At 62.5% G+C, this 56,139-nt stretch carries 54 protein-coding genes and 1 pseudogene (1 of these 55 only partly in view); 31 read left to right on the forward strand and 24 right to left on the reverse strand.

Features of this window, described 5'->3' with window-relative positions:
* Positions 1–213 precede the first annotated feature (213 nt).
* A complete protein-coding gene (locus tag C4S71_RS17930; protein WP_086509375.1) occupies positions 214–447 on the reverse strand; it encodes a S1C family serine protease in 234 nt (77 codons plus the stop codon).
* Between the two features lie 224 nt (positions 448–671).
* Here C4S71_RS17930 and C4S71_RS17935 point away from each other — a divergent pair.
* The 4 genes and pseudogenes from C4S71_RS17935 (at position 672) to C4S71_RS17950 (ending at position 4,444) form a co-directional block, all read left to right on the forward strand.
* Positions 672–1,519, forward strand: a pseudogene (locus C4S71_RS17935) (cation diffusion facilitator family transporter).
* Positions 1,520–1,620: 101 nt separating this feature from the next.
* A complete protein-coding gene (locus C4S71_RS17940; RefSeq protein ID WP_086509374.1) occupies positions 1,621–2,298 on the forward strand; it encodes a DsbA family protein in 678 nt (225 codons plus the stop codon).
* Complete coding sequence (locus tag C4S71_RS22625; RefSeq protein WP_200825301.1) at positions 2,295–3,554, forward strand: M23 family metallopeptidase; 1,260 nt, start codon at positions 2,295–2,297, stop codon at positions 3,552–3,554. Before C4S71_RS17940 ends, C4S71_RS22625 begins: the two co-directional genes overlap by 4 nt.
* Positions 3,555–3,661: 107 nt before the next feature.
* On the forward strand, positions 3,662–4,444 hold the full coding sequence (locus C4S71_RS17950; protein WP_086509373.1) for a ZIP family metal transporter: 783 nt from the start codon (positions 3,662–3,664) through the stop codon (positions 4,442–4,444).
* 21 nt (positions 4,445–4,465) lie between these two features.
* Here the strand turns inward: C4S71_RS17950 and C4S71_RS17955 are convergent, their stop codons facing one another.
* Positions 4,466–4,924, reverse strand: a complete 459-nt coding sequence (locus tag C4S71_RS17955) for a MerR family transcriptional regulator (protein WP_086509372.1) — start codon at positions 4,922–4,924, stop codon at positions 4,466–4,468.
* A gap of 85 nt (positions 4,925–5,009) precedes the next feature.
* On the opposite strand from C4S71_RS17955, the gene C4S71_RS17960 reads away from it, so the two are divergent.
* The 8 genes from C4S71_RS17960 to C4S71_RS17995 all read left to right on the forward strand — a co-directional run bounded on the left by C4S71_RS17960 (position 5,010) and on the right by C4S71_RS17995 (position 12,943).
* On the forward strand, positions 5,010–7,205 hold the full coding sequence (locus C4S71_RS17960; RefSeq protein ID WP_086509371.1) for a heavy metal translocating P-type ATPase: 2,196 nt from the start codon (positions 5,010–5,012) through the stop codon (positions 7,203–7,205).
* A complete protein-coding gene (gene lspA, locus C4S71_RS17965; RefSeq protein ID WP_086509370.1) occupies positions 7,202–7,705 on the forward strand; it encodes a signal peptidase II in 504 nt (167 codons plus the stop codon). The genes C4S71_RS17960 and lspA overlap by 4 nt, the downstream gene beginning before the upstream one ends.
* Positions 7,706–7,709: 4 nt before the next feature.
* A complete protein-coding gene (gene lnt, locus C4S71_RS17970; RefSeq protein WP_086509369.1) occupies positions 7,710–9,212 on the forward strand; it encodes an apolipoprotein N-acyltransferase in 1,503 nt (500 codons plus the stop codon).
* A 74-nt stretch (positions 9,213–9,286) separates the two neighbouring features.
* Positions 9,287–10,303, forward strand: coding sequence for a L,D-transpeptidase family protein (locus C4S71_RS17975; RefSeq protein WP_235014438.1), 1,017 nt, complete (start codon positions 9,287–9,289; stop codon positions 10,301–10,303).
* A 235-nt stretch (positions 10,304–10,538) separates the two neighbouring features.
* Positions 10,539–10,832 (forward strand): hypothetical protein, encoded by a 294-nt coding sequence (locus C4S71_RS17980; protein ID WP_086509367.1) that lies wholly within the window; start codon positions 10,539–10,541, stop codon positions 10,830–10,832.
* A gap of 29 nt (positions 10,833–10,861) precedes the next feature.
* Entirely contained in the window at positions 10,862–11,605 is a 744-nt protein-coding gene (locus C4S71_RS17985) for a cytochrome c biogenesis CcdA family protein (protein ID WP_086509366.1), read from the forward strand.
* Between the two features lie 23 nt (positions 11,606–11,628).
* Entirely contained in the window at positions 11,629–12,492 is an 864-nt protein-coding gene (locus C4S71_RS17990) for a beta propeller repeat protein (RefSeq protein WP_086509365.1), read from the forward strand.
* Entirely contained in the window at positions 12,485–12,943 is a 459-nt protein-coding gene (locus C4S71_RS17995; protein ID WP_176342808.1) for a c-type cytochrome, read from the forward strand. Before C4S71_RS17990 ends, C4S71_RS17995 begins: the two co-directional genes overlap by 8 nt.
* Before the next feature lie 70 nt (positions 12,944–13,013).
* Here C4S71_RS17995 and C4S71_RS18000 read toward each other — a convergent pair whose 3' ends face one another.
* A complete protein-coding gene (locus C4S71_RS18000; RefSeq protein WP_033988338.1) occupies positions 13,014–14,315 on the reverse strand; it encodes an ISL3 family transposase in 1,302 nt (433 codons plus the stop codon).
* A 78-nt stretch (positions 14,316–14,393) separates the two neighbouring features.
* Complete coding sequence (gene merR / locus C4S71_RS18005) at positions 14,394–14,840, reverse strand: Hg(II)-responsive transcriptional regulator (protein WP_006911920.1); 447 nt, start codon at positions 14,838–14,840, stop codon at positions 14,394–14,396.
* Between the two features lie 73 nt (positions 14,841–14,913).
* Between merR and merT the strand changes: the two genes are divergently transcribed.
* The 6 genes from merT to C4S71_RS22920 all read left to right on the forward strand — a co-directional run bounded on the left by merT (position 14,914) and on the right by C4S71_RS22920 (position 18,005).
* Positions 14,914–15,264 carry a mercuric ion transporter MerT gene (gene merT, locus C4S71_RS18010; protein ID WP_027965778.1) on the forward strand — a complete coding sequence of 117 codons (351 nt, stop codon included), beginning with the start codon at positions 14,914–14,916 and terminating at the stop codon, positions 15,262–15,264.
* 13 nt (positions 15,265–15,277) lie between these two features.
* Positions 15,278–15,574, forward strand: coding sequence for a mercury resistance system periplasmic binding protein MerP (gene merP, locus C4S71_RS18015; RefSeq protein WP_022519794.1), 297 nt, complete (start codon positions 15,278–15,280; stop codon positions 15,572–15,574).
* Between the two features lie 2 nt (positions 15,575–15,576).
* Positions 15,577–15,834, forward strand: coding sequence for a mercury resistance system transport protein MerF (gene merF, locus C4S71_RS18020; RefSeq protein WP_033988342.1), 258 nt, complete (start codon positions 15,577–15,579; stop codon positions 15,832–15,834).
* A gap of 73 nt (positions 15,835–15,907) precedes the next feature.
* Complete coding sequence (merF, locus tag C4S71_RS18025) at positions 15,908–16,147, forward strand: mercury resistance system transport protein MerF (RefSeq protein ID WP_027965777.1); 240 nt, start codon at positions 15,908–15,910, stop codon at positions 16,145–16,147.
* Positions 16,140–17,789, forward strand: coding sequence for a mercury(II) reductase (gene merA, locus C4S71_RS18030; protein ID WP_082051506.1), 1,650 nt, complete (start codon positions 16,140–16,142; stop codon positions 17,787–17,789). Before merF (C4S71_RS18025) ends, merA begins: the two co-directional genes overlap by 8 nt.
* 81 nt (positions 17,790–17,870) lie before the next feature.
* On the forward strand, positions 17,871–18,005 hold the full coding sequence (locus tag C4S71_RS22920; protein WP_255408533.1) for a hypothetical protein: 135 nt from the start codon (positions 17,871–17,873) through the stop codon (positions 18,003–18,005).
* Between the two features lie 111 nt (positions 18,006–18,116).
* Here the strand turns inward: C4S71_RS22920 and C4S71_RS22370 are convergent, their stop codons facing one another.
* The 3 genes from C4S71_RS22370 to C4S71_RS18040 all read right to left on the reverse strand — a co-directional run bounded on the left by C4S71_RS22370 (position 18,117) and on the right by C4S71_RS18040 (position 22,941).
* A complete protein-coding gene (locus tag C4S71_RS22370) occupies positions 18,117–18,584 on the reverse strand; it encodes a hypothetical protein (protein WP_140162521.1) in 468 nt (155 codons plus the stop codon).
* Positions 18,581–21,490 carry a site-specific integrase gene (locus C4S71_RS18035; RefSeq protein ID WP_160113392.1) on the reverse strand — a complete coding sequence of 970 codons (2,910 nt, stop codon included), beginning with the start codon at positions 21,488–21,490 and terminating at the stop codon, positions 18,581–18,583. Before C4S71_RS18035 ends, C4S71_RS22370 begins: the two co-directional genes overlap by 4 nt.
* A gap of 95 nt (positions 21,491–21,585) precedes the next feature.
* Complete coding sequence (locus C4S71_RS18040) at positions 21,586–22,941, reverse strand: site-specific integrase (protein ID WP_086511096.1); 1,356 nt, start codon at positions 22,939–22,941, stop codon at positions 21,586–21,588.
* Between the two features lie 194 nt (positions 22,942–23,135).
* On the opposite strand from C4S71_RS18040, the gene C4S71_RS18045 reads away from it, so the two are divergent.
* On the forward strand, positions 23,136–23,894 hold the full coding sequence (locus C4S71_RS18045) for a DinB/UmuC family translesion DNA polymerase (protein WP_235014619.1): 759 nt from the start codon (positions 23,136–23,138) through the stop codon (positions 23,892–23,894).
* Between the two features lie 317 nt (positions 23,895–24,211).
* Positions 24,212–24,409, forward strand: coding sequence for a hypothetical protein (locus C4S71_RS18050; RefSeq protein WP_026038227.1), 198 nt, complete (start codon positions 24,212–24,214; stop codon positions 24,407–24,409).
* A 109-nt stretch (positions 24,410–24,518) separates the two neighbouring features.
* On the opposite strand, the gene C4S71_RS18055 is transcribed toward C4S71_RS18050, so the two are convergent.
* Complete coding sequence (locus C4S71_RS18055) at positions 24,519–24,890, reverse strand: helix-turn-helix domain-containing protein (protein WP_103970100.1); 372 nt, start codon at positions 24,888–24,890, stop codon at positions 24,519–24,521.
* Positions 24,891–25,039: 149 nt separating this feature from the next.
* Positions 25,040–25,426 carry a hypothetical protein gene (locus tag C4S71_RS18060; protein WP_103970101.1) on the reverse strand — a complete coding sequence of 129 codons (387 nt, stop codon included), beginning with the start codon at positions 25,424–25,426 and terminating at the stop codon, positions 25,040–25,042.
* Between the two features lie 196 nt (positions 25,427–25,622).
* On the opposite strand from C4S71_RS18060, the gene C4S71_RS22525 reads away from it, so the two are divergent.
* Together C4S71_RS22525 and C4S71_RS18065 are read left to right on the forward strand one after the other, a co-directional pair.
* Positions 25,623–25,799, forward strand: coding sequence for a hypothetical protein (locus tag C4S71_RS22525; protein WP_160113411.1), 177 nt, complete (start codon positions 25,623–25,625; stop codon positions 25,797–25,799).
* 263 nt (positions 25,800–26,062) lie between these two features.
* Entirely contained in the window at positions 26,063–26,365 is a 303-nt protein-coding gene (locus C4S71_RS18065; RefSeq protein WP_103970102.1) for a hypothetical protein, read from the forward strand.
* A 207-nt stretch (positions 26,366–26,572) separates the two neighbouring features.
* Here C4S71_RS18065 and C4S71_RS22375 read toward each other — a convergent pair whose 3' ends face one another.
* Both C4S71_RS22375 and C4S71_RS18075 read right to left on the reverse strand, forming a co-directional pair.
* The gene (locus C4S71_RS22375) at positions 26,573–28,033 is read right to left on the reverse strand and encodes a hypothetical protein (protein ID WP_146064626.1); all 1,461 of its coding nucleotides are present in this window, start codon (positions 28,031–28,033) and stop codon (positions 26,573–26,575) included.
* A gap of 5 nt (positions 28,034–28,038) precedes the next feature.
* Positions 28,039–29,109 carry a nucleoid-associated protein gene (locus tag C4S71_RS18075; RefSeq protein WP_103970104.1) on the reverse strand — a complete coding sequence of 357 codons (1,071 nt, stop codon included), beginning with the start codon at positions 29,107–29,109 and terminating at the stop codon, positions 28,039–28,041.
* Between the two features lie 423 nt (positions 29,110–29,532).
* On the opposite strand from C4S71_RS18075, the gene dusA reads away from it, so the two are divergent.
* Positions 29,533–30,552, forward strand: a complete 1,020-nt coding sequence (dusA, locus tag C4S71_RS18080) for a tRNA dihydrouridine(20/20a) synthase DusA (protein ID WP_103970105.1) — start codon at positions 29,533–29,535, stop codon at positions 30,550–30,552.
* A 6-nt stretch (positions 30,553–30,558) separates the two neighbouring features.
* On the opposite strand, the gene C4S71_RS18085 is transcribed toward dusA, so the two are convergent.
* Positions 30,559–31,590, reverse strand: coding sequence for a succinylglutamate desuccinylase/aspartoacylase family protein (locus C4S71_RS18085; protein ID WP_103970106.1), 1,032 nt, complete (start codon positions 31,588–31,590; stop codon positions 30,559–30,561).
* A gap of 157 nt (positions 31,591–31,747) precedes the next feature.
* On the opposite strand from C4S71_RS18085, the gene C4S71_RS18090 reads away from it, so the two are divergent.
* Positions 31,748–32,374 carry a TetR family transcriptional regulator gene (locus C4S71_RS18090; protein WP_103970107.1) on the forward strand — a complete coding sequence of 209 codons (627 nt, stop codon included), beginning with the start codon at positions 31,748–31,750 and terminating at the stop codon, positions 32,372–32,374.
* Positions 32,375–32,394: 20 nt separating this feature from the next.
* On the opposite strand, the gene C4S71_RS18095 is transcribed toward C4S71_RS18090, so the two are convergent.
* Together C4S71_RS18095 and C4S71_RS18100 are read right to left on the reverse strand one after the other, a co-directional pair.
* Positions 32,395–35,535: an efflux RND transporter permease subunit gene (locus C4S71_RS18095; RefSeq protein WP_086511110.1), complete on the reverse strand. Its 3,141-nt coding sequence runs from the start codon at positions 35,533–35,535 to the stop codon at positions 32,395–32,397.
* Entirely contained in the window at positions 35,535–36,731 is a 1,197-nt protein-coding gene (locus C4S71_RS18100) for an efflux RND transporter periplasmic adaptor subunit (RefSeq protein ID WP_234277644.1), read from the reverse strand. The genes C4S71_RS18095 and C4S71_RS18100 overlap by 1 nt, the downstream gene beginning before the upstream one ends.
* A 248-nt stretch (positions 36,732–36,979) precedes the next feature.
* Between C4S71_RS18100 and C4S71_RS18105 the strand changes: the two genes are divergently transcribed.
* On the forward strand, positions 36,980–37,915 hold the full coding sequence (locus C4S71_RS18105; RefSeq protein WP_103970108.1) for an alpha/beta fold hydrolase: 936 nt from the start codon (positions 36,980–36,982) through the stop codon (positions 37,913–37,915).
* A gap of 187 nt (positions 37,916–38,102) precedes the next feature.
* Here the strand turns inward: C4S71_RS18105 and C4S71_RS18110 are convergent, their stop codons facing one another.
* Together C4S71_RS18110 and C4S71_RS18115 are read right to left on the reverse strand one after the other, a co-directional pair.
* On the reverse strand, positions 38,103–38,504 hold the full coding sequence (locus C4S71_RS18110; protein ID WP_103970109.1) for a hypothetical protein: 402 nt from the start codon (positions 38,502–38,504) through the stop codon (positions 38,103–38,105).
* A gap of 62 nt (positions 38,505–38,566) precedes the next feature.
* The gene (locus C4S71_RS18115; RefSeq protein ID WP_103970110.1) at positions 38,567–40,516 is read right to left on the reverse strand and encodes a sigma 54-interacting transcriptional regulator; all 1,950 of its coding nucleotides are present in this window, start codon (positions 40,514–40,516) and stop codon (positions 38,567–38,569) included.
* Between the two features lie 288 nt (positions 40,517–40,804).
* On the opposite strand from C4S71_RS18115, the gene C4S71_RS18120 reads away from it, so the two are divergent.
* From C4S71_RS18120 to cynS, 4 genes are read left to right on the forward strand one after another with little or no spacing between them, the layout of a single operon-like run.
* The gene (locus C4S71_RS18120; protein ID WP_103970111.1) at positions 40,805–42,190 is read left to right on the forward strand and encodes a CmpA/NrtA family ABC transporter substrate-binding protein; all 1,386 of its coding nucleotides are present in this window, start codon (positions 40,805–40,807) and stop codon (positions 42,188–42,190) included.
* 1 nt (position 42,191) lies between these two features.
* Positions 42,192–43,049: a nitrate ABC transporter permease gene (ntrB, locus tag C4S71_RS18125; RefSeq protein ID WP_086511117.1), complete on the forward strand. Its 858-nt coding sequence runs from the start codon at positions 42,192–42,194 to the stop codon at positions 43,047–43,049.
* Positions 43,050–43,054: 5 nt separating this feature from the next.
* Positions 43,055–44,002: an ABC transporter ATP-binding protein gene (locus tag C4S71_RS18130; RefSeq protein ID WP_086511118.1), complete on the forward strand. Its 948-nt coding sequence runs from the start codon at positions 43,055–43,057 to the stop codon at positions 44,000–44,002.
* Positions 43,995–44,435, forward strand: coding sequence for a cyanase (gene cynS, locus C4S71_RS18135; RefSeq protein ID WP_086511119.1), 441 nt, complete (start codon positions 43,995–43,997; stop codon positions 44,433–44,435). The genes C4S71_RS18130 and cynS overlap by 8 nt, the downstream gene beginning before the upstream one ends.
* A gap of 39 nt (positions 44,436–44,474) precedes the next feature.
* Here the strand turns inward: cynS and C4S71_RS18140 are convergent, their stop codons facing one another.
* Positions 44,475–45,467, reverse strand: coding sequence for a lipid A deacylase LpxR family protein (locus C4S71_RS18140; protein WP_103970112.1), 993 nt, complete (start codon positions 45,465–45,467; stop codon positions 44,475–44,477).
* A 101-nt stretch (positions 45,468–45,568) separates the two neighbouring features.
* On the reverse strand, positions 45,569–46,408 hold the full coding sequence (locus C4S71_RS18145; protein WP_103970113.1) for a fructosamine kinase family protein: 840 nt from the start codon (positions 46,406–46,408) through the stop codon (positions 45,569–45,571).
* Between the two features lie 401 nt (positions 46,409–46,809).
* Here C4S71_RS18145 and C4S71_RS18150 point away from each other — a divergent pair, with 401 nt between their 5' ends.
* Positions 46,810–49,644: an AMP-binding protein gene (locus C4S71_RS18150; protein ID WP_103970114.1), complete on the forward strand. Its 2,835-nt coding sequence runs from the start codon at positions 46,810–46,812 to the stop codon at positions 49,642–49,644.
* Between the two features lie 68 nt (positions 49,645–49,712).
* Here C4S71_RS18150 and C4S71_RS18155 read toward each other — a convergent pair whose 3' ends face one another.
* Entirely contained in the window at positions 49,713–50,219 is a 507-nt protein-coding gene (locus C4S71_RS18155; protein WP_103970115.1) for a fasciclin domain-containing protein, read from the reverse strand.
* A 203-nt stretch (positions 50,220–50,422) separates the two neighbouring features.
* Here C4S71_RS18155 and C4S71_RS18160 point away from each other — a divergent pair, with 203 nt between their 5' ends.
* Positions 50,423–50,734 (forward strand): YqfO family protein, encoded by a 312-nt coding sequence (locus tag C4S71_RS18160; RefSeq protein ID WP_086511124.1) that lies wholly within the window; start codon positions 50,423–50,425, stop codon positions 50,732–50,734.
* 66 nt (positions 50,735–50,800) lie between these two features.
* On the opposite strand, the gene C4S71_RS18165 is transcribed toward C4S71_RS18160, so the two are convergent.
* The 5 genes from C4S71_RS18165 to C4S71_RS18185 form a co-directional block, all read right to left on the reverse strand.
* Positions 50,801–52,102 (reverse strand): TRAP transporter large permease, encoded by a 1,302-nt coding sequence (locus tag C4S71_RS18165; RefSeq protein WP_103970116.1) that lies wholly within the window; start codon positions 52,100–52,102, stop codon positions 50,801–50,803.
* Complete coding sequence (locus tag C4S71_RS18170) at positions 52,102–52,632, reverse strand: TRAP transporter small permease (protein ID WP_103970117.1); 531 nt, start codon at positions 52,630–52,632, stop codon at positions 52,102–52,104. Before C4S71_RS18170 ends, C4S71_RS18165 begins: the two co-directional genes overlap by 1 nt.
* A gap of 109 nt (positions 52,633–52,741) precedes the next feature.
* Complete coding sequence (dctP, locus tag C4S71_RS18175; RefSeq protein WP_103970118.1) at positions 52,742–53,746, reverse strand: TRAP transporter substrate-binding protein DctP; 1,005 nt, start codon at positions 53,744–53,746, stop codon at positions 52,742–52,744.
* 353 nt (positions 53,747–54,099) lie between these two features.
* Positions 54,100–55,584: a xylulokinase gene (gene xylB, locus C4S71_RS18180; protein WP_103970119.1), complete on the reverse strand. Its 1,485-nt coding sequence runs from the start codon at positions 55,582–55,584 to the stop codon at positions 54,100–54,102.
* An 11-nt stretch (positions 55,585–55,595) separates the two neighbouring features.
* Positions 55,596–56,139: the 3' end of a mannitol dehydrogenase family protein gene (locus C4S71_RS18185; RefSeq protein WP_103970120.1), read on the reverse strand. Its footprint extends 932 nt past the window's final position; the window shows 544 of its 1,476 coding nt (coding positions 933–1,476); its start codon lies beyond the right edge, outside the window — the gene reads right to left on this strand; it ends in the stop codon at positions 55,596–55,598.

The following is a 56,139-nucleotide window of genomic DNA, read 5'->3' on the forward strand; positions in this document are numbered from 1 at the left end:
GCCTTATCCGTAGAAAAGCAAACCTGGCTGGAAGCTCGATCAAGTCTGTTTCCTGACTTGTGCAAGTAGTGATATTCAATAGAGTATCCTGTCCTGGCCGTTCACCCGGCACAGCAGGACAACTGCGTCACGTCCTTGGGGAAAGTCTGAGCGCAGAGATTGAGCCACTCCACCATGGTCAGGTAGGGAAACAGTGATCTTGCTCAGTCGCGGTCAGTCACCATTGAACTCACGGAAGACCTCCGGTATCTCCTGCCCCCCAAACTGCCGAGAGGACGTCATGGACATCTCGACTTCCCGGGAGGTCGAGATGTTGACGACGGCCGGCGCGGCCTTGTCGACCAGCTCCGTGAAGTCTGGCAGTCGTGGCTCGGCGAGGGCTGGCGTCACCATCAATAGTAAAGCTAGGCTCATCAGCCAGGCGTGCGAGTGCGGCTTGGGTATCAAAATGGGCTCCTTCCGGGGCATGGAACATGGTAACCGTGTTTGGTACGGCGCCCACTACGCAAAGTTCCATACGCCTAGCCCCGGCTCGGTCTTCATTAGAATTCGGGCTTGAATCTTGAGTTGCTATAGGTTTTATACTGCTGGGTCATCAGGTGACACTAGGATGACGCATGGGACATCATCACGATCATCCCCATCTTGACCCCACCTCTGGTGACCGTCGGATGAGCATCGCCATCTGGGCCAACGGGATATTGACTGTTGCTCAGATCGTTGGGGGTATCCTGGCGGGAAGCCTCGCGCTGATCGCGGATGCGCTGCATAACTTTCCGACATGGCTGCCCTTATCATTGCATTTGCTGCCCGCAAGATCGCGAGACGGCCGCCAGACTCTCAGATGACGTTCGGCTATGGGCGAATCGAGATTGTCGCAGCGCTGATCAACTACACGACCCTCATTCTCGTTGGGTTTTATCTAATTTATGAAGGCGTGATGCGCATGATCGACCCGCCAGAGATTCAGGGCTGGATAGTCGTCATCATCGGCATTGTCGCTCTTCTTGTCGATGCGCTAACGGCCTTGCTCACCTGGTCGATGCAAAAACATAGCGTCAACATTCGGGCTCTCTTCCTGCACAACCTGTCTGATGCGTTTGCGTCCATCGCTGTGATCATTGGCGGCTCGCTGATTCTGCTATACGACATGCGCTGGGTAGACCCCGCGATTACGATCAGTATTGCACTCTATATTCTCTATCTTGCCTTTACGGAGATAGGTGGCCCCATCCGGACACTGATGCTGAGCTCGCCACCCGATGTCGATGGTCAATCAGTCATTGATGCCCTGCGTAGCGTCGAAGGGGTTGAGGATGTGCATCATGTTCACCTATGGCAAATGCAGGAGAATACCGCCGCACTTGACTGCCACGTGGTGACGACGGAAGAAGGCTGGCAGCAGCTCGAGGCGATCAAGGCGGATATCAAAGCACGCTTTGACATTGGCCACTCCAGCTTGGAATTCGAGCATATTGATCATGCGCATCAGGGAGCCAATCTTTATGGGCATGGATAACACGCCACTATTCGCCGACTTGGGCACCCATCAGCGGTTGAGATCCACTCAGCAGTCCTCTCGTCGTGCTTTTCGCTTAACCATTTGAATTGGAGAAGTAAATGTACAAAAAAGCGACTTTTATCCTGGCCGGTGCGTTGATGCTGATCGCCATCATCGTGATCGTATCGAGACCCTCGCTGTTGGGCATGGGCGCCGAGGCGGCCAACCAGGATGGAGCTCAGGTCGAAAACTCTCTGGTGCGCTCACACTCGCCTATTCTGGGGCCGGAAGAAGCACCGGTGACCATCGTGGAGTTCTTCGACCCGGCCTGTGAGGCCTGCCGTGCCTTCTACCCGCTGACCAAGCGCATCCTGGAAGAGTACCCCGACCAGGTGCGGCTGGTGGTGCGCTACACGCCCTTCCACGGAGAAGTGTCCGAAACCGCCATTCGCGTGCTGGAAGTCGCCAGGCACCAGGACGTCTTCCAGCCGGTGCTGGAGGCGTTGCTGGCCCGCCAGAGCCAGTGGGCGGCTCATGGCAGCTTCGATGAAGCTGCTATTCTGGATATCGCCAGCCAGGCCGGTCTAGATAGAGCTGCAGCAGAGGAACAACTTGATTCACCCGAGGTACAAGCGGTCTTCGACCAGGACAAGGCTGACGTCAAGGCCAATCAGATCCGCCAGACGCCGACCTTTTTCGTCAATGGCGAGCTGGTGGACCCCTTCGGCATGCAGGAGCTGGTCGACGCCGTCAATCGTGAGGTGACCGAGGCCTCTGGCGAGGACGATGCGTCATGACGCGACGCTGGATGCTGGTAGGGTTGATGGGGCTGGGCCCTCTGCTGGCCGAAGCCCATTGGCAAGACAATGCCTCGCTATCACCGAGCGAGCCGACATCGGCCAGGGCACAAGCTATCCCGCAGGAGGGATCATCACCCTCGGCTGTTCAGCCGCCCGAGCGCGTCGCCCAAGAGCTAACCGTGGCACCAGGGGATACCCTGAATGCATTGCTGCAGCAGCTTGGCGCGGATTCCGACACGCGCACCCAAGCGTCGAAATCGCTGGCGGAGAGGTTCGACCCGAGACGCTTGCGGCCTGGAGACCGTCTCACTTTCACCTCTCTGACGACCGGACAGCCGGTGTCGGTGACCATCGAGCGTGATTCGGGTATTCAATACGTCGTCACGCTTGGGGAGCGGCCGTCGACGCGGATTGTCCCGCCTCGTCTCGACACCCTGACTCTGGGCCGTGAAGTGGACGTCGAAACGTCACTCTATGCCGCCTTGGCGGCAGAGGGGATACCCACGCGTTTCGCCGTGGACCTCGAGGTGCTGTTAGGCGGACTCATGGACACAGCCCGAGATATTTCGGGCGCGGAGCGCCTGCAGTTACTGTGGGAAGAGGATCGCCGAGAGGATGGCACGCGAGTTGGGCCTCCCCGTCTGACCTATATGGGGTTGGCTGACCAGTCGGCACGACTGGAGATGGTATGGCCAGCGGACCAGAGAGCCACCGTGATGCTCTACAAGGACGGTAGCCTTGTGGAGACGAAGCGGTTCCCGGTGGTCGGCGCACGCCTGACGTCCGCCTTCGGCAATCGACGCCATCCCGTATACGGGGGGGTACGTCGTCATGACGGCGTCGACCTTGCCGCGCCTCGCGGCACCCCGGTCATGGCGACGGCGCCGGGGCGGGTCTCCTTCATCGGTCGCCGTGGAGGTTATGGTCGTGTCGTGGAGGTAGAGCACGAGATGGGCACCCTCAGCCGCTATACGCATCTCAGCCGCTTCGCCTCCGGTCTGTCGGTCGGGGACGTCATCAATGCCGGCGACACGCTGGGGGAAGTCGGGGCCTCCGGACTCACCACGGGTCCCAACCTGCACTACGAAGTGAGAGTGGGTGACCGACCTGTCGATCCTCTGGAGGAGGGGCAGCGCATCATTCTGGGGGAGTCACCGGCACCCCAGGATTATCGAAGCGTGCTCTTCGAGGCTCGTGGTCGTCTGCAAAAAGCCATCGGTACGTCCGGTCTGGTCGCCTTGGATAATCGATAGGCCGACAGGCAGGCTTGTTGTATGACACGCATCGGTGGCCATGTAATGGCTATTGTCGTGTGACACAACATTCCCTGCAGTACCAATCCTCCAGAAGGGAAGGGTCTATGGAAGGTGTCTCTCCGGTCACACTGGGGTTCCTGGGTAGTCTTGCCGCCGGTTCGATGACCGCCATCGGAGCGCTACCTGTCCTGATCAGCAAGGCGCCCGATCGTGCCGTTCGCGACCTGGCACTCGGATTCGCCGCCGGTGTCATGCTGGCGGCGTCCTTCTTTTCACTGATCATTCCCTCCCTGGAAGCCTCTGGACTGCGCTATGGCGGTAGCGTCTTGCCTGCCGCCATTGCCTGCGCGTCGATACTGATGGGGATCGGACTGGTCGCCCTGCTGAATGAGCGACTCCCCCACGAACATTTCGAACAGGGGCGTGAAGGGCCGGAGGCTGCATCGCTGCGCCGAATCTGGTTATTCATCTTCGCCATCACGATCCACAACCTGCCAGAGGGTCTGGCGGTGGGTGTGGCCTTCGGAGCAGGGGGAAGCGAAGGGGGACTTCCCCTTGCTATCGGTATCGGCCTGCAGAATGCGCCGGAAGGCCTGGCGGTGGCAGTGGCATTGCTGGGTGAGGGGTATTCACGCTGGCGATCCTGGACCATTGCCTCCCTCACCGGGCTGGTCGAGCCGTTGGGTGGCCTGCTGGGAGCGGGAGTCGTCAGCATGTCGCAAGTGCTGCTCCCCTGGGGGCTGGCCTTCGCCGCCGGCGCCATGCTCTATGTCATCAGCCATGAGATCATTCCCGAGACCCACCGAAGCGGCCACCAGAACAAGGCGACGCTGGGGCTCTCGGTGGGATTGGTACTCATGCTGTTCCTGGATGTCTCGCTGGGCTAGCATGCCGACCCGTCCAGGCGCCTACCCCAGATCGTGAGCGCCTCCGTGGGCCTGGTCGCTGATACAAAGCTGATGATCGCCCAACACTTCAATGATCCGGCAGCTTTCGACCTTCCCCCCGGCACACTGGCTCACCATCCGTCTGAGCTCGTCACGCAGAGCGGAGAGCCGCTGCAGCCGCGCCTCGATCTCCTCCAGGTGGTGCTTGGCAATGGCGTCGACCTCCTGACACGGCATGTCGGGTTGGTCTGACATGGCCAGCAGTTCACGCACCGCATCCACCGAGAAGCCGAAGTCCCGGGCATGGCGAATGAAGGTCAACCGCCTGACAGCCTCCTCGCCGTAGCGTCGCTGCCCACCCACGGTGCGCGACGCATCGCCCACCAACCCGATGCGCTCATAGTAGCGCACCGTTTCAGGCTTGCAGCCGGCGCGCCGTGCCAGCTCGCCGATGCCGATGGCAGGGCTAATCTCCGGCATCCTGATGTTCCTCCCGTATGGCTTGAATCTATAGTTGCTATAAGGTTTATACTGCAAAGGATAACGCATCGCCAGGAGTGTCACCATGAAGAATTCAGCACCCATAGCCACGGCCACAGCCTCGACGCTACGGGTGGAAGGCATGGACTGTGGTGGGTGCGAGCGCAAGGTCGAAGCTGCGCTGGGCCGCCTGGAGGGCATCGAGGAGGTGTCGGCCAGCTCGGTCACCGGATCGGTGACGATTCACCCTCAGCAGAGCACGAGGTCCTCTCATGAGGCGATCGAGCGGACCCTTAACGAGCTCGGTTACCGCCTTGCCGGCGAGGATGAGGGAGGTAAGTCGGATGCCTCCCCAGCCTCTTGGTGGCAGACCGCCAAGGGACGCCTGGTAATCGTCACCGGGGGCCTGCTGACTCTGGCCTTCGTTCTCCGCCTGACCTGGCCGGCCCTGGGCAACTGGCCCTTCGTCGCCGCCACCCTGGTGGGGCTGGTGCCCATCGCACAGAGTGCCTGGGGCGCGCTGAAGATGCGCAACCCCTTCACCATCGAGATGCTGATGAGCATCGCCGCCCTGGGCGCCCTGGCCATCGATGCCGCCGCCGAGGCGGCGGTGGTGGTCTTCCTGTTCGCCGTGGGCGAATTGCTGGAGGGGGTGGCCGCCTCAAGGGCGCGACGCAGCATTTCGGCCCTCGCGGACCTCACCCCGTCCACGGCGAGGCTGATGGAGGATGGGGAAATCCGGGAGGTCTCGGCCGCCACGCTTACGCCCGGGCAGCGAGTCCTGGTGCGACCGGGCGACCGCGTCCCCTGCGATGGGCGTATCCTGACCGGCGAGTCCGATGTGGATGAGTCACCGATCAATGGGGAGTCCGTGCCCCGCTCGCGTGCCCCGGGTGACGACATCTTCGCCGGCACGGTCAACCTCGATGCCGCCCTGGAAGTGGAGGTAACCCGCGGTGCCGAGGACAACACCATCGCCCGGGTCATCCGCCTGGTGGAGGAGGCCCAGGCCGCCAAGGCACCGGTGGCCCGCTTCATCGATCGCTTCGCTTTCTACTACATGCCGGCGGTGGTGGGGCTCGCCCTGCTGATGGCGGTGGTGCCGCCGCTGGTCTCGACCATGGCCTGGTCGGAATCGGTCTATCGCGCCCTGGCCCTGCTGTTGATCGCCTGTCCTTGTGCCCTGGTGATCTCGACCCCCGCGGCGATCGCTGCCGGCCTCTCGGCGGGCGCCCGCCGTGGGCTGCTGATCAAGGGCGGCGCGGTGCTCGAACAGCTGGGTAAGCTCCGAACGGTGGCGCTGGACAAGACCGGCACCCTCACCGCCGGTACCCCCAAGGTCACCGACGTGGAGGATTGGGCCACCGGCCAGGGCGCGCAGGAGATCCTGAGGCTGGCCGCCGCGCTGGAACGTGACTCCAGTCATCCCATCGCCACCGCCATCTTCTCGCATGCACAGCAGCTGGGCCTTTCCATCCCCCAGACGAACGGCAACCGAGCCCTTTCGGGACGTGGCGTCGCTGGTCAGGTCGAGGGGCGTGAGCTGAGCTTGGTCTCCCCCCGGCAACTGACAGAGCAGGCTGCACTCGATGACGATCTGAGCGCCCGGATCGCCGAGTTGGAACACGCCGGCAAGAGTCTCGCCCTGCTGGTCGAGAGCGAGCGTCCGCTGGGGCTGATCGCAGTACGCGATGAGCCGCGTGAGGACGCCCAGGAGGGGCTGACGGCGCTGTCACGCCTGGGCGTGCAGGCGGTGATGCTCAGCGGTGACAATGCACGTACCGCCGCTGCCATCGGTGGCTCTCTCGGCATCGAGGCGTATGGCGAGCTGATGCCCGAGGACAAGGCCCGGCGCGTGCAGGCGTGGCAGGCCGCCGGCCGGGGGCCTGTAGGGAAGGTGGGTGACGGGATCAACGATGCCCCGGCGCTGGCAGCAGCCGATGTCGGCATCGCCATGGGGGGCGGCACCGACGTGGCACTGGAAACGGCGGATGCGGCCCTGCTCAAGAACCGCGTCACCGGCATCGCCGAGCTGATTGACCTGTCTCGGGCCACGCTGCGCAACGTCAAGACCAACGTCGCCCTGGCGCTGGGTCTGAAGGCCATCTTCCTGGTGACCACGGCATTGGGCATTACCGGCATGTGGATCGCGGTGATGGCGGATACCGGCGCCACCGTGTTGGTGACCCTGAACGCCATGCGGCTGCTGGGCTATCGCTTCTCGCCCGTCACCGCCACGAGTGGCTCGGCAAGCCCGCGCTACCAGGAAGCCACGTCATGAGAACGAAACGGATAGCGATGGCGCGTCAGGGCCCGTACTGGTTGGCCCTGGCGGGCCTGGTCGGCCTGGCCGACCAAGTCATCAAGTGGCTGGTGCAGGCGCTGATGCCGTATGGCCAGACCGTCCCGCTGACCCCATTCTTCAACTGGGGTCACTGGTGGAACACGGGGGCAGCCTTCAGCTTCCTCGCCGATGCGGGTGGCTGGCAGCGCTATCTTTTCCTGGGCCTGACGGGGATGGTGGCTATCGTTCTGACCATCCTGTTGTGCCGGCCCAGGCCCCGTCTGGAGGCGCTGGGGTACAGCTTGATGCTGGGTGGCGCGTTGGGTAATGGCATCGACCGCCTGGCACGAGGGTATGTGGTGGACTACCTGGACGTTTACTGGCGTGAATGGCATTGGCCCGCCTTCAACCTGGCGGATATCGCTCTGTTCCTGGGCGTAGTGGCCTTCGCCATTACGACCTTGCGTGAGCGTCCCTCCTCCAGATTGTCTGAGTGACGGCATGGTTGCAGACAACCTGTCAGTCCCGCACAAGACGCTTGCCGGACGGGTCACGCCGGCTCTCGGCTGTTTGCTGGCCCTGGTCGCCGGAGGGCTGACCACCCTGAGCGCCGCGCCCTTCGCGCTGTGGTGGCTGGGCCCGATAGCGGTGGCCCTCGTCTATGTCGGCATCCATGCTCTGACACCCTCTCAGGCCGCCCTTCGCGGCTGGTGCTATGGGGTAGGCCTGTTCGGCTCGGGGACCTCCTGGGTCTTCGTCGCGATCCACGACTATGGCTATACCGGGGCGCCCCTAGCGCTCTTCCTCACCGGTCTGTTCGTGGCCGGCCTGGCGCTGTTCTTTGCCGTGCCCTTCTGGTTCTATCGTCGCATAACGGGCCGGCGGCTGGCCTTCCTCAGCTTCGCCGGCGTCTGGGTGCTGAGCGAATGGCTGCGCACCTGGCTGTTTACCGGGTTTCCCTGGCTGCTGCTGGGCACCTCCCAGGTAGACTCGCCATTGGCGGCCTGGGCTCCGGTCGGTGGGGTCTACCTGCTATCGCTGATCACTGCGCTGACCGGCACCCTGGGCGTGGAGTTTCTGCGCCGACGCTGGTGGGCCATAGTGCCCATCGCCGCTCTTTGGTTGACTCCCCTGGCCCTGCCGGCCCAGTGGACCTCCCCGGCCGGCGAGCCGCTGCGGGTCGCCTTGCTGCAGGGCAACCTGGATCAGGCGATCAAATGGACGCCCGAGGGCCAGCGCGAGGCGGCCAGTATCTACACGGTGTTGACCCTTGCCCAGTCCGGCGACCTCGACCTGGTTGTCTGGCCCGAGGCGGCCCTGCCGATGTTCGAGCAAGAGGCGCGACCGATCCTCGAGCGGGTGCAGTCCAATCTCGCGCCCGACACCGCCCTGCTCACCGGCATTCTGCAGCGCGACGGAGGCGACTACTACAACAGCGTGATCGGCCTGGGGAACGCCGAGGGCCAGTATCGTAAGGCGCGCCTGGTGCCCTTCGGCGAATACTTGCCGCTTGATCGTCTGCTCGCCGGTACCATTGCCTTCTTCGACCTGCCCATGCCAACCATGACGCCCGGGCCCGAGGCTCAGGGGCCGATCCACGCCGCCGGGACCACCATCGGCAACGCCATCTGCTACGAGATCATCTATGCCGACCGGGTCGCCGAGCAGGCGCGCGATGCTGAGCTACTGCTGACGGTCTCCAACGACACCTGGTTCGGCCGTTCCATCGGCCCCCTGCAGCATCTGCAGATGGCCCGCCTTCGCGCCCTGGAGAACGGCCGGTACCTGATCCGCGCCACCAGCAACGGCGTGACCGCCATCGTCGATCCTCAGGGCCGCGTCACGGCCCGCGCACCACAGTTCCAGGCGACGAGCCTTCGCGGCGAGGTGATGCCCATGGTGGGAAACACGCCGTTCACCCGAACCGGTAGCTGGCCGACCTGGCTGTTGGCCGCCTTACTGGTGCTGCTTGGATGGCGATTCAACACACATCGGTCTGGATGATAAGGGTCCAGCCGAAAAGGGAGAGGATGATGGCGTTGTCGAAACCTCACTCAGGTACGGCGGGGGAAGCTTCGTTGTGGCAACTCCGAACACGCACACTGGTGGGAGTGCTGGCAGGCTGGCTCGCGCTCATCGGCGTTGCTCAGGCCCAGGAGGAGAACGAGTGGCCCCGCGGCCACTATCCATTGCCTGAGGAAGGCAATGTGATCGGCGACACCTACCGCATAACGGTGGAGGATCGAGAAGATACCCTGCTCGATATCGCCAGGCGACACAACCTGGGGTACAGGGAGATCGTGCGCGCCAACCCGGACGTGAGCATCTGGATTCCCGGCGAGGGTACCGAGGTGACCATACCCGGGCGCTTCATCCTGCCCGCCGGAGAGCGCACTGGCATCGTCATCAACATCGCCGAGCTGCGCCTATATTACTATCCCGAGGTGGATGACGACGAGACACCACGTGTCGAGACCTATCCTATCGGCATCGGTCGCGAGGGCTTCGATACCCCCCTCGGGGTGACCAAGACCACCATGAATATCAAGAACCCCGCCTGGTATCCCCCCGAGTCGGTGCAGCGTGAAGCCAGGGCACGCGGTGAAGAGGCACCCAGTGTAGTGCCCCCAGGCCCGGACAATCCGCTGGGAGACCATGCCATTATCCTTGGATTCGATGGCTACTTGATCCATGGCACCAACCAGCCGGATGGTATCGGCATGCGTGCCAGCCGTGGCTGTATTCGCATGTTCCCTGGGGACATCGAGTCGATTTTCGACCGCGTGCCCGCCGGCACCCAGGTCCAAATCGTCAACCAGCCCATCAAGATCGGCTGGTATGAAGGGCAACCGCTGATTCAGGCATTCTCGCCTCTGGAGGGAGAGGGGCACAGCATGTCCACGTTGGTAGAGACCGTCACACGCCTCAACCAGCGCAAGGCCGAGGGCTGGAGCTTCGATTATGAACAGCTTCGCGGCCTGCTGAATGATCCCAGCGATCGAATAGTAGCCCTGAATCCCAGGCCGGAGCCGGATAAAACGCATGATACTGATTACAAGGGGATCTACGCAGAAATCGCGCTGCGCAGACTATGACAACGACAAGGCGAGTCTTGTCGGTCTCGTGACACTGGGTATTCGGTCGTGGCTGATCCAGGATCTATAGCGCTCTACATGACCATTGGCGTTGCGTTTATAGCCCCACCTTGCCGCATGGAACGGTAGGTTCCTAGGCTTGCTTTTGGCATACCGATTCTGGGGAGGGAAGGGCTATTGACCTCGACGTTGCTCTGGGCTACCTACTGCCTTGGGAGTTCTCGCTGGCCTGGCCATGGGCTGGGAGCAACTGGTCCTGTTGGGTATCGCCCCCCTGCTGGTGAGCCTACTGCCCTGCCTCATCATGTGTGGGCTGGGGCTGTGCATGATGAAATGCCAGGACAAGAAAGGGAAAGCGACCGACCAGGGCGAAGTCTCCAACGTACAGGCCAAGGCGGAATCCTCTGAAATACAAGCCGAGGTAGAAGCCTATCCGGCAGCGCCCAAGCAAGCGGAAGCCGCTATTCCCCACGAAGCTGACCAGCAGGTGTCATCATCAGAGCACCCCCTGTCCAAGCTTCAAGCCTAGCCGCGGGATAAGGAGGGGGATAAGGAGGGATGTGGGAAGTCGCCAACATCGGCCTGATCACGGCGTTTCTGGCAGGCCTGATCTCATTCGCGTCGCCCTGTGTCTTGCCGCTCGTACCCGGGTACCTCTCCTTCGTCGCCGGCCGCTCGCTGGGGCAGCTACAGGAAGCGGACCGGCGCGAACGGTTCCGGGTGTTGACCCAGTCGATATGGTTCGTGCTGGGGTTCTCTACGGTCTTCCTGATGCTGGGCGCCAGTGCCACGGCCATCGGTCGCTTGCTGCTGGCCTATCGCCAGGAAGCCAATCTGGTCGGCGGTATCATCGTCATCCTGTTTGGTGCCTTCATGACCGGCCTCATCCCGCTGCATGGGCTACAGCGAGAGTGGCGCTTTATCGGCCGGCTCAAGGCAGAGGGTGGCGGGCGTAGTGCGGCGTATCTGCTGGGCGTGGCGTTCGCCTTCGGCTGGACCCCCTGTATTGGCCCGATCCTGGGCGCCATCCTGACCGTCAGCGCCTCGACGGCCAATGCTTCGAGCGGCATGGCGTTACTCGGCATTTATTCGCTAGGCCTGGGGGTGCCCTTCCTGCTGAGCGCCGTTTCGCTCGATCGCTTCTTGCACCACCAGAAATTCTTGCGCCGCTGGGGCCGAGCCATGCACCTGGCGGCAGGACTGATCATGATCCTGATGGGCATCTTGATGATGACCGGAAAACTGACCGAGCTCTCGTATTGGCTATTGCGCACCTTTCCCGCCTTAGGTGCCATCGGCTAACCGTTATCCAGGGAAATAGTGATATGAAAAAAATGATGAGTCGCTTCTGGCATACCCTATCAATCACGAGCGGGGCCATCATCGGCCTTGGCATCGCCTCCGTGGCCGCAGCGGCCGAAGATGTCTTGCCGGCGCTGGAGTATGACCTGACCGGAGCTCGTCTGCTCAAGGTGAATTCCAGCCAGCTGTTTGAAAGCACGAACGGTGGCGACTCCTGGCAGGCCATCCCGTTGCCCGAGGCCGTAAGGACCGGGCAGTTGGTGGTGGCGCCGGCTGCCGCTGAGCAGACGCTTTATATCGCCGGCCCATCGATTGGAGTGCAGCGTAGCGACGACAATGGCGACAGCTGGTACCGGGTCGATGAGGGCCTGCCCAGCCGGAACGTCATCGCTTTCAGTGCCCACCGACATCAAGTCGAGACGCTCTACGCCAAGATCGCTGACGACGGCATCTACCAAAGTGACGATGCCGGCGAATCATGGCGGAAGAAGGATAGCGGCCCTGTCCAACCTGTTCGCCGGCTCGTCCACTCCGATATGGAGGGCAGCATGCAGACCGGTTGGCTCTATGCGGTGTCTGACGATGCGGTGCGCCTGTCGATGGATTGCTTTTGCGGCTGGCGACCGACCGGAGAGCTCGATGCCGATACCGTCTACGATGTGGCCTACGAGTTCGACGAGCCCGAACGTGTCTATGTGGCCACGGATCGAGGCCTGTGGGTCAGCGACAATGGTGGCAAGGCGTGGCTACGGATAGAAGGCGACGCTCCTGAACTCGTCGCGATCACTCTGGCGCCAGAAGGTACCCTCTATGGTTTGGATCGCGTGGGGGAACTCGTGCGCAGTAATGACCAAGGCCGGAACTGGAGGGCGATTCCCGATGCGTAACCGCGGGGTCCTCGTCACAACCTGGCTGCTGTTAAGTACTGCCGGGCAGGCCATGGCGGATGATGCCCCTCTTTCGCACGATGCCTCTCAGCCGATAGAGGGGGAGCAGATTTACCAGCAGCATTGTGCCAGCTGCCACGGCATCGATGGCGAGGGGATGCCGAACTGGCAGCGACCCAATGCGATGGGTGAGTTGCCGGCCCCACCACATGGGCCAGAAGGGCATACCTGGAAGCACTCCGATGCCATGCTGTATCGGATGGTCTCCGAAGGGTGGCGCGACCCCTGGAACGAGACCGAACGACTGACCATGCCGGCCTTCGAGGACGTGCTCACCCCTGCCGAGATCCGCTCCGTAATTAATTACCTCAAGACGCTATGGACGCCAGAGCAACAACGTCATCAGGCGGAAGAAAGCGAGGGAGCCTCATTTCCGATGCAAAGTGAGTAGCTGTGGGGTCTAAGTATTGAAGGGTATCCGGATTAAGTGGTAGATGGAGCCCCCTTGCTCCTTCGAACCCTTAACTCTCCCAGAAGGTTGATAGATCGACGCCGTAGTTTTTCTCAGGCTCGGGAAGACCCATGCTGTAGGTCATGGTGGCCTTGCCCAGGAAGGGGGATTCCTTGATCTGCGGCACCTTCTTCTTGTGCTTGGTGGTGTAGAGCATCCGGGCCCGCATCACCTCGAATGAGTAGCCCCGGCCATCGCGGTTCTTGTCCTTGGCCAGCCGATTGATCGACTCCGTGAAGGCGTTGGTGATTGGGGTGTCGGTTTCGAAGTAGGCCAGCACCTCCTCGCGCCATCCGCTGACGGCGCTGACGAGATCCTTCCACACCTCTTTCTGCCCCTGTGGAATGTCGTCAATCCAGCGGGCCAGCGCCTTTTCGGCATCACGCCGGGTGGTGCTGTCCCAGATGTGGTAGAACCGCTCCTTGTGCTCGTAGGCCGCCAGGAGCTGAGGGAAGGCCCCTGTCCATGTCTCCATGATAAGCCGCTCGCGATCTGAAACGTCGTGGGCACGCTTCAGCAGGATCTTCCTATCGCCCTTGAGGGTCCGCCGCTGGTTTGGCTTCAGATCCTTCCTGAGTCCCTTACGCACCTTCTCCAGGGCTTCGTTGGCCATCCGCACCACATGGAACTTATCGACCACAATGCGAGCCTGCGGCAGTACCGCCTGGACAGCACGGCGGTAGGGTTTCCACATATCCATGCTGACGATCTCGACCTGGTGGCGCTCGGTCATGCTCATGAGGCGCCTCGTCACCGCGTCCTGCTGGCGACCGGGCAGCAGGTCCAGTAGGGTACGCTCCTCCAGGTTGGTCAGGATGCAGCGGTAGCGGCGGTTCAGGTACAGCTCGTCGATCCCCAGGCAGCGGGGTGTCTCGAAACGATGCCAGGCTGCCAGGAACTCAGCCTTCTTCTTGAATATCTCGCGGACAGTCTTCTCGTCGAGGCCCGTGGTATCAGCCACGTAGGCGTAGGGGTGATTGAAGGCTTCCTTCTCGACGTGGTTGTAAAGCCTCCGCGTCATGCGGTGATCGTCTACCATTTCCGGAAGAGCTGGCCGGAACGTCCTTCCACACGCCCGGCAGGTGTAGCGGCGACGGACCACCCAGAGGGTGACCCGCTTTCCGTGGATGGGTAGGTCGCGATAGGCCACATCGCGCTTGCCGAACCTGACAAACTCACTCTCAACGCCGCATTCCTCGCAAGCTAGAGGCTCAGGAGCTTCGACCTGGTAGTGGAGATCATGCTCTTCCATCTTGGTGCCTAGGACGTGGTACTCGGGAAGGTGAAGGATGTTGTCAGGCAAGCTAGTCATGCAAACTTTCCTTGTCGACATGGTCCATAGATGATCGCGACTCTTTGACCGCGTTGTTTTCAACGAACTGAAGGTGAGTTACTCCCTTGGGTCTTCTGCTTCTCTGAGCCCTTCATGCAATGACGCAATTAGCGGGCAAGTGATATTGCCTTGTTGTGCATGGCATCTGTCGACCATTTCGCTCAGCACCTTCTCAATTCTTTCAAGCCTGTCGATCTTCTCGCGAACGTCCCCTAACTTGTGCTCTGCGAGAGCACTGGCTTCTTGACAGTGGGCGCCATCTTCCAGCCGAAGTAGGTCACTGATCTCATCCAGACTAAAGCCCAGCTGCTGCGCCGTTTTCACGAACGTCAACCTGTCGATATCGGCGGCACTATAGCGTCGAATACCTCCGGGAGGGCGTTCGGGCTCCGATAATAGCCCTCGTCGCTGGTAATAGCGGATTGTCTCGACATTGACGCCGGCCGCCTTGGCCAGGCCGCCAATGGTCATGGTGTCCGCCACTTTATCTGCATGTCTCTTCATGATGCTTGACTCCGTACCAAGCTACGGAAGTAACCTTATCGTAGCTCCCCCCATCCCGAAAGGAGAATCGTCAATGCGGACATCTAAAACGGGGCGAGGGCCCCTGGCCGCCGGAGGAGTCGCGGCCCTCCTGGCCTCGGCGTGTTGCCTCGGCCCGCTGGTGCTGATCACGCTGGGCGTTTCCGGCGCCTGGATCAGCAATCTGGCGGCGTTGGAGCCCTATCGCCCGCTCTTTATCGGCGTCGCGCTGGTGGCGATGTTCTTCGCCTGGCGTCGCGTCTTTCGGCCAGTGGAAAAGTGCCAGCCGGGAGAGGTGTGTGCCGTGCCACGGGTCAGGACGGGCTACAAGGCGATCTTCTGGCTCGTATCGCTGCTGGTGCTAATCGCCCTGGTATTCCCCTACATCTTGCCCCTGTTCTATTAAAAGGAGATCTACCATGAAAGCTCGTTTCGCCTTCATCGCGCTACTCGCCCTGCTCAGCACGCCCGCCTTAGCGGCCCTGCAGACCGTGACGCTGTCGGTGCCGGGCATGACCTGTGCCGCCTGCCCGATCACCGTCAAGGCCGCCCTCAACAAGGTGGACGGCGTCTCGCAAGTCGACGTGAGCTACGCGGATCTCGAGGCCGTGGTCACCTTTGACGACGCCCGAACGTCGGTGGAGGCATTGACCGAGGCCACCATCAACGCTGGGTATCCATCAACCCCGACATCCTCGCAAGCGGATCGAGAGTGATCATGAAGAATCCCAAGCCCCTGCTGCGCGTGAGCGTGATCGGCACCGTCCTGGTGGCATTGTGCTGCTTTACGCCGATCCTGGTGATCCTGCTTGGCACGGTGGGCCTGGCGGGGCTGACGGGCTATCTCGACGTTGTGTTATTGCCGGCCCTGGCCTTCTTCATCGGCCTGACCATTTATGCGATTTGGCGTAAGAAGCAGTTCGACGCCTGTTGTGACAACGGCTCTATCAAATCAAGGAATACGCCCCCTGAGTGACATCAAGCAGCTGCACATCGCGGTCATCGGGTGAGTTGTTTACGAGCTTGCCCGCCACGGTGAAGGAATAAGCGTGAAAGATTCGCAGAAATTTTTAAGCGTCGTGCTTGGCACCGGGTTGATGGTGCTGTGTTGCGCCGCGCCAATCGCCCTGGTGCTATTCGGTACGGCGGGCCTGGCCGCGTTGGCAGGCTATCTCGATTACCTGCTGTTTGCCGCCCTGGCCATCGGCTTACCTCTCTACGCGCGATACCACAAGCGGAAGCAGGATGCCGGCTTTACTAATGAAGACTCGGAGAAACGTGATGATTGAACTCAACGTGAGTGGCATGACCTGTGACCGCTGTGCGGATCATGTCAGGGAAGCCCTGGAGAAGCTGCCCGGCGTGCAGTCGGTGGAGGTATCCTATCCTCAGGGGACGGCATCGGTAGCCGTTGATCCGGAGACACCGGCCTCGGCGTTGACGTTTGCCGTGACCCGACTTGGCTACCAAGCTCGACTGGCCAACAGTGGGCCCACTTCCCCGGCAGGCGCATCGGTGTCCAAGGGCCGTGATGAAGACGCCCCGCACATCGCGGTGATCGGCAGCGGCGGCGCCGCCATGGCGGCGGCCCTGAAAGCCGCCGAGCGCGGCGCCCGGATCACCCTGATCGAACGCGGCACCGTCGGCGGTACCTGTGTCAATACAGGCTGTGTGCCTTCGAAGATCATGATTCGCGCGGCCCATATTGCCCACTTGCGTACGGAAAGTCCCTTCGATGCAGGCCTGAGCGCCCAGGCGCCGGTGGTGGATCGGGCCAAGCTGCTCGAGCAGCAGCAGCGACGTGTCGAGGAACTGCGTGACGCCAAGTACGAGGGGATTCTGCGCGACCACCCGGCCATCACGGTCCTGCACGGCGAGGCCCGGTTTATCGATGCCCATAGCCTGATGGTCAAGCTGAACGAGGGCGGCGAGCAGGTCGTCCACTTCGACCGCGCCTTAATCGGTACTGGCGCCCGACCGGCAGTACCGCCGATCCCGGGTCTTGCCGACACCCCCTACCTGACCTCTACCAGTGCGCTGGCCCTGGACACCCTTCCCGAGCGGCTGATTGTGATCGGCGCCTCGGTGGTGGCCCTGGAACTGGCCCAGGCCTTCGCCCGGCTGGGCAGCCGGGTCACGGTGCTGGCCCGCAGCCGCCTGCTCTCCCAGGAAGACCCGGCGGTAGGGGATGCGGTGGAGGCGGCGTTTCGCCGCGAGAGCATCGAGGTCCTCAAGCAGACCCAGGCGAGCCGCGTGGACTACACCGACAATGAATTCATTGTCGACACCAACGCCGGCACCTTGCGGGCGGATCAACTGCTGGTGGCCACCGGACGGACACCCAATACCGAGGCCCTGAACCTGGCGAGCCTCGGCGTGGAAACCGCACGTGGGGCGATTCTGGTCGATGAGCATCTGCACACCACGGTGCCGGGGCTCTATGCCGCCGGTGACTGCACCGATCAGCCGGAGTTCGTCTATGTCGCCGCCGCCGGGGGCAGCCGGGCTGCCGTCAACATGACCGGGGGCGAAGCCACCCTGGACCTGAGCGCCATGCCGGCGGTGATCTTCACCGACCCCCAGGTGGCCACCGTCGGCCTGACGGAAGCCGAGGCCATCGAGCAAGGCTTCAGCGTCGATACCCGCGAGCTGGACCTGGAAAACGTGCCGCGTGCGCTGGTGAATTTCGACACCGGTGGTTTCATCAAGCTGGTGGCCGAACGCGACTCGGGCCGGTTGCTGGGGGTGCAGGCGGTGGCGGGGGAAGCCGGTGAGCTGATCCAGACGGCGGTGATGGCGCTACGCGCACGCATGACCGTACACGACATCGCCAATGAGCTATTTCCCTACCTGACCATGGTGGAAGGGCTCAAGCTCTGTGCCCAGACTTTCACCAAGGATGTGACGCAGTTGTCCTGCTGTGCCGGGTGAACGATATGAGCGCGACCGTGGTGCCACTGGGCGGCGGCACCACGGGTTTTGGGCATGGACACCACAGGGAGCTCTGTCACGATGAACACGATACTACCCGATTGCGGGATGATGGGGGCGATGGGCTGGATAATGCCAGTGATCGGAATTGCCCTACTATTGCTGCTGGTCCTGGGCATCGCCTGTTTGGTGAAGTATCTGCTCTCTAGCAAGTGAGCGTACTGAGCGAGCCATCAACCAGCTAATCCGTTGTGGGTTGAGTTTGTCGGCCACCTTTCTCTCTCGCATACCAACCAGATAATCCGGATACCCGTATTGAAAAGGTGATTATAGACCCAAGTTTTCCCGAAGAATCTGATCGCGCAGGACGCCATTCGATTTTTCCGATAAAGCCAGCTTCCGCTCAACAGCGAGAATGCGAGCGGCCAGCTCAGCCTTTGTCAGGCGCATCAAATAATGCATACGTCGCCGCTCCGCATCGGTGGGTCTTTCCACATCGCTGTTCAGTAGGCGTCCAATGGTACGCCGCCTTCGAACGGGTTGAGCAGCTTCCTCGTATAATTGGCAGCATTCAGGATTTCGAAGAATGGTGGATTCGGAAATCCCCATTCCCGTATCGGAGAGTTCACGCGACATTCTCGCAATCCGTCCCAGCGTCACAGGACTGCCGGTCTCCTGTAGCCGGCTGATTGCTTGACGCACGATCGCCACGCTTCGATTGCGACGTTGCTGATGACTGCGTTTCAAACCGGCCATTGCAGCCTCGGAACGTGCCTTACTGGATTGTCGCGTCATCCCTCCTTCCTCCCGATGGTCAGTATGACGGGGTCTGCTGCCGCCTGATCAGCTCGCTCAAGAAGTTCCATCTCGGCCAGCACATCATTGCAGCTCGCCATGGCTTCCTTTGCCTTGCGCTCTTCAGCGGGCAGATTCTGTGCTTCCGCCATTTCCGCCATCTGCGCACAGGCCTGCCGGTAGATGATGACTTGGTCACGCTTGCGCCAGTCGGGCGCATTCCCGGCACAGCCGATGCAGGCGAACTTGATGGGACACTGACTGGCCACTGTGCAACGTCCACCGATAACCGGGATCAGTGCACCCACCTGCTCCTGCGCGGCTTCGACCTGCCGCCGGATTTGCGCTGGGGATCGTATGTGGGTACGGGACAGGTCCACACGGCTTTCAAAGATCTTCCGTTGCAGCTCCACCAGCCTGGCCGGCGTCGGCTGGGAATAGTATTCGGTCACTCGTATATCTCGCTGCTTCATGAGGAGTGCGATCACATCCACAGGCGTGTTCAACGCCCGCATCTCCGTGGCAAAGCCGTGACGCAGCAGGTGGGAAGTGACCCGCACGGCCTCACCGTCAGGCGTTTGCAGCGAGATACCGTGCAGCATGATGGACATCGTCGCATTGATGTCCTTATGGCTGAAATGTCTTCCGGCGTGCTGCCATAAGTAGGGCGCCGGTCGAAGTTTATGCCGCAAATTCCTAGTAGCAGGGATGGTCTCCAGGCTCTGCTCCCGCTCTCGCTGGAACTTCCACCAAGCGTGTAGCGCTCTCATGCAGCGCTCGTCAATATAGTAGGGCTCTTCTGCCCGGCGTCCCTTGGGAATTGCGCGAAAGGCGATCGCTTCACGGCCCTTGGCGAGCAGCACTCGTGATAGATGCTCCTGACTCAACCTGATTTGCAGGAACTCGTTCATGCGAGCCCCGGTCTTGGTCATGATCTGAATGGCCGCATGCCCGACGAGAGCGCCAAGCTTGAGCGCATCAAGTGGAATAAAGAGCATGCCAATATCTCGCGAGATACGTTCCAACCAGTTATTGGTTGATGCTCCCCAAGTCGATTGTGGAGGGAGCTGAAATGAGCTTCTCGAGTAGCCATTTCGCGTCAGAAAATCAGGATCGACAACCTGAGAGCGCAGCACATTCGCCTGCAGCAGTTCGATGAACCAATAGGGCTCTACAGCATCAGCGTCATCACGGGCATGGCCGCCCTCATAGCTCAGGAAGTAACCTGCCTGGTCGCATACCGCCGCACGCATGCGCTGACGCTGATCCTGATGATAGTAGAAGTCTTCTGCCACGGGCTCATGCACAGAACGCAATGTCGCTGCGTCCCAGAGCCTGAAATGCTGCTGTGTCGGTCGAGTGCGGCCTGAGGCCGATACCGTCTCATCGGTGATCGAGAATGATATCGGCAGGGCCTCTCCCTTCCGTTCATGATGGGCAATGGCATCTCGGAAGGCTGTGTACAGTCGCTCGACCTGAATGCATCGACGCTCGGCTATATCACGGAGCAGATAGAAGCGATCATGTACAACGGCGGTAGCGGCCTTACGGCGCATCCTCTGCTCGGCTCTTACTTCTCTATGAATAGTGGAGCGGTGCCAGAAGTGGTCATCCTTCAGAGCAATGAGTTTCCAAGGCGCTACGGCCCGGCGCTGCTCGGGTGTCAACTTGAGTAGGTAATCCTCTTGTTTGCGCAGCAAGCGGAAATAGGTCTGCAGAAATCGGCCGCGCTTGGGCGTACCCTCTTCCGGCAATACCTCACCATCATGGTATCTTTGATAGAACGCCTCGGGGTCCAGCTCATCGATATCTGCAAGTTCCAACCGTTTTAGATAGCGCGACATGCTGGCAAAGAAGGTGATGTCGTTACGTCGGTTGCCATCGGCGAAGGTCATGACGAAGAATGCCACATCCCGTAGTTTCGGTTGCGAAATGGAGTGGATCATTCGGCGCTGGGACTCATTGAAGGGCCGCCCCATGGTCGGTGATTCCAGAAAGGTCAGCGGCAGGTGGTGGAGTGCCGGTGTTACTCTGTCAAGCACCATCTCCAGAGTGATCTCCTTCCATACCCGCAATGGCCTGGCCTGATGCCCCGTCTCTTCTTCCCAACGCCGGATTTCTTGTTTAATGTGACGATCATTGTGCTCGGAAATCCGCAGTACCTCGCTGTAGGCTACCGTATGTCCCTCGCGGTGTAGGTGCTCAATGGTCAGACGTGTGAGCCGCGTGAGCACTTCACGTGAACGCCGCGTATTGGGAAGCGAATAGCGAAAGGTATTGAAGTCCCGACGCCAGCCCTCATAGGCCTCACGACTGTCGACCGGGGTGCTCAGGAGTTCATCGGCCAATGCTGCCACGTAATGGCGCGAATACCCCGACACGGTGGCTACGCTGTACCCGAGGCACCGGCTGATATCGGCCAGCTTGAAGGGAGTGCCGAGCCGGCGACGACGGTCCAGTTCCGCCGTGATCGATTCGTTTCGCTGGTTCAGCGCATGATTTTCGCCCACGAGGACGGTGGTACCGTAGGTGTCGAGAGATTTCCAGGCAACCGTGCGCGCTACCTGATGACCGGTCTCCTGCTCCCAGAGAACCAACTCCTCATTGAGGATCCGTCTTCGCCCTCCCGTAATGGCTTCAACTGCGTTCACCGTCATCAACGTGTTCTCGCGATGCAGTTGTTCGATGACCAGCCGCACAAAGCGTCGGAACAGCACCGGACCACTTGTTGTGCGCGTAATAAAGGGGCGAAAGGTGCGGTAGTCACGTACCCAGCGTTCATGAGCCTCTCGGTTCTCGACCACCGTCTGCAGCAACTCCGCTGCCAGGTCACGAACATAACGCTGGGTAACGCCACTGATCGTCTTGCGATCGTAGCCGGTAACCGCCATCACCTCCCGATTCACGAAGGCCTCACCCCGCTCGCGTCGACGATCAAGCTCGGCACGTATCGTAAGCCGCCGATGCTCCGGATTGGCGCGGTGTTGCCGGGCCGGCGGCGTCATGGTTTCAGCATCTCATCTAACATTCGCTGGCTCTCGGTAAGTGACTCGGGGGGAGAAGCCGGCTGGGAACGGCGAGCGCGATCATGCCGGTGCTCACGTTCGATGCGAGCATGAATGCGATGAGCCAGCTCCGGCAGATTATGTCGGCAGATAGCTTGGTCATAGATTGGCAGCATGTCGCTTTTCCAGGCCATGAGTTCACGTAGGGCACCACGCAGGCTCAGCAGTTCCTCAGCGGATCGGGCACGCTGGTGGATGTCGTTGAGCGCCTGTGTCACGAACCAGTGGCGGACCTGATGGCAACGCACTTGTAGGCCGGCGGCGTTGAGAGCCGGTGCCCAATAGTCGCGGCGGAAGTGGTCCGGGTTCATTGATGTGCCACGTCGAGTCAGGAACAGCGGAAGGTGATGAAGAGCTTCCACAGGCAGTGTAGTGAGTTCCGCCAGCCCATACCCTCGGGGATCTAGCCGAGCACGCTGCTCGTCCACATAGTGTCGCAGGACCTTGGCCGTGCGGTCGGTAATGAACAGCCTTTTCACTCGGCGTCCATGACTTCCCTTGCTGATCGACAACATCTCTCGCATAAAACCACTCTGCACCCAGTCCGCCACGCTGAGTTGACAAGCCTCGTGCACACGGCAGCCGGTATCAAAAAGGATACGTACCAGGCCGGTTTCGCGTAGTGTCCACCCCCACTGCTCACCAGCTGACATGACCCTGTTCATCAGGGCCGGTTCATCCAGGATCTCGGGTAACCATTGATTCCCCTTCAGCCGGAAGTAACTGGCGGAAAGGCGCATCTCTCGAACGCCGTCTACGCCACTGTCAGCCGGCATGGGCATTCGACCATGGGCATCGACAAACACCTGGAGTTGCCGGCGGCGCTCCTCCTCGATGTATCGGCGGGCACCGTCGGCATCCATCGGATTGCCATGGTGATAGCGACCGTGCTCATGCAGTACCGTGTAGAACGATCTCAGCGCCGCCAGGAGCCGTTCCAGGCGCCGGCCAGTCTGCCAAGTCGGTTCGATCCGACGGGTTTCGAATCCGCAGCGATCTCGACCCAACGCCACGATGCACTTCATTTCCGAAGCGAGGAAGAAAGCCAACAGTGCCCGCACCTGAGTAGGTGGACCAAGCAACTGCCAACCCTGTCGAAGCACGACGGGATGATCTGCCGCCCAGGAAGCAAAGGAGACCACTTCCCTCGTGTAGGCTCTTGCCGTCAGCGATGCATGATGACGCACGGACAGGCAGGCATAGAGGGTCAGCTCCGGGTGCGGTAACCCATCGCGATCCACCACATGAAAGGGATAGCAACCTTCGGCATGCAGGACTCGATAAACCGGCATAAACGGTTACCTCCCCAGAGCCAAGAATACTGTTGCTACCTGCACATGTCCGATGACTGTACTACAGTAGCTTTGATGAGAAAGAGTCCACTCTGGAGTATAGAGCCAAGCTGGCGAACCGTGCCGCCAAGAAGCTACCGGTCTACCAGGGCGTTTGCATACTTCACGCCGGCAGCGCGGAAACCCGCCATCTGTTGCAGAACACCGCGCTGGGCGATGTATGGGGGGTGGGCCGGCGGCTCGTGGAGCGCCTGGCCCTGATGGGCATCAAGAGCGCCTGGGAGCTCGCCCAGGCCAACCCGAAGGAGATCCGGCGCCACTTCTCGATCACTCTCGAGCGCACCGCCCAGGAGCTGCGCGGTGTGCCCTGTATCGAAATGAGCGACCTCGATGAAGCCCGCCAGCACATCATGACCAGCCGCAGCTTCGGCAAGCTCACCGGCAACCTGGACGAGATTCGCGAGGCGATCCGACAGTACGGCCAGCGTAGCGCCGAGAGGCTGCGCCGCCAGAACGGCCTCGCCAAGGCGGTGCTGGTCTTTCTCAAGACCAACCCACACCGGCAGGACCTGCTGCCACACTCACCGAGCCTGGTACTCGAACTGCCCCGCCCCACCGCCGACAGCCGCGAGATACTGCATGCCGCCGGTAACGCCCTGGAGCGGATCTATCGCAAGGGTCACCTGTACCAGAAAGGCGGCGTGATGCTGCTCGACCTGATCGATGCCGACCGGCAGCAGCTCTCCTTACTGGATACGCCCCAGAGCGACGCCGAGCGGCAGCGCAGCCAGAAGCTGATGGACGTGATGGATGACCTGAACCGCAAGATGGGGCGCGATACGGTGAAACTGGGCATGCCCACCCCCGGGGCGGCGTGGCATTTGCGCTGCGCCCATCGCTCGGACCGGAGCACGACACGCTGGGATGAACTGCCCAAGGCCAGGGCTCTATAACGCGAAAACCCGGCCGTGAGGCCGGGCTGAATCTTCGCTTCCTTTCCCACCTTCCCGAGCATAATGCTCGAGCATCCCTGGTCTGAGCAATCCCTGGCTCTGCCTTCCCTGTGGGGCTCTCCGTTGCCCCGATATCCATAAGGTAGCCGCTCCAAGCGGAACATGGTTTAACGCACGATATGAAACGGTGTAAGACATTGCCGCTTCGCTTTGTAGGAAATATCTTACAAAGCACTTTGGCAGGCGGCCCGCACCGCCCTCATCCCGATTCTGCACTACCCTCCACAGTGAATGGAGCGACATCTATGGAGGGCGACATGGACAAGGCCGTGATCGACGTGATCCGCGAGAAGGAGCAGCTACCCGACAGCATGAGCGACAGCGAAATCGCCCGGGAGTACAAAGGGACCTATACCGCCGCACGCGCCGCGGTGAGCCTGGAGCACAAACCGCTCGACCAGGTGCTGGCAGACGCCATGGCCAAGGTGCTCCCGTTCATGAGAAAGAAGAAGTAGCGCTGCTGGGTGGGTGACATCGCTTCGGCTGCGCGTTGTTGCAGGGCCTACCGTTGGCCCTGCTCGCCGGCCAGTGATCTATCAGCTCGGCATTCAGGTGAGGCAACCGTCACGTCAGGTCGTTCAGCTCCACGCCCAAGACCTCAGCGATCCGCTTCAGCACGCTCAGCGAGCCGGCTTTCTTGCCCGACTCGATCTCCGACAGATAGCCCTGACTGATACCTGCCTTATCGGCGAGTTCGCCTGCACGCATGCCGCGATGTTCGCGGAACACCCGCACCGGCGCCACGCCGTCGAGCAATGCCGCGACGACAGTGGACGGAAAGGTCTCTTCGCCCGCATCGATGCGGGCTCGGGCCTCGTTCGCCGCTTGAATGTCATGATAGTTTTCCGCCTGCTCAAGCAGCTTGGCGTAGTCCTGCTCGCTCAGCACCACCAGGCGCTCGCCAGTGGGTGTCAGGATGAACTGTGGTGTACCCATGCTTCTCTACCTCATACTCGTCAACGATAGACGTCTCCGTGGGCGCCGACTTTGAGCACCAACAGCACCGTGAACCACGTCACAGATGCTCGTGGCGCGAGCAGCGTAGGCGTGCCCGCCAGCGCTCAGCGCTCTACGACACCGACTGACTACTCATCAAGTGAATCTATCGTGGGCTCGTCATGTTTCATTCGCTTCTTTAAAGCGTTTAACAAGTAAACAACGGTTCCAAGCATGGCAGAGAAAAAAAAACAGGTCAGGATGAAGCCAATCACGGCAGAACCAGGGTTGTTGATATCTAGGCCACCGACCAGAAGACCTAGAACAGCCATGCCTATAGCACAGAGCAGAGCGCTGATGGAGTCTTCGTCGGTTCTCGCTCGCATGGTGAAGCCAAGCACTAGTCCCAAGAGGATGTACAAGGGTTCATGCCGCCCGCTTTGCACCATGCGAACAGCATATAACCAGTCGTTTAAAATCAAGCTGATGTAGGACACCACAATTACGAAACCCAGCACTAGCAGGTTGAACTTCATTTCATTACTCATAAGTGATTTCGCTCATGGTGATGGCTTACGGGTTCGTGTCTGCTTATCCACTACAGCCTACCAGGAGCTGCAGCGGCAGTCTTACTAGCGCCACAACGACCAAACCGAGAAATCAGATCTGTACCTCCTCACCCGCCGCGACGGCGACCAGCATCACACCACCAGCCACGACAGCGACAACTGTGTGATCGCCCAGTGGCACGACTCCAACGACGCCGCGATTCACGGTGTCATCGATACCGAGGAGAACCCAAAGCGCCTGCAATCCGTCTACGCCAGTCAGGCAGACGCCCTGGCCGCCGCCGCCAGCGCGGCCACGCCGAGTTCGCCCTGGTGCTGGCCAAAGGCGACCCGCTTCTGATGCTGAAAACTCCGGTGCGCCTGCGCGGCTGGAAAGGAGAGATCGACGCTACGCCCTGGATCCGTCACCCAAGTGACTCACTACCTGGGTTATGAGGGCCTTACCAGCAGCGTGCAGATGGTGATACGTTTTAAAGCCAACCTGGTTGCTCAGTACGGTTCATCCAACCACCTCTGGACGAAACAGAACGCTGTACTAATCTTTGCTTTGGGTACCCTTATACCAACGCGCTTGGCCAGCGCATTGACCAGGAGGGTTTAGTCATGCCCATGTATGAGCTGAACTGTGCCGATGGCACTGACTGCCACTGTACCAAGACTGTCAAGGTTGCTATCGACGTAGAGGGCCTGACTGAAGACCAGCTAGAAGAGATCGAAGATGAAGGAGGTACCGAACTCACCAAGGAACAAGTGGAAGCCAGCCAAATCATCTTGGATAAGGAGGCACTCGAGCATCTAGCGGAATACGACACGGTCTACATACGGATCGATGTAGATCATACCTGCAGCCCCTGCGGCTCCGATCAAACCTACGACGACGAAGGAAATAACATCTCAGCAGAGTAAGCGCTCATCCTCGTATCGGCACATTGAAAAGCCCCTGCTCATTCTGAGCAGGGGCTTTGGTATGGCACCTCTTTCATCCCTGGCGACCGCAACGAATCGGCCGCATGGCGAAGCGCCACAGCCAGACTGCCGACTCATCAGTACCGCGCCCATGTTCAATGTCTGACGAGCCTGTAAGAGATCGTTGGCATTTACCGGTTAAGCGTCTCACGGGGAACCGCCGGGTAGCAATGAACTGATAAGTTCAGGCAAATTCCAAGACGCCCAAGCAAGCAGTCCATAGGAAATACCTGCGATGAATAGCGCCACATAGAATGTCTGGCGACGCTTTCTGATGGGTTCAAGAAAGCGGCTCTGTTTATCGGCTTGCGAAGAGTAATGCTGTAGTACATCGAGCCATGTCTCACTCTCCCTGCTAGCAAGGGTAACATCGCGCAGGTGGGCAATCGCCTGAAAGATGAAAGACAAAACCAGGAAACCCGCTAGCAACTTGACCAGTAGGGCCAGCTCATTGCTTTCCAATAGCTCCTGGAAGTTCTGTCGATCGAACCTCGCAATGAATGAGAAGGCGATGAACACCAGCATACCGAGCGCATCACGGGTTAGTGTACTGACGAGATCCCGTACCTTTGCCGCGTATAGATCAGCTTGAGCCTTCATGTCCTTCATCAGCTCGCGGACTTCCTTGTGGTAGGCATCCTTGCGATCGAGAATAACGAAAGCGTAGCTGTCACGCGCTTGGTGTAACGCAGCTTCAATATGGTCTTCCATTCCAGATAAGAGCGACTGACCGCGTTCGATATCGATCGACAGCCGGTCCATCAATAACCCAAGCCGAGTCTCGGGTCGCTCTTGGTATACCCAGGAAACCGCTTCGATTAATCGCTGCAGCGTATCGGAGCATACTGACTGATTGGCGTCGCATATTGGCAAAGAAAGACGCTTGGTGCCCTGCAGTGTGGCTTCGTAGGAACCATCGACACACCGCAGCTCTTGGACGAGACAGGCCGACAATACACCTGCGCTCAATGTGACCAAGGGCGCCACCTCAGGACTATCGAATTTTCCCCAGGTCAGAGCATAAGCCTTGGGACAAACCCGCAGCGCCTTGGTGGCATTGATGTGTATTAAGCGATGTACATCCGCAGGTTCTGGCAAGGCTACTTCATCAATGCTTGGGGGCGATCCCTCGGGCGGCATTACCCAAAGCAACGGGCCACCAACACCATGTGAAAGCCCATGAACCCGTATCGTTGTCGGGCTGGAAAAATCAGGGACATTGCCAGCAGGCTGTAGAAGAGGGTCCCAATCTTTAAGCCACTGATGGAAACCATCCAAGCTAAAAAATATTAGCGTGGTCTCGTTCTCTCTCGCCTGCAAAAATTCAGCAATGGGTGTCTTTCCCAACACTAATCGCCATGGGCTATCATCGTAAAAATCACTCTTTAGATCATCTGGATCGATACTCTCATTGGTATCAGCCGCCCAAATCGTTGGCGGTGACACTTCCAGTTGTTCGACAACCGCTAAGGTATGAGAAAGCTTCGCTCGAACCGACTCATTCAGCGATTCCCCCTCAACAATCAAGCGAAAGCTCTCTTCAATCGCCTGCGAAGCATGCGAGCGTAGCTTCTCAATGGCCTGTAGCAGATCCACCACAGTGGTCATAGCAACTAGCCTTTCGGTATCAGCTGATGAGTTTCGATGGTAACGCGCGACCTCCCACTATCCAAATGCTCAATCAGCATACCTACTTGCTCTGGGGTCCCTTCATAGGTGATCGTGACGCCTTCGGATGTTTCGTAGACTTGCTTGCGCTGCGCCTTGGGAAGGGAATCGGGGCGCGGCCGGAAGATTTGTCCGGCTATTCCAGCCTCGGCCAGAGCATCCCGAAGAGACCGCACCTGTTCGGCCTTCCTTTCAGGGTTCGCATCCCGTACCACGGTGTCCAGGAACGCATCCGTATCGAAGGCATCATGGTCGTTGAGGTAGTTGAGGGCTCGCCCTCGATACGTGTTCACATCCTCACCAGGGGGTAGCTGATCTTGCGGTATATCCTTTGCCCACTTACGTACCGTCTGATATGCCGACCTTGTAAGCGCTGAGTCTTGTTGACGTTCGATTACCCCAAGAAAAGCTTGATAATAGTCACCCAGCACCGGCTTCTTTACTCGATCGAAAGCCAGCACATCCCATGCAAATCGATCAGTAGAATCTATCAAGGCACTCTTCTGGATTGCGCGTTTGTTTTCGTTAAGTGCATTTGGAACCTCGTCGACAATAGCGACTCGCCGCCCCTCTATATCTTCATATCTATAGGTGAAAGATTCCTGCTGATCCATCTTTACCAAAAACACCAGCTGCTGCCAGTCGTGCGCGTTGGCTAAATACTTCACCACCGAGACGATGAATACGCCTGCCGACATATTTCCACCGTGGAGGCGCGCAAACTCTTGGGTCATTTGGTAAGAAAGCTCTACGAAACCATCTCGATCATCAATCAGTCGCTGACTCTGCTCATGTAAATTAACGGCATTTGGGTCAAAAATGTATTGAGTCCCTTCGGCGATATCGCGCAGTCGGTCGAGGAAAAACGCTTTCTGTTTGTCCTGCAAATGTACTTCATCAAGCTTTACGACCTTTCCCGGGGCATCGGGATCGATAATATGAAAAATAAAGTCAACTATCTCCAGGGTATCACGCTGCCCCTGCGTAAGAACGCCTTCCAATGGTTGACCTGCCATGTGTACACTCCTTATTTTTTATTACCTGCGAACGCTTCAATCCAGCATCTCGCCACTTGCGAGATTTCACTAATATGCTCTGGCTACGGCGCTGCTGCGCCACTCACCGCCAGCAGAAAACCCCTTCCTGCCGAATGTCGCGGTTGGCCAGGCGCCCTCCAGCAACTGCCCACGCGCCCCGATACCACTCCCCAACCGCACGCCAACAACACCTCTGCTCTGGGCGCGCCGCTCCTTCTTGCGTACAATGGCCGGCCATCTCATTTGCTCCCTGCTTCTCGTCACGCTGCGCGCCATGCGGCGTCCGGCGAGCCGGTTACGTATCGATACCTTACCTCGTTGTCTCGATAGTACCGAACGCAGGCACGTGGCGAAATGAGCCGGATCAAACGGTAACGACGGCAGGACCTCTGGAGGCCATAGATGAGCAACACGACTGGAAACGACCCGCTGGCTCGGGCGCGCCGGTTTTCCGTGGCCCCCATGATGGACTGGACGACCCGTGATTACCGGGCCTTCGCCCGCACCCTGACCCGTCAGGCGCTGCTCTATACCGAGATGGTGACAACCGGTGCCATTCTGCACGGCAGCCCGCGGGAGCGCTTTCTCGGCTACGACGAGGTGGAGCATCCCATCGCGCTGCAGCTGGGCGGCAGCGACCCGGGCGAGCTGGCGGAGTGCGCGGTAATTGCCGAGGAATGGGGCTACGACGAGGTGAACCTCAACGTCGGCTGCCCCAGCGACCGGGTGCAGAACAACATGATCGGCGCCTGCCTGATGGGCCACCCGGAGAAGGTGGCGGCAGCGGTGCGCGCCATGCGCGAGGCGGTGAAGATCCCGGTCACGGTGAAGTGCCGCATCGGCATCGACGACCAGGACGAGGATGCCGATCTGGAGCGCTTCATCGCCCAGGTGGCGGACGCCGGCTGCGAGGTGTTCATCGTGCATGCGCGCAAGGCGTGGCTGCAGGGGCTCTCGCCCAAGGAGAACCGCGACATCCCGCCGCTCAACTACCCCCGTGTACACCGCCTGAAGGCCAGCCGGCCGGAGCTGCACATCGGCATCAATGGCGGCATCAAGACGCTGGACGAATGCCGTGAGCAGCTCGATTGCGTCGACAGCGTGATGGTGGGCCGCGAGGCCTATCAGAACCCCTGGCTGCTGGCCGGGGTGGACCGGGCCATCTACGGCGTCGAGGGGCCGGCCGAGAGCCGCCACGCCGCGGCCAGGGCGTTCCGCCCCTACATCGCCCGTCGGCTCGAGGAAGGCGCCAAGCTCAACCACGTGACCCGCCACCTGCTGGGCCTGTTCCAGGGCCAGCCGGGCGGGCGCCGCTTCCGTCGCCATCTCTCCGAGAACGGCCATCTGGACGGCGCCTGCCTGCGGGTGTACGACGATGCACTGAGCCTGGTGCCGGAGCGGGAGCCCGCCGAAACGGCCTGAGCGGGGTCAATAGAGCGGGTCGGGAGGCGGCTCGAGGCTGGAGTGAAAGGTCTCGATGGCGCTTTCGGCCTCTTCGATGGCGTCGAAGCGGGCGATGTGGAACAGCGCCTCGCCCTCGTTGGCCAGTGGCAGCCGACTCACGCCGATCACGATGCCGTCGGCCATGGCTTTCACACTGGCTTCGGCGTTGCCGAAGGGGTCCGCCACCTTACCCAGCACGTCGCCCTTGCTGACCCGCGCGCCGAGGCGCACCTTGGGCCGCAGGATCCCGTCGATGGGCGCCCGCGCCCAGCTCGAGCCGTTGGCCAGCTCGGCGGCCGGTGGCTGCCGACGGCGATGCTCGCCCGCCAGCATGCCCAGCCGCCGCATGACCCGCAGCACGCCCCGCACCCCCGGGGTAATCGCCCACTCGTCGAAACGCAGCGCCTCGCCGGCCTCGTAGGTAAGCACCGGGATGCCCCGTGTCTGGGCGTAGTGGCGCAGGCTGCCCTCGCGCAGTTCCGCATTGAGAATCACCGGCGCGCCGAAGGCGTTGGCCATGCGTTCGGTCTCGCTGCCCGGGCTCAGTTGGGCGCGGATCTGCGGCAGGTTGGTGCGGTGAATGGCGCCGGTGTGCAGGTCGATGATGTGGGTGGCGTGATCGACGATCTGCTCGCGAAAGAGAGCGGCCACCCGCGCCCCCAGCGAGCCCGTCTCGCTGCCGGGAAAGCAGCGGTTGAGGTCGCGCCGGTCGGGCAGGTAGCGGCTGTGCTGCATGAAGCCGAACACGTTGACGATGGGCACCGCGATGAGGGTGCCGTGCAGGCCCTGGATCTGCTTGGAGCGCATCAGCCGGCGTACGATCTCGACGCTGTTGATCTCGTCGCCATGAATGCCGCCGCACACCAGCATGACCGGCCCCTGACGACGCCCGTGCACCACTTCCACAGGGATGTGCAGCGGGGCGTGGGTATACAGCCGCGCCACCGGCACGTCGACTTGAAGGCGACTGCCGGGCTTGATGGTGGCACCGGCGAGTTCGAAGGGTGCGCGGGGCATGGCCTTGATTCCAATACGAACAGTGTTCGCTCTGTTATACCCTGCCCCACCGTGGAATACGAGCGTCACGGGACACGACCATACATGGATGAAGGTAAGACGTGCGGCGCTACGATAGAATGGCGCTAAAGCGAGGCCTGAGGAGACACCACACACCATGGCGCGACGTACCAAGGCGGAAGCCGCCGCCACCCGCGAAGCCCTGCTCGATGCCGCGGAAGAGGTGTTTCTCGAGCGCGGAGTGGCACGCACCTCGCTGGAGCAGATCGCCCGTGAGGCCGGCGTGACCCGTGGCGCCGTCTATTGGCACTTCAAGAACAAGGCCGACCTGTTCCGGGCCATGCTGTTGCGGGTACGCATGCCGTTCGAGGAACTGGTCGAGGAGATCGGCGATCCGGGGCTGGCCGAGCGGCCGCTGGAAGCCATTCGTCAGGCCTGCCACCGCGGTTTCGCCCGCCTCGAACAGCCGCGCTATCGGCGCGTACATGCCATCCTGATCCACCACTGCGAGACCTTCGGCGAGATCGATCCGCTGGCAATGCAGAACGAGATTGCCCAGGAGGCGTGCGGCGCTCTCATCGAGTACTTCACCGCCGCTGCCCGCATGGGCCATTTGCGTCACGACCTGTCGCCGGAAGTCGCCGCCCGGCTACTGCAGGCGACCCTCGGCGGGCTGTTCCACGACTGGCTGCGCAATCACGAGCACTTCTCGCTGGTCGAACGCGGCACGCAACTGGTCGATACGCAGCTCATGCTGCTGGCAAAGGCGCCGGAGTCGCCCTGACCCCGGCGCCAGGCCGAACATCATGCCCGGCTTGCCTTGCCCTCTGCGTTGCGCTGGCTGCGCTCACGCCGCCAGGTAGCCAGATCTTCCATCACCTTGTAGGCCAGCGGCACGAAGATCAGCGCCAGCGAACTGGCCATGATCATGCCGCCCACTACCACGGTACCGATCTCCTGACGGCTGTTGGCCCCCGCTCCGGTGGCGAATACCAGCGGCAAGGTGCCGATGATGAAGGTCAGTGCCGTCATCAGGATGGCGCGGAAACGCTGCTGGGCTGCGGCCAGTGCCGCATCGAAGGAGCTCATGCCGGTGCGTCGGTTCTGCGCTGCGAACTCAACGATCAGGATGGCGTTCTTCGCCGCCAGGCCTATCAGCACCAGCAGTCCCACCTGGAAGTAGATGTCGTTGGGAAAACCGCGCAGCATGGCTGCCAGCGCCGCTCCCAGCACGCCGAAGGGTACCGCCGTGGCCACCGCAATCGGCAGGGTCCAACGCTCATACTGGGCGGCCAGGATGAGGAACACCATCACCATAGCCAGGCCGAAGGCGAGCCCGCCCGCACCGGCGGCGGCATCGAGCTGGTAGGCCTCTCCGATCCAGCCCAGCGAACTGTTGGCATCGAGCACCTGGGCGGCGACCTCTTCCATCGCCTCCTTGGCCTGGCCGGTGGTGTAGCCTGGGGCCGCATCGGCAAGGAAGTTGACCGCACTGTTGACGTTGAAGCGGTTGATGATATCCGGCCCGCTGGTGCGCTCCAGGCTCACCAGACTCGAGAGCGGCAGCATCTCGCCGTACTCCGAACGCACGAAGACCTTGTTGAGATCCTCAGGCTGGCTGCGGAACTCGCCCTCGGACTGCAGGTTGACCTGCCAGTTGCGCCCCGCCAGGGTGAAATCGTTGACGTAGAGCGAACCGAAGGTGCTCTGCATCGCCTCGAACACCTGGTTGATCGGCACGCCCATGGCCCGCGCCTTCTCACGGTCTACCGCGGCACGATAGCGGGGAATGCCACTGTCCAGGGTGATGCGCGCGTTGGTCAGTTCCGGTCGCTCGTTTGCAGCGGCACTGAGCTGCTGACCGAGCGTTTCCAGCTCCTCGGTGGTCACATCGCCACTCACCTCGAGGTAGCCCTCCACCCCGCCGGTGAGAGAAAGTCCCATGATCGGCGGCGGGGTGAAGGCGATCACCATCGCCTCGGGAATACCAGCTCCCATACCGATGATGCGCCCGGCCACGGAAGCGGCGTCCTGCCCCGGCCCGGTGCGATCGCCCCAATCGGCGAGGTTGGCAAAACCGATACCCGCGTTGGTGCGCAGCGAACCCGCAATCATGTCGAAGCCCGCCACCGTGGTGAACTGATCCACCTCGTCCATGCCCAGCAGCATCTGCGTGATCTGGTCGCGCACCGCTTCGGTACGCGGCAGCGCCGAGGCCGGCGGCAGATTGTAGACCACCAGCGCCGTACCCTGGTCTTCCTGCGGCACCAGGCCGGAGGGTAGGCGAGTCAGCGAGAACAGCGTCAAGGCGATCACACCGATGAACAGCACCATGCCCAGCAGCGCATGGCGCAGCAGCTTGCTCACTAGCCAGGCGAAGCCGTTGGTGAGCTTGTCGAAGGCGGCGTTGAACCACTGGAAGGGCTTGGCCACCTCGTGCTTCTGCTTGTCGAGCATCAACGCGCACATGGCCGGCGTGAGCGTGAGCGCCACCACGCCGGACACCACTACCGAAATGGCGATGGTCACGGCGAACTGGCGATAGAGCTCACCGGTGAGTCCACCCAGGAAGGTGACCGGCGCGAATACCGCCACCAGTACCAGGGTCGACGACACCACCGCTCCGGCGACCTGCTTCATCGTCTCCACGGCAGCATCCCGCGCCTTGAGCCCCTGCTCCTTGATCAGTCGGTCGACGTTCTCCAGCACGATGATGGCGTTGTCCACCACGATACCGATGGCAAGTACCAGCCCGAACAGGGTGAGCATGTTGATGGAGAAGCCCAGCGCCAGCATGCCGGCGAAGGTGCCGATCAGCGACACCGGAATCGCCACCACCGGGATCAGGGTCGCACGCAGGTGCTGGAGGAAGACGAAGGTCACCACCACCACCAGCGCCACCGCGATCAGCAGCGTGATGAACACCTCACGAATGGAGATCTCGACGAACTCCGTGGTGTCGTAGGGCACGACGTACCCGACCCCCTCGGGGAAGCGCGAGGACATGTTCTCCAGTGCCTCGTGCACCGCCGTGGCGGTATCCAGCGCGTTGGCGCCAGGCTGAAGGTACACCCCCATGGGCACCGCGCCCTGGCCGTTGTAGGTGGCAGAGAAAGCGTAGCTCTGTGAGCCCAGCTCGACACGTGCCACATCGCCCAGACGCAGGGTGCCACCCTGCTCGTCGGCGCGCAGGATGATGCGTTCGAACTCCTCCGGCTCGGACAGCTGGCCCGGGGTGGAAACGGCGAAGGTGAAGGCCACTTCCTCCGGGGCCGGCTGCGCGCCGATGCTCCCGGCGGCGAACTGGGCGTTCTGCTCGCGAATGGAGGCGGCTACGTCGGAAGGCGTCAGGTCGTACTGCGCCAGCTTGTCCGGCGAGAGCCACACGCGCATGGAGTAGTCCTGGGCGCCAAACAGCGAGGCATCGCCCACCCCGGGCAGACGCACCAGCTCGTCGAGCACGTTGAGCAGAGCATAGTTGGAGAGGAATAGGGGGTCGCGGGAGCCATCCGGCGAATACAGTACCGGCACCATGAGCATGTTGGTGGAGCGCGCCTCGACGCGCACGCCTAGCGTCTGTACCTGCTGCGGCAGACGTGAGAGGGCGGCCTGCACCCGGTTGTTAACGTTGATCGCTGCCTGGTCCGGGTCGGTGCCCATCTCGAAGGAGACGGTGATCTGTAAACTGCCGGCATCGGTGGCCGTCGATTCCATGTAGAGCATGTCGTCGACGCCGTTGATCTCCTGTTCCAGCGGGGCGGCCACGGTCTCGGCGATCACCTGAGCGCTGGCACCGGGATACTGCGCCTGGACCACGACCTCGGGCGGCACCACGTTGGGGTATTGCTCCACCGGCAGCGCGCGCAGCGCTGCCGTACCCACCAGCACGATGATGATCGAGATGACCGAGGAGAAGATCGGCCGGTCGATGAAGAACCTGAGCATTACGCCTCCTCGTCGGTCTCGGCTTCGGCTTCCGCCGCTGAGGCCTCGGCCTCTTCGGCCGCCTGCTGAGCCTCTTCGGGGCTCAATTCATTGACCCGAACCGGCATGCCATCCTGCAAGCCCACCAGACCGTTGACCACGATGCGCTGATTGGCCTCGAGGCCGGTCAGCACCACCTGGCGTCCGTCGACGACGGGGCCGAGCTCCACGCTCCGCGCGTGAACGGTGTCGTCTTCGACGATGAAGACACGCGCTCCCTGGGGCCCCTGTCCCACCGCCTGCTGGGGAATCAGAAAGACGTCTTCGAGCTCCTGTACCAGCACGCGAACACGCACGAACTGCCCCGGTACCACTTCTCCCTGGGGGTTGGGGAACACGGCACGGGCCGACACGCTGCCGGTACGCGGATCGATGGTGCTGTCGGTGAAGTCCACCACTCCACTCTCTTCGTAGGCGTGGCCGTCGGGCAGGGTCAGCAGCGCCTCACGCTGCTCGGACTGGCCGTTGGCGGACAGGGCGCGCCGGGCCGCTCGCTGCAGAGCGGCATCGCCCTCGGGCAGCGAGAAACGCACGTGCACCGGGTCCTGCTGGGTCACTGTGGTCAGCAGTGTGCCCCGCTCGATCAGGCTGCCCTCGGGGAAACTCTCGAGCCCGGTCATGCCGGCCAGCGGCGCGCGTACCTCGGTGTAGTCGAGGTTGAGCTCGGCAGTGGCCACGCCGGACTCGGCCAGAGCGTAGCGCGCCTCGGCCAGCTCGCGAGCGGAGAGCGCCGAGTCGCGCTCGCGCTCGCTGACGGCGTTCTGCTGGAACAGCGTCGAGATACGCCGCCACTCGCGCTGAGCCTGGTTCAGCTCGGCCTGGGCATTGGCCAGCTCCGCCCGAGCCCGCTGCAGCTCGATCTGGTACGGCTCAGGGTCGATACGGAACAGCGGCTCGCCCGCTTCCACGACCTGGCCTTCGGTATAGAGTCGTTCTTCCAGGATGCCCTGCACACGAGCGCGCACTTCCACTTCACGCGAGCCGCGCACGCGGGCGGCGTACTCCTCCACCACGTCAACCGAACGCGGCTCCACGCGCTGTACGTAGACGTCGGGCGGTGGACGTCCGCCAGCGCCAGCGGGGGCACCGTCGTTTCCATTCTGCTCGCACCCTGTCAGCAGGGAGACCAAGAGGCCGACAGCCAGTATCCATTTCACGGGAAGGCGCGCTCCCGGAAGTGACAAATGCATATTGGATCTCCGCTGGATATCGTGGTTCGTCAGAGCAACACGCCTTGTAGCAGGGGTCGCATGGCAGGTGGTTAGCTGGCGCCGGATTATATCTACAACCTTGTATGTATACTAGCCTACCCCGTTTACATCGTTTCCCCTGGGCAAGGTGAGGGCCGAGAAAACAGGCTATGCTGCAAAGCAGCATAAGGTGGCGACGGAGGAGGCCGATACAGATGGATGCGATGGAACTGGTCACGCTGAAAGACTTGGAGATAGCGGTACGCATCTGGCACCCGGAGGCGCCGAAAACCGTTATCGCCTGGCATGGACTGGCACGCCACGGTGGCGATTTCGAAAATTTCGCCCGCATACTCGGTCCTGAGTGGCGTGTGCTGGCTCCAGACACCCCCGGCCGAGGGCTTTCGAGCTGGTCGCCCATTCCGTCGCGAGACTATCTCTATCGCAGTTACATGAGTGTGGCACTGGCCGTGCTGGATCACTTCGAACTGGAGCGAGCGCCCTGGGTCGGAACCTCGATGGGTGGGCTGTTGGGAATGCTCCTGGCTGCCGAAGCCGAAAGCTCGCATCGCATAGAACGTCTGGTGCTGAACGACGTCGGCCCCGAGTTGAATCCCCAAGGCTTGATGCAGTTGGCACTCTATTTCGGCAGGCCGCATCGTTTTACCACCTTCGCTCAGCTGCAAGCCGAGCTGACCGAGCATTATCACGGTTTCGGCATCGAGGGAGACGAAGCCTGGCGTCGACTGGCACTTGGCAGCGCAAGGCGTCTGCCTGACGGCAGCTGGACCTACCATTACGATCCCCGCATCGCCGAACAATTCATCAACGACACACCACGCGACACCTGGGCCGACTGGCGAGCGATCGACTGCCCGCTGATGGTAATACGCGGCGCCGAATCGCCGCTGCTGGATGCCGAGAGTGTCGTGAGCATGGCCAAGGCACAGCCCGATCTGGTTACTCTGGAAGTTCCCGGCTGCGGCCATGCGCCAATGCTCGACCGTAGCAGCCAGGTAGCCCCCATCGCTGAATTTCTCACCCGCCCCCCACAGAAATCAGCACGCCATGCGCAGCACGCCGAGCGAGGCTGGTGGCAACGCTTGATCGCCTGGGCCAGGCGGAGCACCGCTTTGAAGAGCGCCGACTAACCCTTTTTAGCAACCGTAAAGCGAGTTGGTTCCAAGCGGCGCTAAGGAAGCGCTGAACAAATAGACGAGCGAGATGAAGTGCAAGGCGCACGGAGCACAGGAACCGGAGCATATGGGGTATATGTGAGGATTCCGAGCACCGCGCAACGCAGCAATTCGCTCGCGCAGGCATTTGTGCAGTGTTTCCCTAACGTGGCCGGCTGCGCAGTATCCGCCCTTCGGGATGCACCTCCAGCCGCTCCCCGCTGCCCGTTCCTACCACGTCGTCGCGCCAGATGGTTCCGCGCTCGCGCGGGGTGATGGTAGCGGGTCGCTCCGGTTCGTCCGGCCGCGGAGCGTAGCCCCAACGCAGGTAGGGGTCGAAGAGGAACCAGGGAAGTTCGATGGTGAACGTAGGGTCGAACTGGCGGCGCTGACGCCAGTGCTCACGGTGCCAGGCCAGCGGGTGCTGCACGGGCAGGAAGAGTGCCCCGCGGGTGTCGGCCACGACCTCATCCGACGCGGCCCAGGCGCTAGAGCCGGCCGCGAAACAGCCCGCCAGCAGGAGCCCGCCGACACCACCCCACCAGCGCTTGATCGATGCCTGCATCGCTTTCTCCCCCGGCGTCGTCACCGCTCAGGCTTCCAGTATAGGCATAGAGGCGCTCCCGGCTAGATGCGATGGCCCCGCGGCGAGGTGCGATAGCCCGGCGGCTCGGCTTGATAATCCCGCGGTTCGATACGCCAGGCCTTGAGCCGCGAGCGCAGGGTGGTCGGCGGCAGGCCCAGCAGCTCTGCCGCACCGCCCGGCCCCGAGACCTTGCCGCCGCAGGCACGCAGAGCGGCTATCGCATTGGCGCGCAGGTGCCGTGCCATCTCCTGCTCGGTCTGCGGCTCGCGTACCTCCGCAGCCCCCACCCGCCCGAGCGGCGCCGTCGAACTCGGCAGTGCCAGGGCGTCGGCGCCCGCTGTCGACAGCAGCTCCTCGAAGGCGAGGTCGCGACGCTGGGCGACGATGACCTGACGCTCGATCACGTTCTCGAGTTCGCGGATGTTACCCGGCCAGGGGTAGCGTTTCAGCGCTTCCATCTGCGTCGGCGGGATGCGCATGCCGGGCTTGTTGAACTTCTGACAGGCGCGCCGCAGGAAGTGGTTGGCCAGCAGCGGCACGTCGCCGATTCGCTCGCGCAGGGGCACCGAGGTGATGGGAAAGACGTTGAGGCGGAAGTAGAGATCTTCACGGAACTGGCCGGCGGCGATCATCTCGCCCAGTTCACGGTTGGTCGCGGCGATCACACGCACGTTCACCTCCCGGGTGCGGTCGTCGCCGACGCGCTCGAACTGCTGATCCTGCAGCACCCGCAGCAGCTTGCTCTGCAGCTCCAGCGGTATCTCCCCCACTTCGTCGAGGAACAGGGTTCCGCCGTCGGCCAGCTCGAAGCGTCCCGGGCGATCGCTCACCGCACCGGTGAAAGCGCCCTTCACATGACCGAAGAACTCGCTTTCGAACAGGTCGCGGGGAATCGCCGCACAGTTGACGCGAATCAGCGGCCGGTCGCTGCGACCGCTGCCGGCGTGGATCGCCCGGGCGATCAGCTCCTTGCCGGTGCCCGACTCGCCGGTGATCAGCACGTTGGCGTCGGTGGGCGCCACCAGCGCGATCTGCCGCACCAGGTGGGCCACCGCCGGGCTCTCGCCGACGATCTCGCGATGGTTGATCTCGGCGGTGATCTCCTCCTGCAGATACTGGTTCTCCAGCTCCAGGCGCTGCCTGAGCGACTCCACCTCGGCCAGGGCATCGCGCAGCTGCTGCTCGGCCCGCTTGCGCTCGCGAATGTCGCGGAACAGCACCACGGCGCCCACCAGCCGCCCGGTCTCGAAGATCGGCGTGCTGGTGTACTCCACCGGGATCGCCTCGCCGTTCTTGTGCCAGAACACCTCGTTGTCGACCCGATGCACCTGACCGTCGCTGAAGGAGGCGTGGATCGGACACTGCTGTACCGGGAAGTGGCTGCCGTCGGCATGGGTGTGGTGGAACATCTGGTGGGCGTCATGGCCGACCATGTCTTCGCTGCTCCAGCCCAGGATGCGCTCGGCGGCCGGGTTGACGAAGGTGGTGCGGCCTTCGGCATCGAGCCCGTAGATGCCCTCCCCGGCGGCCCCCAGTATCAGCTGGTTCTGCCGCTCGATGCGCTCGAACACCTGCTCGACCCGCTCCCAGCCCACATGGCCACGGCGGTGGCGCCGCCAGAGCTCGGCCCGCGCCCGGCGCTGCTCGGCCTTGTCGAGTTCGATCACGCCGAACATCAGGCAATGCTCGTCCAGCGCCTGCCCGTACACCTCCACCCGCCGCGGGGCACGCTGTACGTCGAACAGCAGCAGGTCGTCGGACCAGGCCGGCGAGCGCTGCAGGGTCTCGTCGCTGAAGGCCACCCACATCGGCAGCGAGGGTCCCAGGCAGTGACTGAAGGGGCGTGAGGCGAGCCGCTCGAAGCCGGCACCCAGCAGGCGACACGCCTCGGCGTTGGCGGCCAGCAGCCGGTCGGCCCGGGGGTCGACCTGCAGCATGGCGATGGGCGCCTGTTCGAAGGCGAAACGGTCCGGCACCTGGGGCAGAGACATGGCACAACTCCTGGGAAAGCCTGCCCAGGTTCATACAAGCGGCGTACCAATGACGAGATTTCGTCGAGAAAGCAACGAGATATCGTCAATGACGAAAAATCGTCACGCCCGGCGCCCTCTTTCTCCTCGCCCCTGGATCCGCACAACACCTTGTTATTGAAAGGGTAAAGCCAGGGAGGCGGCAGGTGGCACAGCAATCGCTAGGTAACGGAGAGTGCCCGCACGCCTTGTCCCCATGCACCAGGCGAGTGCAGGCAATCGATCACCTGCGTTCTCGAGGGGAACCACATGAACAACGATCACAACAGTCTGGGAAACCCGTTCGATCATCGACAGTCGCTGGTCCATGGCCGCCACTGCGGCTGCGGCGAGTGCTCGACCTCCCGCGCCAAAGACCCTGACGATGCACCCCGCGACAGCGAGGCGATGATGGATCGCGTCGTGGAGAGCGCTCTGGTACGCGGCATCTTCGGCCACAGCGACATGCATCGCCGCCAGTTCATGAAGCTGGTCGGCGGCGGTACCGTGGCGGCAGCGCTGTCTACCATCCTGCCGCTGGGCGCGATCAAGGCCGCCGCTCAGGAGAGCCTGGGGCCGCTGGAGAAGAGCCAGCTAGACATCGGCTTCATCCCCATCACCTGCGCCACGCCGATCATCATGGCCCACCCCATGGGCTTCTACGAACGCTACGGTCTCGACGTGAACGTGATCAAGGCCGCGGGCTGGGCGCTGATCCGCGACAACTCGCTCAACGACCGCTTCGATGCCGCCCACATGCTCACGCCGATGCCGCTGGCCATGACCCTGGGCGCCGGCTCCAGTTCGCGGCACTTCATCGCCCCGGCCATCGAGAACGTCAACGGCCAGGCCATCGTGCTGCACAACGATCATCAGGACAAACGCGACCCCGAGCAGTGGCGCGGCTTCACCTTCGGCGTGCCCTTCGAGTACTCGATGCACAACTTTCTGCTGCGCTACTACGTGGCCGAGCACGGTCTCGATCCGGATCGGGACATCCAGATCCGCGTCATTCCGCCCCCCGAGATGGTCGCCAACCTACGCGCCGGCAACATCGACGGCTTCCTCTCCCCCGACCCGTTCAACCAGCGTGCGGTCTACGAGCGGATCGGCTTCATCCATCTGCTGACCAAGGAGATCTGGGACGGCCACCCGTGCTGCGCCTTCGCCACCAGCGCGCGCTTCGCTCGCGAGAACCCCAACACCTATGGCGCCCTGCTGCGCGCCATCGTCGATGCCACCCAGTACTCCTCCGACCCGGCCAACCGCGCCGAGATCGCCGAGGCCATCGCCCCCGCCGCCTATCTCAACCAGCCGGTGACGGTGATCGAACAGGTGCTGACCGGGCGCTTCGCCGACGGCCTGGGCAGCGTGCAGAACGTGCCCGATCGCATCGATTTCGACCCCTTCCCCTGGCACTCGATGGCGATATGGATCCTCACCCAGATGAAGCGCTGGGGCTACATCAACGGCGACATCGACTACCAGCAGATCGCCCGCGACGTCTATCTCGCCACCGATGCCCGCGAGGTGATGCGCGAACTGGGCTACGACGCCCCGGAAGAGAACGCCCGCCGGTTCGAGATCATGGGCAAGACCTTCGACTACACCGAGCCCGAGGCCTACGTCGAGAGCTTCGCGCTGAGGAGGAGCTGACATGGACCGCACCACCACCGAATGGAAACTGAGCCTGAACGCCCGCGCCACGCTGCTGGCCGTGCTGCTGCTGGTCGTGGGCCTGGGCCTGTGGGAAGGCCTCGAGCGTGCACCCGTGCTGGGCGGCGGCGAGGAGCTCAGCGAGTACGAGCTGCTGATGGGCGGGGCCGACGAGACGGCGCGGGTACCGCCGCCCTCGGCGATTCTCGAGCGCGCCTGGGTCGAACTCTCCAACCCCTTCTACGACGCCGGCCCCAACGACAAGGGCATCGGCATACAGCTCGGCTATTCGCTCTACCGGGTGCTCACCGGCTATCTGATGGCGGCGGTGATCGCCATTCCCGTGGGCTTCCTGATCGGCATGTCGCCGCTGATGTACCGTGCGCTCAACCCTTACATCCAGGTGCTGCGGCCGATCTCGCCGCTGGCCTGGATGCCGCTGGCCCTGTTCATCATTCGTGACGCCGAGGCCTCGGCCATCTTCGTCATCTTCATCTGCTCGATCTGGCCGATGCTGCTCAACACCGCCTTCGGCGTGGCGGGCGTGCGCCGCGACTGGGTCAACGTGGCCCGTACCCACGAGCTGTCGCCACTGAAGACGGCCTTCAAGGTCATCCTGCCGGCCGCGGCCCCCACCATCCTCACCGGCATGCGCATCTCCATCGGCATCGCCTGGCTGGTGATCGTGGCCGCCGAAATGCTCGTGGGCGGCACCGGTATCGGCTACTTCGTGTGGAACGAATGGAACAACCTCGACCTGACCAGCGTGATCTTCGCGATTCTAGTGATCGGCGTGGTGGGCATGCTGCTCGACCTCGCGCTCTCCTCCATCGCCCGGCTGGTCACCTATCAGGAGTAAGCGCCATGAGTCATGCCTTCGTGGAAGTCCAGCAGGCCGCCAAGCGCTTTCCCGGCGCCAAGGGCAGCGCGGATCTCACGGTCTTCGAGAACGTCAGCTTTCAGCTGCAGAAGGGCGAGTTCGTCTGCATCATCGGCCACTCCGGCTGCGGCAAGTCGACCATCATGAACGCCCTGGCCGGGCTCGACAGCCTGAGCGACGGCGCCATGATCATGGATGGCCGCGAGATCGACGGCCCCAGTCTCAAGCGCGGCGTGGTGTTCCAGAACTACAGCCTGCTGCCGTGGCTCACGGCGCTGGAGAACGTGCGCTTCGGCGTACGCGCCCGCTGGCCCGAGTGGAAGGAGCGCCAGGTCACCGAACACAGCCTGCACTACCTGGAGATGGTCGGGCTCAAGGAGGTGATCACGCGCAAGCCGGCCCAGCTCTCGGGCGGCATGCGCCAGCGGGTCAGCATCGCCCGGGCCTTCGCCACCAAACCGGAGCTGCTGCTGCTCGACGAGCCCTTCGGTGCGCTGGATGCCCTGACCCGGGGCGTGATCCAGGACGAGCTGCTCAAGATCTGGAGCCAGGACCGCCAGACCGTGTTCATGATCACGCATGACGTGGACGAGGCGATCCTGCTGGCCGACCGCATCTTCCTGATGACCAACGGCCCCGAGGCACGAATCGCCGAGGCGGTGGAGATCGACCTGCCGCGGCCGCGCTCCCGCGGCGAGATCGTCAAGCATCCGCACTTCTACACCCTGCGCAATTACCTGGTCGATTTCCTGGTCAATCGCGCCAGCGACCTGCGCACGCTCCCCCAGGATTCACGCGGCCTGCACTATCCACGGCCGGTAAACCCCGTCGCCGAGGCAAGCGCCCCGGCCACGTACCACAAGGCCGATGCGCCGGCATCCGCCTCACCCAAGCTGGTCAACCTCAGCGCCAAGGAGAAACATCATGGATAAGCTCGAAATGCGCCACACCCTGCTCGCCGCCAAGGCCCGCAAGAAGCTGAGCTGGGACGATATCGGCAGTGCCATCGGCATGTCGCCGGTGTGGACCGCCTCGGCCTGCTACGGCATGAACAGTGCCAGCCGAGCGGTGGCTCACAAGCTGTGCGACGTGCTGGAGGTGGACACGGAGGTGGCCGAGGCGCTGCAGGCCTTCCCCACCAAGGCCTGGGATGAAGCGATTCCGCAGGACCCCTTCATCTATCGCCTCTACGAGGTGGTGGGAGTCTACGGCGAGACCCTCAAGGACGTGGTCCAGGAGAAGTTCGGCGACGGCATCATGAGCGCCATCGACTTCACCATGGAAATGGACAAGATCGAGGACCCCAAGGGGGACCGCGTACTGCTTACCCTGAACGGCAAGTTCCTGCCCTACAAGGCCTGGTAAGCGGGATCACGCTGGCCGCCCAGGCGGCCAGCGTCCCCCTCACAGTCGATAGCTGAGCGACAGCGCGCCGTGCACGGTGCTGTTCTGCTGCTCCTCGAACTCCTTGCTGCGCCACACGTGGGCCAGACTCACCTCCCAGCGCTCCCAGGTCAGCGCCACGCCGACAACGGCGTCGCCGACCCACTCGCGACGGTCGACCGAGTGGCTGTCGCGCACGGTGTTGCCGTCCAGCAGCAGGTTGTGCGCCACGTAGCGCCCCTGCAGCGCGGCGAAGACATTCCAGCCGCTGCCCGGCGAGGTGGCAACCTGTCGATAGCCGCCGCGCTCTATGCTCAGGGAGGGCCAGCCCATGCTGGCATCCAGCCCGCGGCCGAACCGCAGGCCGTAGCCCCCGTCGGCCTGAACCAGCAGGTTGCCGAGAGAGGCCGACACGCCCGGGCCGTGCTGCATCTCCAGCCACCCCAGCGAATGGCTTTGCCACCAGTGGCGCCGATATCCCAGGTTGAGGATGGGCTCGTTGCCCAGCTGGTGAGACCAGCCGCGGGGACGCTGACTGTTGGTGAAGCGGTGTACCTCGCGTTGAACGCTGTCCGCTGCGGTGACGGGACCGACCGCGCCGAGGTCGAGCTGGAATGCCTCTTCTCGGTGCCAGGCACCGCTCAGCGGCTCGCGTCCGTACAGCGCCAGGCCGCCCAGGATCAAGCCGGCGTAGGGGCGGTCGTCCTCGATCAGGTCGCGGCGCTCCACCTCAACCGGCGTGTACATGCGATAGCTCAGGTGATAGCTGATGGCATCCACCGAGCCGCGCCATACGCCCGGCAGGCCGTCGGCGACGCGCTGGCTCCAGTGCTGCGCGGAAACCTCCCGGGTCCAGTGAAGCTCCACCCCGGAGGTGTAATGGTCGTCGTCGCTGCTGACCATGCCGTCGTTGTCCACCTGCAGCGTCACGACGCCCGAACCGGCAAATGCCGGCGTGGCTAGCAGGCAGCCTATGGCGACACCCCGAATGAAACCGCCGATGCCTCGATTCATAAGGTCTCTTCCTTGAGCGAGCCAAACATACACGAGTGTATGTAGTTTTCATCACTCTCGGCAAGGTGATTCAAACGTACCCTTGAATGAAACGCTCCTCGCTAGCCAGATTCGACGGCCTCCAGCGTGCGCTCCACGCCGCTGCGATAACCGCCGCCGAACAGCAGCAGGTGATTAAGCAGCGGATAGAGCTGAAACAGGGCCTCGCGGCGCGCCCAGTCGAACGGCTCGTTGCCGTCCCAGTAGGCTTCGAAGAAGGCCTCGCCGGGCGAGCCGAACAGGGTCAGCATGGCCAGGTCCACTTCGGGGAAATGGCGGTACACCGCGGGATCGATGATCGCCGGCCCCTGAGGCGTATGCAGCACGTTGCCGGACCAGAGATCGCCGTGCAGCAGGCTCGCCGGCGCATCGGGGAGCCAGCTCTCTAGCGCCTCTGCCACGACTTCGATACGCCGGCGCAAGGGGGCGTCGAGAAGCCCCCGCGCATGGCAGGCCCGGGCCAGCGGCAGCAGACGCCGCTCGCGCTGGAAGGCTCGCCCATCGGCCATGGGCGCATTGGGCTGAGGGGTACGGCCGCAGGCATTGTCGCGAGGCCAGCCGTGTTCGCTCGCGGTGTGCGAATGCAACTGGCGCAGCCCCTCGCCGAGCGCGGCGGAAGAACGTGGCGAACGCGACCCGGTGGGCAGCGCCTCCATCACCAGCCAGCCGTTACCCAGCGCCAGCACCTCGGGCACCCGCAGCGAAGTGCCCGCCTCGTGTAGCGCCCGCAGTCCATCGGCCTCGCCGGCCAGGCGCTGGGCATCGTCCTGCTTGACCACCACCGCCCCCTGATTTGTCTCCAGCCAGTAGACGGCCGCCATGTCGCCGCCGCCAAGCGGGCGTAGCGCCCCCCGGGGCGAGAGACCTCGTGCCTCCAGCAGCAGCGCAAGTTTTCGATCCATTGCCCCCTCTCCTTGACCGTCTGATCTGGGCATCCAGTCTGGTAACGTGAGTAGACGTCTACAGTAAGGAAATGCTGAACAAATAGGCGAGCGGAGTGAAGCGGCTAGGTTCGTTCCCGACGAACCAACGCACTTCCCACATCCCTGTGGGTCGCAAGGCGCACGGAGCACAGTACCGAGCGAAGCGACAAACAGCCGTAGGCTGGCCCCGAAGGGGCGAGAAGCCGAAGGCTGCGAGTCAACCGGAGCATATGGGGTATATGTGAGGATTCCGACGGTCCGACGCTTCGGCACCGCGCAACGCAGCGATTTGCCCGCGCAGACATTTGTGCAGCGTTTCCTATGGGAGAAACCATGCCATGTCGGAGTCCACTACCCAAGGGCACCTACAGAGGTGAAGTATGGTGAACCACGACAGCCATGACATGGCCGACAGGGAGGTCGAGCGGCGCTTACTGGCACTGCTCGAAGCGCTGGTGAAGGAGATTCGGCCCGACCGTGGCGACGACGTTCGCGTCTCGCTGGCGTCGCGCCTGGATCGTGACCTGGGGCTGGACAGCCTGGCCCGCTCCGAGCTGCTGCTGCGTATCGAGCAGGAGTTCGGCAGCCGCCTGCCCGAGTCGGCACTGCTGGCCGAGACCCCGGGCACCTTGTTGCAGCTGCTGCACTCTTCCGCGATGGATTCGTCACGCCGGGTCGCGGCGGAACCCGTGTCGCCGAGCCATGAAGCAGCCACTACCGATGAGATCGGGCCAGGCGGCGAACCGAGCGACGCCGATACCCTCAATGCCGCCATGGATTGGCATTTGCAGCGGCATCCGGACCGCACTCACCTCTATGTCTATGGCGACGAGGACACACCAAAGGTACTCAGCTACGGCGAGCTGAACCGGGAGGCGCAGGCCATTGCCGCAGCGCTGGCGGCACGCGGCATTCGTCACGGCGACCGCATAGCGCTGATGCTGCCGACCTCTTCCGACTACTTCGCCGCCTTTCTCGGCATACTGCGCGCAGGTGCCGTGCCGGTTCCCATCTACCCACCGGCCCGCCCTTCCCAGCTCGAGGAGCACCTTCGGCGCCACGGTCGCATCCTGAGCAATGCCGGCGCACAACTGTTGATCACCGTCGAAGAAGCGCGCAAGGTAGCGCATCTGCTGCATGCCGATGCGCCGCACCTGCGCCATGTCATGACCTTGGCAGAGCTCGACGCCGGCGCTGACGATGCAACCCTACCCAACCCTCCCGACGCCTCGAGCCTGGCCCTGCTGCAATACACCTCGGGCAGCACCGGCGACCCCAAGGGGGTGCAGCTCACCCACGCCCAGTTGCTGGCCAACATCCGCGCCATGGGCACGCGGCTGGAAGCCAAACCGGACGACGTCTTCGTCAGCTGGCTGCCGCTTTATCACGACATGGGGCTTATCGCAGCCTGGCTGGCCAGCCTCTACTACGGCATTCCGCTGGTGGTGATGTCGCCGCTGGCCTTTCTGTCGCACCCGCTGCGCTGGCTGGAGCTGATCGACCGCCATCGCGGCACCATCTCCGGCGCTCCCAACTTCGGCTACGAGCTGTGCCTGCGAGCCCTTACCCCGGAGCGGGTCCAGGCTCTCGACCTGAGCCGCTGGCGGGTCGCCTTCAACGGCGCCGAGCCGGTCAGTGCCACTACCATGGAGCAATTCGCCGAACGGCTGGCCCCCTGCGGCCTGAGACAGGAAGCGTTGATGCCGGTCTATGGCCTGGCCGAGGCGGCGGTTGGCCTCTGCGTGGCCCGGCCCGGCCGCGGCCTGGTGATCGACCGGATCAACCGTGAGCGCTTCGCGTCCAGCGGCGAGGCACGCCCCGAAAGCGACCCGGCGGCAGCACAGCCCTTCGTCAACTGCGGCCCGCCGCTGCCCGGCTATGCCCTGCGCATCATCGACGCCGAGGGACATGAGCTCACCGAGCGCCAGGAGGGCGATCTCGAGTTCCGCGGCCCCTCCGCCACCAGCGGCTACTTCGACAATCCCGAGGAGAGCGAGAAGCTGTACCACGACGGTTGGCTGCGCACCGGCGACCGCGGCTACCTGGCCGATGGCGATCTCCACATCAGCGGGCGACGCAAGGACATGCTGGTACGCGGCGGGCGCAACCTCTACCCCTACGATATCGAGACGGCGGTTGGTCGACTGGAAGGCGTGCGCCGAGGCTGCGTGGCGGTGTTCGGCGACCCCGACCCGACGACCGGCAGCGAGTCGCTGGTGGTGGTGGCGGAGACCCGAATCGACGATCCGGCCAAGCGCCAAGAGCTGTGCCGTGCCATCGCCGACACGGTGGTGGATGTGGTCAACGTACCGGCCGACGATATTCGCCTGGTGCCGCCCCACAGTGTGCTCAAGACCTCCAGCGGCAAGATCCGGCGCGCCGCGACCCGCGACTTCTATCGCCAGGGTCGCCTGGGCGAGAAGCCGCTTCCGGTCTGGCGTCAGGTGGTCAAGCTGACGCTGCGTGCGTGGGCCGGACGCGCACGCCAGGGGCTATCGGCGGCGGGCTATTGGGCTTACTACCTCTACGCCTGGTCGCTCTTCGGGGTCGGTTTCACGCTGTTCGCCCTGGCAGGCCTTCCACTGCCGCGGCTCGCCTGGCGCTGGCGCGTCGCTCATTACCTGTGCCGAGCCATGGCTCGGCTGGCCGGTATCCGTATTCAGGTGAGCGGTCTCGAGCACCTCCCGCGCGAGCGCCCCTGCGTGTTGGTCGCCAACCATGCCAGCTACCTGGATGTGTTGATACTCACCGCAGCCCTGCCCTGCAGCGTACGCTACCTGGCGAAGGAGGAACTGGAGAGCCGCACGGCAACCCGGCTGCCGCTGACTCGCATGGGAGCGCTGTTCGTCGAGCGCTTCGACCCGCGTCAGGCGGAACAGGACATGCAGCAGGCCGAACGGGCAGTGGCCAACGGCGACATTCTCGCCATCTTCCCGGAGGGCACCTTCACCGCCGAGCCCGGACTCGGCGACTTTCACATGGGCGCGTTCCTCACCGCAGCGCATGCGGACGTGCCAGTGGTCCCGGTCGCTATCGCCGGCTCGCGGCAGCTGCTGCGAGGCAAGGAGTGGCGGCCCCATCCGGGCAGGGTGACGGTGCAGATCAGCGCCGCCCTCGAGCCCCAGGGAAGCGACTGGGACGCGGCGCTGAAACTGAAACACACCGCCTACGAGGTCATACTGCGTCATGCTGGCGAAGGGCGCCGACGTTCGTGAACGCCTTCCTGATACAAAAAGGCCACCCCGCAGGGTGGCAAGCTGGACACAGCAAGGGCTGGCTGTGATCACTCGGGCAGGAGCACGCTGTCGATGACGTGAATGACACCGTTGCTTGCCTCGATATCGGCTTGAATCACGGTGGCGTCATTGATCATTACCGTGCCGTCGGCGGTGGTAATGGTGATGTCCTGGCCCTGAACGGTGGTTGCGCTGTCCAGACTCATGGCCTCTTCGGCCATGACTTTCCCCGCCACCACGTGGTAGGTCAGCACGGCTTGCAACTGCTCGATGTTCTCGGGCTCCAGCAGGCTCTCTACGGTGCCCTCGGGCAGCGCGGCAAAGGCCTCATCGGTGGGAGCAAACACGGTGAAGGGGCCCTCGCCCTTGAGGGTTTCCACCAGCCCGGCGGCCTCCAGCGCTGCCGCCAGGGTCTCGAACTGTCCAGCCGCGACGGCGGTGTCCACGATGTCCTGCTTGTCGCCGTGGCTGCCGGCCTGGACGGCGCCCGCCAGCATGAGGCCAACCAAACCTGCTCCCATCCACTTCGTGGCTACCACATGAATCAGTTTCATCGGGTCATTTCCTCAGTGTGTACGTGTAGGGCGGTGCGTCATGAACGAGCCCAACCCTATACAGACAATAGTTACTGTACAGCTATTGGACAAGTATTTTTTCACTGACTGCTGTGCGAATAGCCAAGGGGCTGACGCTGCCTGCCAGCTGTGGCAAAAAGGGGGGTGACGGAGCCACCCGAAATCGTGACAGGGAGACAATCATGTACAAGCTTGCCTTCTTCGTACCGCTGGAAGATGCCGAGGCCGTCAAGGAAGCCGTATTCGTCACCGGTGCCGGGCGCATCGGCGACTACGAAGCGTGCTGCTTCGAAACCCGCGGCACCGGTCAGTTTCGTCCGCTGGACGGCGCCAGCCCACACATCGGTCAGGTGGGTGACCTGGAGAAGGTCGAGGAAGTGAAAGTGGAGATGGTGTGCGAGGACGCGCTCATCCACGATGCCGTCGAGGCTCTGCGCGCCGCACACCCCTATGAGGAACCGGCCTTCGACGTGTGGAAGCTGGAGACCTTCTGAGGCAATAGTGCCTGCCCCGAACCTCTCTCGCGGCAGACACTTATCTTCGCTGTTAAATGGCCCCGCTCAGCGGATAAAGCCCAACTGACGCGGCAAGAAGAGAGAAAGCTCCGGCACAAACGTAGTGATCAGCATTACCGGGATGCCCACCAAGGCGATCAGCATCAGCGCGGGAGAGAAAGTCTTGTGGATGGAGACTTGACCGATGCGGCAGGCCATATAAAGGATCGGTGCCACCGGCGGGCTGTTGGCGCCTATCACCACCGAGCAGGCGACAATGGAAGCATAATGCACCGGGTGCACGCCGGTCTCCACCATCAGCGGCAGGAACAGTGGGGCAATCACCACGGTAACCGAGACGTCGTCAAGCATGGCCCCAGCCAGGATCAAGAAAGCGTTCACCGCGATGAGGATCAGCAAAGGATCGCTGATCAGTAGGGTGATCAGCTCGGTAAGCTCCTGAGGCACCCGCTCGGCGGCCAGGATCCGACCAATCATAAAGGAGAAGAGCAAGATCAAAATGATCGAGCCTGTGGTCTCCGAGGCGGCGATCACGCTGCGGTAGAAGCCCTTGAGGGTCTGGTCCCGGTAGACCAGAAAGCCGATGACGATGGCTGCAAAGGCCGCCACCGCTGCCGCTTCGGTGGGAGTGAAGACGCCGCCGTAGATGCCACCGAGGATAATCACTGGCAGGCATAGCGCTGGGAAAGCGTTGAGACTCGCCCGGGTGCGCGACATCGGTTTGGCCCCACTGAGCCCCCCCGGCCCCACTATTTCTTGGAAGAGCCGCCCACAGGCAAAGCGATTGACTAGAATCAGACCGAGGATTAGCAGCAGCGCCGGCCCCAGGGTGGCGGCAAAGAGCGCAGCCACCGACTGGCGGGTCACCACGGCGAACAGAATCATGGTGATCGAGGGCGGGATCAGTATGCCCAGCAGCGAGGAGATGCCCAGCAGCGCTGAGGAATAGCCACGCGGGTAACCGCGCTGCTCCAGCGGGCCTACCATGATGGTGCCGATGGAGGCCACCGCTGCAGTGGCAGTGCCAGCAATAGCCCCGAAGATGCCCGAAGCAAGCACCATGGAGGCACCCATACCGCCGCGCCGACGCCCCACCAAGGTCTCGATGAATACCACCAGGCGAGCGGCAATCCCGCCACTTTGCATCAGGTAACCGGTCAGCACGAAAAGCGGCAGAGCGATCAGGATCACCGAGTCCACCGAGCGAAAGCCCTGCATCATCAAGGTATTGAAGTTAGCGTCGTAAACAAGCGCCAGATAAGCCAGCACCCCGGCGAAGGACCAGGCAATCGGCACTCCCAGCCCCATCAGCACCACCAGCAACAGAACCGCGAACAGGCCGGCCATTAGCGCTCTCCTTCACTGGCCATGGGCGCGGTGACGCCTGTTCCAGTGAACTGACGCAGTCCAGCTATGAAGTCACGCAGTGCATAACAGAAGCAACCAGTGCTCGCGACCATGATCGAGGCCTGGGAGATCCACAGCGGAATACCCAGTTCCGGGGTGCGCTGCGGTCGCACCATGCCCCAAGAGAGCATCCGGTAGGACCAGTAGACGAAGCAGGCGCAGATCACCACCACGATGCTAGCGACCAGGGTCCTGTGCAGCGCCCGGATCCTTGTATCGCGGATCTGCAGCTCGAGGAAATCCACCACCAAATGCTCGTTGCGCCTACTGGCAATCAGGGCTCCGCTCATGTAAAGCCACATGCCGGCGAGCATGACCAACTCGAGAGTGCCAACCAGCGACCATCCAAAAACGTAGCGCGCCAAGATCAGGAAAACCATCAGTCCGACCACCAGCAGGCTCGCAGTGAAGGCAACGAGGTTTAGCACCCCGCCGATCACCCGATCCACCTTCGACCAAAACACGTTCATTGCTACCCCTTGGTGTACCCGTGATGCTCTGCCCAGTTACCGGGACGGTACGTCGCGCCCCGACAGGCCGCCCACGCGGGCCTGTCGGGACAGCGGCGGAGCTGATTTCTTACAGCGGCGAGGCGTTGGTGCGGATCACCTCGACGATCTCCTCGCCGAGTTCACGGGCCATGAGCGGCCAAACCTCCTCCCGAGCACGCTTGGCAAACTCGCGCAGTTGCTCGTCTGAGAGTTCGAAGTACTGCATGCCGTCTGCCTGGGCCTTGTCGATGTAATACTCATCCTGCTCCCGGGCGGCCACGAACTGCTGGTTCATGATCTCCTCGGCCGCCTCGGCCACTACCTGACGATGTGCCTCGGGAAGCGATTCGTAGACATCCAGGTTCATGGTAAGGATGCCGGTCATGAAGAAGTGCTTGGTGTGGACGTAGTAGTCGAGAATGTCGCGGAAGTACTCATAAGGCCAATAGATGACGTTGCCGGCCTCGCCGTCCACCACCCCGGTCTGCAAGGCGGTATAGACCTCGCCCCAGTCGATGGCAGCAGTGCGATAGCCCAGCGCCTGCATGGTCTGGGGGGCCGGGAAGACGGTCATGGTGCGCACCATCAGGTCGCCAGCATCCTCCATGGTCAGAGCGTACTTGCCCCGTGAGGCGACTCCGTTGAAGCCTTCAGGCCAGGGCCCAAAGAACTTCAGGCCGATATCGGCATAGATATCGCCCAGTAGCTCATTGACCCAACCACCGGGGCTGTAGGCATCGAAGGCCTCCTCCCAGGAGAGCGTCATGTAGGGGGTATAGATCACTCCAATTCGGCGATCATAGGAAGTCATTGGCCAGTTCAGCATCATGTGAACATCACCAGAGACCAACAGGTCGAATACCTCCTGTTGCCCACCCAGCTCATTCTGGAAAAAGACGTTGACCTTGATTTCGCCATCGGACTTCTCCTCGATCATCTGCGCCCAGCGTTCCAGGGCGTCGCCAGCGGGCGACCCCTTGGTGCCGGAATCAGTGGCCATGCGCAGGGTGGTAGCGTTGGCGGAGAAAGTGGTGCCCAGAAGCAGGACGGCAGCCAGGGTAGGCAGGAGGGGGCTCTTGCGATCGACGGTCATGGCAGGTTCTCTTGCGGGATTGTGATTGTCCCGCTCTATTTATCCCCGACAGCAAATATGGTCAAACCCACTAAAGCTAGCAAAATAAAACAAATAACAACCAAAAAAAGCAGTTCAATTAAGAAAATCAACCACTATTAAGATGGTCAAACAGGGGATAATTCCGCGCCAGGTTCGTCTCACTAGAGGGAGCTCCGAAAAAACATAGCTCATAGATGTCGTCAAAGGCTTTTCTGCTGGTCGCACTCAGATAGGGTTTGCTGCTAAACCCATGAAAATGAGAGAAAATTGACGCACATCATGGAATCGAGACGGCTTTCGCTATAAGGCGTAGCCAGCCCGTGCGAAAGCGATCATTCAGCGAGTCCATGACTTACAGCCAGCGCCTCGCGGTAGCGAGCATAGGTCGTCTCGTAGGCCCTGACGCTGGCCGCCTTGGGCTCGGCCAGCGAGGCATCGTCGAGGTGTACCAGGCGCTCGCACAGTTCGCTCAGCGGTAGGTCGTGCCGCTCGCACCAGGCCGCCTGCAGCGCCGCTCCCAATGCCGCGGCATCGGTCACCTGGGGACAGATCACCGGGGTCGCGGTCACGTCGGCCACCATCTGGCGCCACACCGGGCTTCTCGCGCCGCCACCGATCAAGCGGATCTGGCTGGCGCCGGCAGCCAGCGGGCCGAGCAGCTCGAGGCCGTAGCGCAGGCCGAAGGTGGCGCTCTCCACCACTGCCCGGCACAGGTTGGCCTGGGTCAGGTTGCGACTGTCGAGCCCCAGGAAGCTGGCCGTGGCGTGCGGCAGCGACGGCACCCGCTCGCCGTTGAAGAACGGCAGTACCGTCACCCCCTCGGCGCCGATGGGCGCCGCGGCCAGGCGCTCGCCGAAGGCGGCCAGGTCGAGGTCGAACAGCTCGCGCACCAGGGTGCTGGCGGAGGTCACGTTCATGGTGCAGATCAGCGGCAGCCAGCCGCCGTGGCTGGCGCAGAAGTTGGCCACCATGTCGCTCTCGGCACGCACCGACTCGGGCGAATAGGCGCACACCGTGCCCGAGGTGCCGAGGCTCAGGGTAACGATACCGGGGGCGATGTTGCCGGTGCCGATGGCGCCGAGCATGTTGTCGCCGCCCCCGCTGGCCACGACCACGTCAGGCGAAAGCCCCAGCTCGCGAGCGAGCTCGGGACGCAGCGTGCCGGCGGGCTCGCGGGAGTCGATCAGCCGCGGCAGTACCCGCGTGGGGTCGAGCTCGGGGGCGATCTCGGCGAAGACATCGTGACGCCAGCGGCGGGTGCGGGTATCGAAATAGCCGGTGCCCGAGGCATCCCCCGCTTCCGCCACCTTTTCGCCAGTGAGCCAGAAGTTGAGGTAGTCGTGGGGCAGCAGCACGCTCTCGATACGGCGATAGGCACATGGATTGGTATCGCGCAGCCAGGCGATCTTGGAGGCGGTGTAGCCGGTCTGCAGCACCAGGCCAAGCCGCTCGAGGCAACCCGCCGCCCCGCCCAGGCGCGCCACCAGGGCGGCATTGTGCGCCGCCGTCTCGGTATCGCACCACAGCTTGGCGGGATGCACCGGCAGCCCCTCGGCGTCGAGCGCCACCATGCCGTGCTGCTGGCCGGAAACGCCGATGGCGCGTATCGCATGGCGCTCGATGCCGGCCCGAGTCACGGCCTCCTCGAAGGCGCCGCGAAAGGCCTCGACCCACTCCTGAGGCTGCTGCTCGCGACGCCCGTTGTCGCCCTCGCTCAGGCGATGGGCACGGCTCGCCTCGCCGAGGATTGCCTCGCCCTCGACGTCGACCACCACCACCTTGGTACTCTGGGTGCCGCAGTCCACCCCGATGTACATGCCACCACTCCTCACTCCCCGACCAGCGTTTCAAGCGTAGCGCGTGCGCCGCGTTCGTGCAGGCTCGTCAGCGCCATGAGGTAGGCCTGGCGAAAGCGCTCATGCTCGGCCAGGTCGCCGAACAGCTCGCGGTTCTCGATGAAGGCGCCGGGGCGCGTGCGATTCTCGGCGGCCAGGGCAGCCAGTTCGTGCTTGAGGCGGTCGACCACGGTGATGGGCTCGCCCTGCTCATCCAGGCCCTCGGCGTAGCGCGCCCAGCTTGCGACTACCGCCGCGCTGCGGTGGATCTCGCCACCCTTTGCCAGCTGCTCGCGAATCACCGGCACCAGCCACTTGGGGATACGGTCGGAGCTCTCGGCGCACAGCCGCGCCAGGGTGTCCTTGATCTCGGGATTGGCGAAGCGCTCGATCAGGGTCAGGCGGTACTGCTCGAGGTCCACTCCGGGCACCGGGGCCAGGGTCGGGCTGCCCTCGTGGCGCATGTAGCCGAGCAGAAAGTCGACGAACAGCGGGTCGCGGCACACCTCGTGGGCATAGCGGTAGCCGGCGAGAGTG

This window comes from Billgrantia desiderata, from assembly GCF_900108215.1.
Lineage (GTDB): Bacteria > Pseudomonadota > Gammaproteobacteria > Pseudomonadales > Halomonadaceae > Halomonas > Halomonas desiderata.

What these genes read in the sequence shown, in the direction of transcription:
- C4S71_RS17940 (WP_086509374.1), top strand. Translation starts at nt 1,621, where the DNA reads ATGTACAAAAAAGCGACTTTTATCCTGGCCGGTGCGTTGATGCTGATC.
- C4S71_RS22625 (WP_200825301.1), top strand. Translation starts at nt 2,295, where the DNA reads ATGACGCGACGCTGGATGCTGGTAGGGTTGATGGGGCTGGGCCCTCTG.
- C4S71_RS17950 (WP_086509373.1), top strand. Translation starts at nt 3,662, where the DNA reads ATGGAAGGTGTCTCTCCGGTCACACTGGGGTTCCTGGGTAGTCTTGCC.
- C4S71_RS17955 (WP_086509372.1), bottom strand. Translation starts at nt 4,924, where the DNA reads ATGCCGGAGATTAGCCCTGCCATCGGCATCGGCGAGCTGGCACGGCGC.
- C4S71_RS17960 (WP_086509371.1), top strand. Translation starts at nt 5,010, where the DNA reads ATGAAGAATTCAGCACCCATAGCCACGGCCACAGCCTCGACGCTACGG.
- lspA (WP_086509370.1), top strand. Translation starts at nt 7,202, where the DNA reads ATGAGAACGAAACGGATAGCGATGGCGCGTCAGGGCCCGTACTGGTTG.
- lnt (WP_086509369.1), top strand. Translation starts at nt 7,710, where the DNA reads ATGGTTGCAGACAACCTGTCAGTCCCGCACAAGACGCTTGCCGGACGG.
- C4S71_RS17980 (WP_086509367.1), top strand. Translation starts at nt 10,539, where the DNA reads ATGGGCTGGGAGCAACTGGTCCTGTTGGGTATCGCCCCCCTGCTGGTG.
- C4S71_RS17985 (WP_086509366.1), top strand. Translation starts at nt 10,862, where the DNA reads ATGTGGGAAGTCGCCAACATCGGCCTGATCACGGCGTTTCTGGCAGGC.
- C4S71_RS17990 (WP_086509365.1), top strand. Translation starts at nt 11,629, where the DNA reads ATGAAAAAAATGATGAGTCGCTTCTGGCATACCCTATCAATCACGAGC.
- C4S71_RS17995 (WP_176342808.1), top strand. Translation starts at nt 12,485, where the DNA reads ATGCGTAACCGCGGGGTCCTCGTCACAACCTGGCTGCTGTTAAGTACT.
- C4S71_RS18000 (WP_033988338.1), bottom strand. Translation starts at nt 14,315, where the DNA reads ATGACTAGCTTGCCTGACAACATCCTTCACCTTCCCGAGTACCACGTC.
- merR (WP_006911920.1), bottom strand. Translation starts at nt 14,840, where the DNA reads ATGAAGAGACATGCAGATAAAGTGGCGGACACCATGACCATTGGCGGC.
- merT (WP_027965778.1), top strand. Translation starts at nt 14,914, where the DNA reads ATGCGGACATCTAAAACGGGGCGAGGGCCCCTGGCCGCCGGAGGAGTC.
- merP (WP_022519794.1), top strand. Translation starts at nt 15,278, where the DNA reads ATGAAAGCTCGTTTCGCCTTCATCGCGCTACTCGCCCTGCTCAGCACG.
- merF (WP_033988342.1), top strand. Translation starts at nt 15,577, where the DNA reads ATGAAGAATCCCAAGCCCCTGCTGCGCGTGAGCGTGATCGGCACCGTC.
- merA (WP_082051506.1), top strand. Translation starts at nt 16,140, where the DNA reads ATGATTGAACTCAACGTGAGTGGCATGACCTGTGACCGCTGTGCGGAT.
- C4S71_RS22920 (WP_255408533.1), top strand. Translation starts at nt 17,871, where the DNA reads ATGAACACGATACTACCCGATTGCGGGATGATGGGGGCGATGGGCTGG.
- C4S71_RS22370 (WP_140162521.1), bottom strand. Translation starts at nt 18,584, where the DNA reads ATGACGCGACAATCCAGTAAGGCACGTTCCGAGGCTGCAATGGCCGGT.
- C4S71_RS18040 (WP_086511096.1), bottom strand. Translation starts at nt 22,941, where the DNA reads ATGCCGGTTTATCGAGTCCTGCATGCCGAAGGTTGCTATCCCTTTCAT.
- C4S71_RS18050 (WP_026038227.1), top strand. Translation starts at nt 24,212, where the DNA reads ATGGACAAGGCCGTGATCGACGTGATCCGCGAGAAGGAGCAGCTACCC.
- C4S71_RS18055 (WP_103970100.1), bottom strand. Translation starts at nt 24,890, where the DNA reads ATGGGTACACCACAGTTCATCCTGACACCCACTGGCGAGCGCCTGGTG.
- C4S71_RS18060 (WP_103970101.1), bottom strand. Translation starts at nt 25,426, where the DNA reads ATGAAGTTCAACCTGCTAGTGCTGGGTTTCGTAATTGTGGTGTCCTAC.
- C4S71_RS18065 (WP_103970102.1), top strand. Translation starts at nt 26,063, where the DNA reads ATGCCCATGTATGAGCTGAACTGTGCCGATGGCACTGACTGCCACTGT.
- C4S71_RS22375 (WP_146064626.1), bottom strand. Translation starts at nt 28,033, where the DNA reads ATGACCACTGTGGTGGATCTGCTACAGGCCATTGAGAAGCTACGCTCG.
- C4S71_RS18075 (WP_103970104.1), bottom strand. Translation starts at nt 29,109, where the DNA reads ATGGCAGGTCAACCATTGGAAGGCGTTCTTACGCAGGGGCAGCGTGAT.
- dusA (WP_103970105.1), top strand. Translation starts at nt 29,533, where the DNA reads ATGAGCAACACGACTGGAAACGACCCGCTGGCTCGGGCGCGCCGGTTT.
- C4S71_RS18085 (WP_103970106.1), bottom strand. Translation starts at nt 31,590, where the DNA reads ATGCCCCGCGCACCCTTCGAACTCGCCGGTGCCACCATCAAGCCCGGC.
- C4S71_RS18090 (WP_103970107.1), top strand. Translation starts at nt 31,748, where the DNA reads ATGGCGCGACGTACCAAGGCGGAAGCCGCCGCCACCCGCGAAGCCCTG.
- C4S71_RS18095 (WP_086511110.1), bottom strand. Translation starts at nt 35,535, where the DNA reads ATGCTCAGGTTCTTCATCGACCGGCCGATCTTCTCCTCGGTCATCTCG.
- C4S71_RS18105 (WP_103970108.1), top strand. Translation starts at nt 36,980, where the DNA reads ATGGATGCGATGGAACTGGTCACGCTGAAAGACTTGGAGATAGCGGTA.
- C4S71_RS18110 (WP_103970109.1), bottom strand. Translation starts at nt 38,504, where the DNA reads ATGCAGGCATCGATCAAGCGCTGGTGGGGTGGTGTCGGCGGGCTCCTG.
- C4S71_RS18115 (WP_103970110.1), bottom strand. Translation starts at nt 40,516, where the DNA reads ATGTCTCTGCCCCAGGTGCCGGACCGTTTCGCCTTCGAACAGGCGCCC.
- C4S71_RS18120 (WP_103970111.1), top strand. Translation starts at nt 40,805, where the DNA reads ATGAACAACGATCACAACAGTCTGGGAAACCCGTTCGATCATCGACAG.
- ntrB (WP_086511117.1), top strand. Translation starts at nt 42,192, where the DNA reads ATGGACCGCACCACCACCGAATGGAAACTGAGCCTGAACGCCCGCGCC.
- C4S71_RS18130 (WP_086511118.1), top strand. Translation starts at nt 43,055, where the DNA reads ATGAGTCATGCCTTCGTGGAAGTCCAGCAGGCCGCCAAGCGCTTTCCC.
- cynS (WP_086511119.1), top strand. Translation starts at nt 43,995, where the DNA reads ATGGATAAGCTCGAAATGCGCCACACCCTGCTCGCCGCCAAGGCCCGC.
- C4S71_RS18140 (WP_103970112.1), bottom strand. Translation starts at nt 45,467, where the DNA reads ATGAATCGAGGCATCGGCGGTTTCATTCGGGGTGTCGCCATAGGCTGC.
- C4S71_RS18145 (WP_103970113.1), bottom strand. Translation starts at nt 46,408, where the DNA reads ATGGATCGAAAACTTGCGCTGCTGCTGGAGGCACGAGGTCTCTCGCCC.
- C4S71_RS18150 (WP_103970114.1), top strand. Translation starts at nt 46,810, where the DNA reads ATGGTGAACCACGACAGCCATGACATGGCCGACAGGGAGGTCGAGCGG.
- C4S71_RS18155 (WP_103970115.1), bottom strand. Translation starts at nt 50,219, where the DNA reads ATGAAACTGATTCATGTGGTAGCCACGAAGTGGATGGGAGCAGGTTTG.
- C4S71_RS18160 (WP_086511124.1), top strand. Translation starts at nt 50,423, where the DNA reads ATGTACAAGCTTGCCTTCTTCGTACCGCTGGAAGATGCCGAGGCCGTC.
- C4S71_RS18165 (WP_103970116.1), bottom strand. Translation starts at nt 52,102, where the DNA reads ATGGCCGGCCTGTTCGCGGTTCTGTTGCTGGTGGTGCTGATGGGGCTG.
- C4S71_RS18170 (WP_103970117.1), bottom strand. Translation starts at nt 52,632, where the DNA reads ATGAACGTGTTTTGGTCGAAGGTGGATCGGGTGATCGGCGGGGTGCTA.
- dctP (WP_103970118.1), bottom strand. Translation starts at nt 53,746, where the DNA reads ATGACCGTCGATCGCAAGAGCCCCCTCCTGCCTACCCTGGCTGCCGTC.
- xylB (WP_103970119.1), bottom strand. Translation starts at nt 55,584, where the DNA reads ATGTACATCGGGGTGGACTGCGGCACCCAGAGTACCAAGGTGGTGGTG.